At 71.7% G+C, this 57671-nt stretch carries 45 protein-coding genes, 1 tRNA gene and 2 pseudogenes (2 of these 48 only partly in view); 14 read left to right on the top strand and 34 right to left on the bottom strand.

What is annotated here, in order from left to right:
- The 6 genes from CYQ11_RS16660 to CYQ11_RS16635 form a co-directional block, all read right to left on the bottom strand.
- Nucleotides 1-891, bottom strand: partial view of an alpha/beta hydrolase gene (locus CYQ11_RS16660; protein ID WP_099199772.1) — the 5' portion only. The gene continues 207 nt to the left of window position 1, outside the view; 891 of the gene's 1098 nt are visible here — the first part of the coding sequence; the start codon lies at nt 889-891; the stop codon falls past the left edge of the window.
- A 193-nt stretch (nt 892-1084) separates the two neighbouring features.
- Nucleotides 1085-1465: a VOC family protein gene (locus CYQ11_RS16655; protein ID WP_099199773.1), complete on the bottom strand. Its 381-nt coding sequence runs from the start codon at nt 1463-1465 to the stop codon at nt 1085-1087.
- Nucleotides 1466-1661: 196 nt separating this feature from the next.
- The gene (locus CYQ11_RS16650; RefSeq protein WP_099199774.1) at nt 1662-2300 is read right to left on the bottom strand and encodes a PadR family transcriptional regulator; all 639 of its coding nucleotides are present in this window, start codon (nt 2298-2300) and stop codon (nt 1662-1664) included.
- A gap of 70 nt (nt 2301-2370) precedes the next feature.
- The gene (locus tag CYQ11_RS16645; RefSeq protein WP_099199775.1) at nt 2371-2931 is read right to left on the bottom strand and encodes a DinB family protein; all 561 of its coding nucleotides are present in this window, start codon (nt 2929-2931) and stop codon (nt 2371-2373) included.
- Between the two features lie 136 nt (nt 2932-3067).
- Nucleotides 3068-4546, bottom strand: coding sequence for an aldehyde dehydrogenase family protein (locus tag CYQ11_RS16640; protein ID WP_099199776.1), 1479 nt, complete (start codon nt 4544-4546; stop codon nt 3068-3070).
- Nucleotides 4547-4817: 271 nt separating this feature from the next.
- Nucleotides 4818-5681: a Sco1979 family transcriptional regulator gene (locus CYQ11_RS16635; RefSeq protein ID WP_099199777.1), complete on the bottom strand. Its 864-nt coding sequence runs from the start codon at nt 5679-5681 to the stop codon at nt 4818-4820.
- Between the two features lie 325 nt (nt 5682-6006).
- Here CYQ11_RS16635 and CYQ11_RS16630 point away from each other — a divergent pair, with 325 nt between their 5' ends.
- On the top strand, nt 6007-6501 hold the full coding sequence (locus CYQ11_RS16630; RefSeq protein WP_181143680.1) for an ATP-binding protein: 495 nt from the start codon (nt 6007-6009) through the stop codon (nt 6499-6501).
- A 103-nt stretch (nt 6502-6604) separates the two neighbouring features.
- Here the strand turns inward: CYQ11_RS16630 and CYQ11_RS16625 are convergent, their stop codons facing one another.
- Nucleotides 6605-6844: a DUF397 domain-containing protein gene (locus CYQ11_RS16625; protein WP_099200188.1), complete on the bottom strand. Its 240-nt coding sequence runs from the start codon at nt 6842-6844 to the stop codon at nt 6605-6607.
- 1109 nt (nt 6845-7953) lie between these two features.
- On the opposite strand from CYQ11_RS16625, the pseudogene rpsN reads away from it, so the two are divergent.
- Nucleotides 7954-8139, top strand: a pseudogene (rpsN, locus tag CYQ11_RS16610) (30S ribosomal protein S14); the annotation flags it as partial.
- A 180-nt stretch (nt 8140-8319) separates the two neighbouring features.
- Here the strand turns inward: rpsN and CYQ11_RS16605 are convergent.
- Complete coding sequence (locus CYQ11_RS16605) at nt 8320-8667, bottom strand: UBP-type zinc finger domain-containing protein (protein ID WP_099199780.1); 348 nt, start codon at nt 8665-8667, stop codon at nt 8320-8322.
- A gap of 331 nt (nt 8668-8998) precedes the next feature.
- Between CYQ11_RS16605 and CYQ11_RS16600 the strand changes: the two genes are divergently transcribed.
- Together CYQ11_RS16600 and CYQ11_RS16595 are read left to right on the top strand one after the other, a co-directional pair.
- Nucleotides 8999-10027, top strand: coding sequence for a rod shape-determining protein (locus CYQ11_RS16600; RefSeq protein ID WP_099199781.1), 1029 nt, complete (start codon nt 8999-9001; stop codon nt 10025-10027).
- Nucleotides 10028-10169: 142 nt separating this feature from the next.
- Complete coding sequence (locus tag CYQ11_RS16595) at nt 10170-10625, top strand: tellurite resistance TerB family protein (RefSeq protein WP_099199782.1); 456 nt, start codon at nt 10170-10172, stop codon at nt 10623-10625.
- A gap of 189 nt (nt 10626-10814) precedes the next feature.
- On the opposite strand, the gene CYQ11_RS16590 is transcribed toward CYQ11_RS16595, so the two are convergent.
- The 12 genes from CYQ11_RS16590 to bldG all read right to left on the bottom strand — a co-directional run bounded on the left by CYQ11_RS16590 (nt 10815) and on the right by bldG (nt 30615).
- Nucleotides 10815-11924, bottom strand: coding sequence for a type III polyketide synthase (locus CYQ11_RS16590; RefSeq protein ID WP_099199783.1), 1110 nt, complete (start codon nt 11922-11924; stop codon nt 10815-10817).
- Between the two features lie 321 nt (nt 11925-12245).
- On the bottom strand, nt 12246-13448 hold the full coding sequence (locus CYQ11_RS16585) for a serine hydrolase domain-containing protein (protein WP_205041809.1): 1203 nt from the start codon (nt 13446-13448) through the stop codon (nt 12246-12248).
- A 245-nt stretch (nt 13449-13693) separates the two neighbouring features.
- Nucleotides 13694-13767: transfer RNA gene (locus CYQ11_RS16580), tRNA-Thr, on the bottom strand.
- A gap of 97 nt (nt 13768-13864) precedes the next feature.
- Nucleotides 13865-15481: an alpha/beta hydrolase gene (locus CYQ11_RS16575; protein WP_099199785.1), complete on the bottom strand. Its 1617-nt coding sequence runs from the start codon at nt 15479-15481 to the stop codon at nt 13865-13867.
- Nucleotides 15482-15764: 283 nt separating this feature from the next.
- On the bottom strand, nt 15765-16994 hold the full coding sequence (locus tag CYQ11_RS16570) for a DNA polymerase III subunit delta' (RefSeq protein WP_099199786.1): 1230 nt from the start codon (nt 16992-16994) through the stop codon (nt 15765-15767).
- 125 nt (nt 16995-17119) lie between these two features.
- Entirely contained in the window at nt 17120-20602 is a 3483-nt protein-coding gene (gene tmk / locus CYQ11_RS16565) for a dTMP kinase (protein WP_099199787.1), read from the bottom strand.
- A gap of 228 nt (nt 20603-20830) precedes the next feature.
- Complete coding sequence (topA, locus tag CYQ11_RS16560; protein WP_099199788.1) at nt 20831-23689, bottom strand: type I DNA topoisomerase; 2859 nt, start codon at nt 23687-23689, stop codon at nt 20831-20833.
- A gap of 368 nt (nt 23690-24057) precedes the next feature.
- The gene (locus CYQ11_RS16555) at nt 24058-25596 is read right to left on the bottom strand and encodes a DUF7059 domain-containing protein (RefSeq protein WP_099199789.1); all 1539 of its coding nucleotides are present in this window, start codon (nt 25594-25596) and stop codon (nt 24058-24060) included.
- Nucleotides 25597-25698: 102 nt separating this feature from the next.
- On the bottom strand, nt 25699-26268 hold the full coding sequence (locus CYQ11_RS16550; RefSeq protein ID WP_240003438.1) for a small secreted protein: 570 nt from the start codon (nt 26266-26268) through the stop codon (nt 25699-25701).
- Nucleotides 26269-26602: 334 nt separating this feature from the next.
- Nucleotides 26603-28996 carry a sodium-translocating pyrophosphatase gene (locus tag CYQ11_RS16545; protein WP_099199791.1) on the bottom strand — a complete coding sequence of 798 codons (2394 nt, stop codon included), beginning with the start codon at nt 28994-28996 and terminating at the stop codon, nt 26603-26605.
- Nucleotides 28997-29633: 637 nt separating this feature from the next.
- Entirely contained in the window at nt 29634-30104 is a 471-nt protein-coding gene (locus tag CYQ11_RS16540; RefSeq protein WP_099199792.1) for an ATP-binding protein, read from the bottom strand.
- Nucleotides 30105-30273: 169 nt separating this feature from the next.
- Nucleotides 30274-30615 (bottom strand): anti-sigma factor antagonist BldG, encoded by a 342-nt coding sequence (bldG, locus tag CYQ11_RS16535; protein WP_030367299.1) that lies wholly within the window; start codon nt 30613-30615, stop codon nt 30274-30276.
- Nucleotides 30616-30669: 54 nt separating this feature from the next.
- Here bldG and CYQ11_RS16530 point away from each other — a divergent pair, with 54 nt between their 5' ends.
- Nucleotides 30670-33354, top strand: a complete 2685-nt coding sequence (locus CYQ11_RS16530; RefSeq protein WP_240003439.1) for a DEAD/DEAH box helicase — start codon at nt 30670-30672, stop codon at nt 33352-33354.
- A gap of 77 nt (nt 33355-33431) precedes the next feature.
- Here CYQ11_RS16530 and CYQ11_RS16525 read toward each other — a convergent pair whose 3' ends face one another.
- The 7 genes from CYQ11_RS16525 to ssd form a co-directional block, all read right to left on the bottom strand.
- Nucleotides 33432-33752 carry an Rv3654c family TadE-like protein gene (locus tag CYQ11_RS16525; protein ID WP_099200189.1) on the bottom strand — a complete coding sequence of 107 codons (321 nt, stop codon included), beginning with the start codon at nt 33750-33752 and terminating at the stop codon, nt 33432-33434.
- A gap of 37 nt (nt 33753-33789) precedes the next feature.
- Nucleotides 33790-34134, bottom strand: coding sequence for a TadE family type IV pilus minor pilin (locus tag CYQ11_RS16520; protein ID WP_099199793.1), 345 nt, complete (start codon nt 34132-34134; stop codon nt 33790-33792).
- Complete coding sequence (locus CYQ11_RS16515; RefSeq protein ID WP_240003473.1) at nt 34121-34369, bottom strand: DUF4244 domain-containing protein; 249 nt, start codon at nt 34367-34369, stop codon at nt 34121-34123. The genes CYQ11_RS16520 and CYQ11_RS16515 overlap by 14 nt, the downstream gene beginning before the upstream one ends.
- 215 nt (nt 34370-34584) lie before the next feature.
- A complete protein-coding gene (locus CYQ11_RS16510) occupies nt 34585-35118 on the bottom strand; it encodes a type II secretion system F family protein (RefSeq protein WP_398780631.1) in 534 nt (177 codons plus the stop codon).
- Nucleotides 35119-35452: 334 nt separating this feature from the next.
- Entirely contained in the window at nt 35453-36346 is an 894-nt protein-coding gene (locus CYQ11_RS16505) for a type II secretion system F family protein (RefSeq protein WP_099200192.1), read from the bottom strand.
- On the bottom strand, nt 36343-37500 hold the full coding sequence (locus CYQ11_RS16500; protein ID WP_099199795.1) for a TadA family conjugal transfer-associated ATPase: 1158 nt from the start codon (nt 37498-37500) through the stop codon (nt 36343-36345). The genes CYQ11_RS16505 and CYQ11_RS16500 overlap by 4 nt, the downstream gene beginning before the upstream one ends.
- A complete protein-coding gene (gene ssd, locus CYQ11_RS16495) occupies nt 37497-38606 on the bottom strand; it encodes a septum site-determining protein Ssd (RefSeq protein WP_099199796.1) in 1110 nt (369 codons plus the stop codon). Before ssd ends, CYQ11_RS16500 begins: the two co-directional genes overlap by 4 nt.
- Before the next feature lie 451 nt (nt 38607-39057).
- On the opposite strand from ssd, the gene CYQ11_RS16490 reads away from it, so the two are divergent.
- On the top strand, nt 39058-39957 hold the full coding sequence (locus tag CYQ11_RS16490; RefSeq protein WP_099199797.1) for an HAD family hydrolase: 900 nt from the start codon (nt 39058-39060) through the stop codon (nt 39955-39957).
- Between the two features lie 267 nt (nt 39958-40224).
- Here CYQ11_RS16490 and CYQ11_RS16485 read toward each other — a convergent pair whose 3' ends face one another.
- Nucleotides 40225-41046 (bottom strand): Fic family protein, encoded by an 822-nt coding sequence (locus tag CYQ11_RS16485; protein ID WP_099199798.1) that lies wholly within the window; start codon nt 41044-41046, stop codon nt 40225-40227.
- Between the two features lie 101 nt (nt 41047-41147).
- Between CYQ11_RS16485 and CYQ11_RS16480 the strand changes: the two genes are divergently transcribed.
- Complete coding sequence (locus CYQ11_RS16480) at nt 41148-42140, top strand: ATP-binding protein (RefSeq protein ID WP_099199799.1); 993 nt, start codon at nt 41148-41150, stop codon at nt 42138-42140.
- Here the strand turns inward: CYQ11_RS16480 and CYQ11_RS16475 are convergent.
- On the bottom strand, nt 42080-43606 hold the full coding sequence (locus CYQ11_RS16475; RefSeq protein WP_240003440.1) for a polysaccharide deacetylase family protein: 1527 nt from the start codon (nt 43604-43606) through the stop codon (nt 42080-42082). The genes CYQ11_RS16480 and CYQ11_RS16475 overlap by 61 nt on opposite strands.
- 309 nt (nt 43607-43915) lie before the next feature.
- Between CYQ11_RS16475 and CYQ11_RS16470 the strand changes: the two are divergent.
- From CYQ11_RS16470 to CYQ11_RS16445, 6 genes and pseudogenes are all read left to right on the top strand, one after another.
- Nucleotides 43916-46267 (top strand): annotated as a pseudogene (locus tag CYQ11_RS16470) (SulP family inorganic anion transporter).
- Nucleotides 46268-46400: 133 nt separating this feature from the next.
- Nucleotides 46401-48368, top strand: coding sequence for an acetate--CoA ligase (gene acs, locus CYQ11_RS16465; protein ID WP_099199800.1), 1968 nt, complete (start codon nt 46401-46403; stop codon nt 48366-48368).
- A gap of 252 nt (nt 48369-48620) precedes the next feature.
- Nucleotides 48621-50018, top strand: a complete 1398-nt coding sequence (gene nhaA, locus CYQ11_RS16460) for a Na+/H+ antiporter NhaA (protein ID WP_099199801.1) — start codon at nt 48621-48623, stop codon at nt 50016-50018.
- 99 nt (nt 50019-50117) lie between these two features.
- Entirely contained in the window at nt 50118-50576 is a 459-nt protein-coding gene (locus CYQ11_RS16455; protein ID WP_099199802.1) for a phage holin family protein, read from the top strand.
- Nucleotides 50573-51595 (top strand): alpha/beta fold hydrolase, encoded by a 1023-nt coding sequence (locus tag CYQ11_RS16450; protein ID WP_099199803.1) that lies wholly within the window; start codon nt 50573-50575, stop codon nt 51593-51595. The genes CYQ11_RS16455 and CYQ11_RS16450 overlap by 4 nt, the downstream gene beginning before the upstream one ends.
- 156 nt (nt 51596-51751) lie before the next feature.
- Nucleotides 51752-51961, top strand: a complete 210-nt coding sequence (locus tag CYQ11_RS16445) for a hypothetical protein (RefSeq protein WP_099199804.1) — start codon at nt 51752-51754, stop codon at nt 51959-51961.
- Nucleotides 51962-52287: 326 nt separating this feature from the next.
- Here CYQ11_RS16445 and CYQ11_RS16440 read toward each other — a convergent pair whose 3' ends face one another.
- From CYQ11_RS16440 to nth, 3 genes are all read right to left on the bottom strand, one after another.
- The gene (locus tag CYQ11_RS16440; protein WP_099199805.1) at nt 52288-53487 is read right to left on the bottom strand and encodes a MarP family serine protease; all 1200 of its coding nucleotides are present in this window, start codon (nt 53485-53487) and stop codon (nt 52288-52290) included.
- 72 nt (nt 53488-53559) lie between these two features.
- Nucleotides 53560-54279 carry an NUDIX hydrolase gene (locus tag CYQ11_RS16435; protein ID WP_181143678.1) on the bottom strand — a complete coding sequence of 240 codons (720 nt, stop codon included), beginning with the start codon at nt 54277-54279 and terminating at the stop codon, nt 53560-53562.
- A 43-nt stretch (nt 54280-54322) separates the two neighbouring features.
- Nucleotides 54323-55432, bottom strand: coding sequence for an endonuclease III (gene nth, locus CYQ11_RS16430; protein ID WP_240003441.1), 1110 nt, complete (start codon nt 55430-55432; stop codon nt 54323-54325).
- A 319-nt stretch (nt 55433-55751) separates the two neighbouring features.
- Between nth and CYQ11_RS16420 the strand changes: the two genes are divergently transcribed.
- On the top strand, nt 55752-56426 hold the full coding sequence (locus CYQ11_RS16420) for a Crp/Fnr family transcriptional regulator (protein ID WP_004939715.1): 675 nt from the start codon (nt 55752-55754) through the stop codon (nt 56424-56426).
- A gap of 230 nt (nt 56427-56656) precedes the next feature.
- Here CYQ11_RS16420 and CYQ11_RS16415 read toward each other — a convergent pair whose 3' ends face one another.
- Nucleotides 56657-57487: an MBL fold metallo-hydrolase gene (locus CYQ11_RS16415; protein ID WP_099199806.1), complete on the bottom strand. Its 831-nt coding sequence runs from the start codon at nt 57485-57487 to the stop codon at nt 56657-56659.
- Nucleotides 57484-57671, bottom strand: partial view of an NUDIX hydrolase gene (locus tag CYQ11_RS16410; protein ID WP_240003442.1) — the 3' end only. Its footprint extends 787 nt past the window's final position; 188 of the gene's 975 nt are visible here — the last part of the coding sequence; the start codon falls outside the window, past its right edge; it ends in the stop codon at nt 57484-57486. The genes CYQ11_RS16415 and CYQ11_RS16410 overlap by 4 nt, the downstream gene beginning before the upstream one ends.

Below are 57671 nucleotides of genomic sequence, written 5' to 3'. Positions count from 1 at the left end.
CCGGTTGTCCAGGTGCCACAGCAGGTCGGACCGCTTCTCCTCGTTCTTGTTCCCGTGGAAGAGGTCACCGGAGTCGCCGTCGATCTCCGGCTTGTACTCCGCCGACAGCCCCACCCCGGCCGCGTAGGTCTCCGGGTGCTGCATCGCCATCTTCAACGCGCAGTAACCGCCGGTCGAATCACCGATGATGCCCCAGTTCCGCGGTGCCGTGCCGACGCGGTACGTACTCGATATCGCCCTGGTGACGTCCGCACCGAAGAACGCCTCGCTCTGCGGGCCCCCGGGCACGTCGACGCACTGGGTGTTGGCGGACGTGATGGTGGGCCGCATCATCACCAGGATCATCGGCTGCATCTTCTTCTGCTTGACCTGCGTCCACGCCGTCTTCGGGTAGCGGAGCCCCTTGACCAGGTTCTCGGCCATGCCCGGGTAGCCCGTCAGGACGACGGCCGCGGGGAACCGCCGCTGTTCGCCGCCCTTCTGGAAGTACTCCGGCGGCAGGTACACGTACGCCTCGGCGGCGGTGCGGGAGCGCTCGCCGCGCAGTGTGACCTTCTCGATCACGCCGCCCGACCGCGGATTCCCGCCACCGGGCACCTCCGGGGCCTGCCGGCCGAGGACCCGCACGGCCGCCCCGCCGGGCGCCGCGGCCGACTGGCGCTTCTGGCCGGCGAGGTCCGCCCACGAGTCGTAGAGCAGGAAGCTGCGGTTCGCCGCGAGCGCGACCGAAGCGAACAGGAAGGCCTGCACGACGACGATCAGCCCCACTCGCCCGAGCACCCGCCTCCAGTCACGCCGCACCAGGCGCGGCCACCACCACACCGTGAACGCGAACATCAGCACCGTGCACAGCATTGAAGACACCAGCAGCGTGTCGCTCGTCAGACCCATGGATCAGAAAACCCTCGGACGTTCCGGCCTGGACGCACCGGCCCAGAGCACCGCCAACCGGTGCGCACCTGGCTAGAGAGCCGCACAGGGCAAAGCGTTCCACCGCACGCGACCCCCGTACCGCGCGAGGGTGCCGGCGCACGACGGCGGGCGGCTCGCCGCCGTGCCGTCCAGGGCCCCCGGCCGTGGTGCCCTAGTGCGCCCGGGTGAAGAACTCCAGGTTGTGACCGTCGGGGTCGTTCACGTAGAAACCCCGCCCGCCGTTCATGGCGTTCAGCTCCTGCGGCTTCTTGTGGTACGGGTCGGCCCAGTAGGCGAGTCCCCGCTCGACGACCCGGGCGTGGATCGCGTCGAACTCCTCGTCGGAGACGAGGTAGGCGAAGTGCTGCATCGTGATCTGGTCGGCCGGAACGATGTGGTCGGCGTAGTCGATGGTCACGCCGTTGTCGAGACGGACGGCGGCGAACGGACCGTTGACCTCCGGCTCGGGGGCGCCGAGCAGTCCGGTGAGGAACCGGGCCCCCTCGAAGCGGTGCGTGCTGTTGACGACGGTGTGGTCCAGACGAACGGGCATCGTTGCTCCTCGGACAGTCAATCAGCCTCGGGAGCCACCGACGTAAGGGCCGCTCCCCGGGTGCGCCCATGACATTACTCGCGCGTAGAGGCTGCGGCATCGGGCCTTGGCCCTAGGTCCACGACCGCAGTTGAGCATCCGACGCAAGGCGGAGCCGCTCCCCGGCCGCCCACGTCCCGGGCTCCCGGAAGGCCCGCTACTCCGCCTGCCCCGACTGCTCGGCCCGCCTGAGCCGCTCGTAGTCCGCGGGATCCGTGACGACCCCCTCCCACTGGTCCCCCTCGCCCGCCATGACGTAGGCGCCCCCCTCCAGACGGGCGACCAGGCCCCGGGTCCACTCGGCGCCGCAGTCGGCCGTGTGGACCCACATGCCCATGATCTCGCCGATGTGACCCCAGTCCTCGCCCTCCGCAGGCGTCCAGCGCGCGCGGATGTCCTCGCGCCACTCCTCCAGCGCCGCGAGCCGCCGTTTCAGCAACGCGACGGCCTCGGCACGCGGGAGGTCGACGATGAAGCCCACGCCGGCGGTGAGCACGTCGACCCTCTGGTCGACGGAGGAGAGCGCCTCGCGCAGAAGCTTGAAGTACTCCGCCTCCCCCGTCCCTGTCAGCTCGTACTCCGTGCGCGGGGGGCCGCCGGCCTCGCTCGGGGCGACGTCGTGGACGTGGAGCAGTCCTTGCTTGGCCATCGCCTTGAGGGCGTGGTAGATCGACCCCGGTTTGGCGTTGGACCACTCGTGGGCGCCCCAGAACTCCAGGTCTCCCCGGACCTGGTAGCCGTGGGCGCGGCCGTGCTGACGGACCGCGCCCAGCACGAGCAGTCGGATGGCCGACATCGGCGCCTCAGTCTCCTTATGCCGCGGGGGATTCCTACGCGGCCCAGAGTAGGCGGTGGCCAGAAGAGGGCTACTCCCCCTGCGCAGCGGCCTCCGCCGCCCTCCGCTCCTCGTCGACCAGAGCGAAGGCGGTCTTGCCGTCCAGCGACTCGCGGATGACGTCGGCGTGGCCCGCGTGCCGGGCGGTCTCCTCGATGAGGTGCAGGACCAGCCAGCGCATGGAGACCCGTGCCTTCGGGAACCACGGCGCCTCGGGCAGCGCGAAGTTCTCCTCCAGGCTCTGCACCGAGTAGATGAAGCGCTCGGTCTCCGCGGCGACCGCCGCCCAGTGGGCCAGCTGGCCCTTGACCGTCTCGTCCCCCGTCAGCCGGAAGCTGTCGGACCAGGTCTTCTCGTCGCGCTCGACGGCCGGCGGCAGGCCCTGGGCGCGGCGGACCCAGCCCTGCTCCGTCTCCGCGACGTGCTTGAGCAGCCCGCCCAGCGACAGCTCGCTCGCGCTCGGCTTCGCGGCCGCCTGCTCCTCGGTGAGGCCGAGGAGAGCCCGTCGCAGACCACCGCGCTGGGCCTCCAGGAAGGCCAGCAGGGTGGCGCGCTCGTCGGAGAAGTCCTTCTCGATCACGTGCGTCGGCATGGGTTCGTCCCGCCTTTCGTCGGCCGTGCTCCGGTGGCACCCCTGTCCGCCGGTGACACCACGGTAGGCACGAATGCGGTCAGATCCTGACCTAGATCGACGGGCCGAGTGCCCGGATCGAAGCCGGTCGGCCGCGTCAGAAGGGGAATCTGCTGCGGCCGTGCTGTATGGAGATCCACTTCGTCGTCGTGAAGGCGTCCACCATGGCGTCCCCGTTCAACCGTCCCACTCCCGAGTGCTTCTCGCCTCCGAAGGGCACGATCGCCTCGTCGTGCACCGTTCCGTCGTTGACGTGCACCATGCCGGAGTGGATGCGCTTGGCGACCCGTACACCCCTCTCGACGTCGCCCGTGTGCACCGCGCCGCTGAGCCCGTACGGGGTGGCGTTGGCGATCCGCACCGCCTCGTCCTCGCCGTCGAAGGGGACGATCAGGGCCACCGGACCGAAGATCTCCTGTCCCAGCACCGGAGAGTCCGCCGCCAGACCGGTCAGGACGGTCGGCCCGACCAGCGTGCCGTCCGCCTCGCCTCGCACGAGCGCCGTGGCGCCGTCCGCGACCGTCTGCGCCACGAGCGTGGTGATCGCCTCCGCCTGTCCCGCGTTGATGAGGGGACCGATGTGCGTATCCGGGTCACAGGGGTCACCCACCTTGAGGGTGCGCACCTTGGCGACGAACTTGTCCGTGAACTCGCGCTCCACGGACCGGTCGACCAGTACCCGGTTGGCGGCCATGCAGACCTGGCCCTGGTGGATGAAACGACTGAAAACAGCGGCGTCCACGGCGTAGTCGACGTCGGCGTCGTCGAGCACGATCAGGGCGCTGTTGCCGCCGAGCTCGAGGATGGCCCGCTTGAAGTGCGAGGCGGCCACGGTGGCGACGTGGCGGCCGACCTTGTCCGAGCCGGTGAAGGAGATGACCTTCGGGACGGGGTGCTCGATGAGCGCGTCGCCTATCTCGGCGATGTCCGTGACGACGACGTTCAGCACGCCGCCCGGCAGGCCCGCCTCCTCGAAGAGCCTGGCGACCAGCCCGCCGCCGCAGACCGGCGTGTTCTGGTGCGGCTTGAGGACGACGGCGTTGCCGAGCGCGAGCGCGGGTGCCACGGACTTGATCGACAGCAGGAAGGGGAAGTTGAAGGGGCTGATGACCCCGACGACCCCCACCGGCACCCGGTAGAGGCGGTTCTCCTTGGTGTCGTCCGGGGACGGCAGGATCCGCCCCTCGGCGCGCAGGGAGAGCTGCACCGCCTCCCGCAGGAACTCGCGCGCCAGGTGCAGCTCGAACGCCGCCTTCACGGCCGTACCGCCGCACTCCGCCATGATGGCGGCGCTCAGCTCCGCCTCGCGGTCGTCGATGACGCGCAGGGCCCGCTCGAAGACGAGCCGGCGGGTGTACGGATTGGTCGCCGCCCAGCCCTCCTGGGCGCGCTCCGCGGCACGGTAGGCCTGGTCGATCTCGACGGCGCTGGCCACGGTGATGGAGGCGAGCTTCTCCCCGTCGTAGGGGTTGAAGTCGACGATGTCCCATGAGCCGCTGCCGGCCCGCCATTCCCCGTCGATGTACTGGTAGGCCAGCTTGTCGAAGTAGCTACCCGTGCCGGTGCCGTAGGACATGCGCCATCCTGTCTGCGAAAAGCGGGGCGCTCGTGGCGCCCGTCAACGAGGTTGCGTGCTGCCTGCTGCTCTGGTGCCTGACGCCCGGTGTCTGTTGCTGCTTGCTGCTTGCTGCGGGACGTGCCGTCTGATGAGGCGAGCTGTCGCCGGCTGTGTTGCTGCCGGTACTGCGGACTGCTCCTGGTGTTTGATGCCCGGTGTCCGGCGCCTGATGCCTGGTGCCCATCGCTGGTGCCTGACGGGACGTCATCGTACTGATGTGTCAGCGTCGTCAGTACAGTTGAAGAAGACGTCCGATGATTTCCCGGCTGTCATCCGGGGAGAGGCTGTCGGCGTACAGCCGCTCCATGACCCGCCCGTACTGGGCCACGTCCTCCGCCTTGTCCAGGTAGAGCGCGCTGGTCAGCTGCTCCAGGTAGACCACGTCGGAGAGGTCCGACTCCGGAAAGCGCAGCATCGTGAAGGCCCCGCTCTCGCCCGCGTGCCCGCCGTGCGCGAAGGGCATCACCTGGAGCGTCACGTTCGGCTGCTCGGAGATGTCGACGAGGTGCTGGAGCTGGTTGCGCATGACCGTTTCGCCACCGTACGGACGGTGCAGCGCCGCCTCGTCCAGGACGACGTGCAGCCGCGGCGCCCGCTCGGAGAACAGCAGCTTCTGCCGCTCCATGCGCAGGGACACGCGCCGCTCCACCTCGGCCGCGTCCGCCTTGGGCTGGCCGCGGACGATGACGGCGTGGGCGTACCCCTCGGTCTGGAGCAGGCCGTGCACGAACTGGACCTCGTAGATCGAGATGTCCGAGGCGGCGCCCTCCAGCCCCACGTAGGTCTGGAACCAGCCGGGCAGCACGTCGCCGTAGCTGTGCCACCAGCCGGCGACGTTGGCCTCGCGGGCCAGGCCCAGCAGCGCCTCGCGCTCGGCGCCGTCGGTGACCCCGTAGAGCGTGAGGAGGTCCTCCACGTCCCGCGCCTTGAAGCTCACCCGGCCCAACTCCATGCGGCTGATCTTCGATTCGGACGCCCGGATCGAGTACCCGGCCGCCTCGCGCGTGATGCCACGCGACTCGCGCAGCCTCCTGAGCTGTGAGCCCAGGAGTATGCGTCGCACCACCGAACCGCTCGACTCGTTCGTGGCCATCTCTGCGACCCTTCCCCTTCCGGTCCTGTTCCGGTCGTGTCGCTTCCGCCCTCCTGAGGGCGTCCCCCGCTACCCCCGGCGGCGAAGTCTGCCACCTCCGGGCTCCGTTGAGTGCATGTGCGGTTACCCAGACAAGCCAACGGCCGGTGCCCTACGGCAGGGGGCGTAGGGAGAATTGGCGCCGAACCCCCTGTGCGCCCCCAAATCCCCCACGTGCACGTGCATCTGCCCTTGCATCCGCCCCCCGCATTGGCAACCATGGACTCGCACACGTGCGCGTCACGTCCGCGTCACGTCACGTCTTCGATTGCCAGGAGTGCCTCGGATGGGTACCGAAGGATCGACTGTGCTCGCGCCGTTATGGCGGGGGCTTTCCCCGATCGACTCATCCGCCGACTCCAACTCGGTGTCCTGTGCGCTGCCGCCCCGCTTCGAAGCGGTCAGGACGGCTCGCAGGTTCACCAGGAGCACGCTGGGCCAGTGGGACCTCGGCGGCCTCTTCGACGACGTGGCACTGGTCGTCTCGGAGCTGGTGACAAACTCCATGCGGTACGCCATACCGGCGGACCTCATAGGCACCGAGTACGAGCCGCCGGTACGTCTGCACCTGACGCGCTGGGCCTCCCGACTGGTCTGCGCGGTACGCGATCCGAGCGAGGTGAGTCCCGTCACGGGCGAGGCGGACGCGGCGGACGAGTGCGGGCGCGGACTGCTCCTGGTCGAGTCGTTCAGCGACGCCTGGGGGTGGCACCCGCTGGCGGGGGCGCTGCACGGAAAGGTGGTCTGGGCGCTGTTCCGGCTGCCACGCGAGCACGACTAGCCGACTGGACCACGGGGCCAGTCGGCTAGTCGTCCCTTTACGACACAGTCGAACGCACAGACACGACGCGCTGAGGAGCCGAGGCGGCGAGGCGGCGAAGCGCCTAGTCGCGCACCAGGTAGTCGAATTCGCCGTCCTTGATACCGAGCAGCATGGCTTCGATCTCGGCGGGTGTGTACACGAGCGCCGGACCGTCCGGATGGCGGGAGTTCCGTACGGCGATCCCTCCGCCCGGGAGCTTCGCGAACTCCACACAGGAGCCCTGGGAGTTGGAGTACCGGCTCTTGCGCCATACGACATCTTCGATGTCCGAGGCGGCCATGCCGTTGAACGCATGGGGCACTGGACCCTCCCGGATCATTGCAGGGGGCATCCTCACCCAGAACACGGTTTCGAGGATGGCAACTGCTCCGGATCATAGCCGCGTTCATGTGCCTCTGCATGAGCCGATGCACGTGCACTCTGGGTATTCCCGCCATTACCTCACGGGGCGTCACCCGTGTCGTCACGACTTCTTCGCGGAAGACAAACCTCCGGTGCAAGTGCTTCCGGAATAGGGCGGCGAAGCCATCTCACGAGCGATTTTGATCGCCCGCGACAAGCGGCGTTACTGCTGAACAGTGACGCGTGTCACGCGACGACTGCGGATCTTCCCCCGGTGGAAAGAAACTTCCGGAGCGCAGGCCGGTGCCCCCGCAATCGGCATAGGTGATTCCGGCGGCATCCAGCGGATTCGGCCGGGAAAGCCGGGAGTTCGCCCGGTGGTCGGTCCGGCGGTACGTGATCAATATTTCTCCGGTCACGAAACAGGGTCGGGAAGCCGGTCGAAGGCGTGCGAGAGGCGGCGCCAGGTGTCTGGCTCGGCCGCGTACTTCTCACCCCTGAGCAGGCACGACTCCGGAAGCGAGCGCAGCCCGTACCCGTCTGCGCCGGGCGAGGTGAAGGTGAGGCGCCGACCCCGGCCGCCGCGTTCGGAGGGCCGGTCCAGGGCGGCCGCCAACGCGGCGTTCGAGGGGCCAACCCTCTGGCGGTGTCCGGCGGCGAGGCCAGCCACGGCCCGACGTTCTCCACGCATCGCGCACCATCCACCGCGTCCCACGGCAGCAGCGCCTCGGATCGGTCGGCGAGCGAGAACCGTCCGCTGCTGCGCGCGGCGGCGTAGGCCGGCTCCCCCAGCGCCGCGTACAGCCGGCCGGGGTGAAACGGGCGGCGGCCGCGCAACACGGGCGCCGCGCCGCCGTCCGCGTCCCGCCTCCTGCGACAGCAGCACGCAGGCCGCGTACTGCCGCGGCGGGGCCGAGCGCGGCGGAGTCGACCGGAATACGCCCTGCCGCAGGGGCGAGCCGACGGTCCAGGGCGTGATCGCCGGCGTCCGCCCTCTCGTCGCCCTCCGCCAGGACGAGTACGGAGACGTACTCCAGTTGCCGGGCGAAGGTGCCCCCCACCGTGCGCCGTCTGGCCGCCCAGCGCGAGCTGGGGCACCAGCCGCGCGACGCGAGCGTCACGCGCGTACGCAACCGCGACGCGGCGGACGGCCGCCCGCGTGGCTGCCTCCGCGCCTTCGGGCTCTCCCGGGTGAACCTGCGGAAGCAGGCACACGCGGGGCACTTGCCGGGGGTGCGCAAGGCGAGCTGGTAGGCGGAGGAGGGGTGCACGCGGGCGGTGGCCAGGGCCAGCCGGGAGGGGCGCACCGCGACGTACCGGACCGGGCGGCCGTGACGGCCGGACGACCGGTGCCGGGCGGGTGGCCGGGCGGCCGCACCGGGGGCGGCCAGAGCCGGTCGGGAGGGCGTACGGGAGCGGTGGCCCAGGGCGTCCCTACGCGGTCCCGCCTCCGCTCCCCCCGCCCGGCACCAGCAGCAGTTCGTCCGTGTAGCACCAGGCCCAGTCCTCGCCGGGCTCGAAGGAACGGGCGACGTCGTGGCCGGGCGTCCCGCGCGCGTGGGCGCTCGCGTGCCGGTGCGGCGAGCTGTCGCAGCAGCTCACATGGCCGCAGGCCAGACACTCGCGCAGGTGCACCCACGTGCCGCCGATCCGCAGGCAGTCCTCGCACCCTTCCGTCGTACTGGGCCGCACCTCGCGGAGTTCGCCCAGGTGGGTGCAGTCCCGGTCCGTGCGGCGGCCCTCCACATCCGCGGCGACCTGCCATGTCCGTGGCTCGCTCATACCTTCGAGCCTAGGCCGGACGGGCGCCGGATGCGCGGCGAAAGCCGAGGTCAGCGCGATTGTCAGACCCTACTGGCAGACTCACCCCAGTGAGCCGGGGAGCGGAGGCGGGCTACGGGGGTGCCCATCTCCGCTCCCTGCTCACCACCCTGACGGGACGTCATCGCCGCTCGCCCAAGCGGCGCATTCCGGCGGGCAGCCCGGCGCGCCGCCTTGCACGATGACTGCAGGGCCACCGGGGGGGGGTGCGGCCCTGTGTCGTACCCGTGCGTCCGCGAATCCACCAGGACGTGCGCCCACAGAACCGTCGGACCCCAGGGCAGGACGTGTCATGACCCTCAGTCTCGATCAGCTGAGCCGCTGCACCGTCGCGGTCGACCTCGGAGCGGCCAGGACCCGCGTCTATCTCAAGGACACCGGCCTGGTCGTGGACGAGCCGAGCCTCGCCGCGGTCAACACCAGGACCGGTTCGCTGATCGCGGTCGGCTCGCTCGCCGAGGGCATGGCCGGCCGGACGCCGCACCACATCAAGGTCGTACGGCCGATCTCCGGCGGCACGGTCGTCGACATCGACATGGCCCAGCGGATGCTCCGCTTCCTGGTGGGCAACAAGCTCCGCCGGGCCTGGCGGCGCAAGCCGATGGTGCGGGCGGCGGTCTGCCTGCCGCATGACGCCGAGCCGATCGCCCAGCGCGCGGCCATGGAGACGCTGAGCGCGCTCGGCACGCGCCGGGTCGAGCTGGTGGACACCCTCATCGCCGCCGCCGTCGGCTGCGGCCTGCCGGTCGAGCAGCCGGAAGCCACGATGATCATGGTGTGCGGTGCGGCATCCACCCAGGTCGCCGTCCTGTCGCTGGGCGCGATCGTGGCGGCGGAGAAGGTGCAGGTGGGCGGCGACGCCATCGACTACGCCGTGGTGCAGCACCTGCGCAGCGAACACGAGCTGATGCTGCCGTCCCAGGGCCTGCACCCCCTCCACCTGGCTCTCTTCGACCGTTCGGCGGGTGGGATGGAGACCGAGGTCCGCGGCCGGGACGTGGCCACGGGCCTGTCCCGTACGGTCCTGGTGAACACAGCCCACGTCCGCGAGGCGATCCAGACCCCGCTCACGGCCGTCCTCGACGCCATCGGCCGCGTCCTGCGCGACTGCCCGCCCGACCTGGTGGCCGACCTGGCCGAGCGCGGGGTCATGCTGGCCGGCGGCAGCGCGATGCTGCCGGGCCTCGACACCATGATCGAGGAGGCGACGGGAATGGTGGTGCGGATCGCCGAGCACCCGGACGTGTGCTCGGTGATGGGACTGGGGGCCATGATGGAGGGCAAGGTCCGCCCCATGCACCTGGATCCGCTGATGGACTGAGGCGCCGGGGGCTCGGCCATGGGCCCGGACGGGCCCCACGGCGCTGTTCCCTCACCTCTTTTCTCGCGCCCCTTGGGAACTTCTTTACCCGTAGTCGTAGTTCTCCTCATACACCCCCAATTGCACGAGGAGAATCACACATATGGCGCTCTGGGACCGGCTCAAGGAATCGGCCACCACGATGCAGGGCCAGCTGGTGGCGAAGAAGAACGACCTCAAGAGCGGGGCGTTCCGTGACGCGAGCATGGCGATGTGCGCTCTGGTGGCCGCCGCCGACGGTTCGATCGACCCCTCGGAGCGGCAGCGCGTGGCCTCGCTGATCGCCACGAACGACGTGCTCCAGAACTTCCCCGCGGACGACCTCCAAGCTCGGTTCAACGACTACTGCCAGAAGCTGACGGTCGATTTCGCCTTCGGCAAGGTGAGCATCCTTCAGACCATCGGCAAGGTACAGAAGAAGCCGACCGAGGCGCGCGCGGTCATCCAGATCGGCATCGTCATCGGCGGCGCGGACGGCGACTTCGACAAGTCGGAGCAGGCGGTCGTCCGAGAGGCTTGCTTCGCCCTCGGTCTGAACGCGGCGGAGTTCGACCTCTAAGACTCGCGCGGACTGAAGCAGACCGGCAGACGAAGGGGGCTTACCGACAAGGCACTTGCCGGTAAGCCCCACGAGCGAGCTGCCGAAGCAACCCACGGGCGCGAGGCGGGCACCCGCGCCGGAGCCGGCCCCTGCCCGGGGCAGAGCCCCTGCCGATGGCGGTCGCGACCCGCGGCGGTGGCGGCCCGGCTACGCCGGCAGCCGTGCCTCCTGCCGCAGGGGCCGCTCGGCGGTGTCCTTCGGCTCGGCGCCTTCCTCGGTCCAGGTGCCCAGCGCGATCTCCGCCGTGATGCCCGGCCCGAAGCCGGCGATGACACCCCGGGCGTCCCGGGGAGCGCCACCGTCCACGAAGAGCCGCTCCAGGGCGTCGAAGATGACCGCGCTGGCGATGTTGCCGCGCTCGGTGAGCGTGGCACGGCTGTAGCGGAACGTTTCTGGAGCCAGGCCCAGATAGCGGCCGAGGTCGTCCAGAATGCGCGGCCCACCGGCGTGGACGATGTAGAAGTCCAAATCGGAGACGTCCCAGTCGTGGGGCTCGGCCATGTCACGCATGGCCGGGGCCAGCATGGCCATCGTGCCGGGGACCCGCTTGTCCAGGATGAAGTGGAAACCGGTGTCCCGGACGCCGTAGGAGATCCAGGCCTCCGTATCGGGCACCAGGTGCGAGCCGTTGCGCTCGATCCGCACTCCCGTACCGCCCTCGCCGCGCACGACGGCGGCGGCCAGGGCGTCTCCGAAGAGACCGTTGGAGAGCAGATTGCCGACCCCGAGGTCCGTCGGCTGATAGAGCAGCGAGCAGAATTCGCAGGCCACGATCAGCACGTTCGCCTGGGGATAAGCCTGACAGAAGTCGTGTGCCCGGTTGATGGCGGCGCCTCCCGCGGCGCAGCCCAACTGGGCGATGGGGAGCTGCCGGGTCTCGGCCCGGAAGTCCATGGTGTTGATGAGCCAAGCAGTCATCGACGGCATCATGAAGCCCGTGCACGAGACATATACGATCATGTCGATGTCACGGGCCGTCAGTCCCGCGTGATCGAGCGCCCGCAGCACCACCTCGGGAATCCGGGCTTTCGCCTCCCGCTCATAGCGGGCATTGCGCACGGTGAACCCGGGATGCTTGAGCGTTTCCTCGATCGGCTGTACGAGGTGCCTCGTCTGCACGCCCGTATTGCCGATGAGCCGGAGGGCCAGCTCAAGCTGCGGGTGATCGGCGTGCAGGGTGCGCGCCAGATCCAGGGTCTCTTCTCTTGTGATCACGTGCTCGGGAACGGCGATGGCCGGTCTGCACAGTGTCGCCATGGCGGCCTCCCAGTCTCACCGGGCCCACGGCCCAGGGCCGCCGAAATGGCGTGCCAGTCTATGTCCAGTGCATGCCGCACCTGAGACCGCGCCACACATATGCCCCGATACTTCACTCAAAGAGTGGACTTTTCAGCCCCTCTAGAACGGGCATGCGTCGAACATCTCCAAAAGGATTCAGTCATTCGTGGCTGAATGCGCGCCGCCCCCGCCTCGTGGACCGCTTTCCCTCCCCGCCGAAAGGCCCGCATCCGGCTGGAAGAACGGTGACGCATCTCATTCGTACAGCCGGATGCGGGGGGAATGAAGAAGCCGGGCCGGCTAAGAGCGGCAGAGCGCAGTGATGAGCACCCGATTTGCGGCCTTGTCGGCTTCCGGGGTTTTGGTGAAGTCGGTGCTGAGCGCGAGGGTGATCTGCCGCTTGCCGTCGGCGGTGGTGACACTGAAGGTGTTGTAGCCGGCGACGCTCCCGGTGTGCCCGACGACCGGCCCGTCGGCGGCACAGAGGTTCCAGTTCTCCTCCAGCCCGAGCCCGTACGCCCGGCCGGGGCGGTCGTCACCCATCGGCTGCATGGTGCGCATCTCTCGCAGCAGGTTCTGTGGGAGCAGCTCGCCACCGAGCAGGGCCCGGTAGAAGCGGTTGAGGTCGTGGGTGGTGGAGATCAGGGTGCCGGCCGCCCAGATGGTGGACGGGTTGAATGCGGTGAAGTCGACGAAGGGCCCGGCCCCGGGCGCCGCGCCCAGCCGCTCGTAGCCGTTCAGGTGCCTGCCGGTCAGGCGCGCCGAGTCGGGGAAGGACGTGCCGGTGAGGTGCAGGGGCCGGATGAGGCGCCGCGTGATCTCCGAACCGAGGGACCGCCCGGTCACCTTCTCGACCAGGAGGCCGAGGACGACGTAATTGGTGTTGGAGTAGTCCCAGGTCCTGCCGGGCACGGGCTTGGGCCCCTTGCGCTCTTCTCCGGCCTTCACGGCGAGGGCGACGAGCTCGCGCGGGGTGTACGTGGCCTTCTGCAGGGTGGGGAGCGCCTTGAGGTCGGGGAGCAGGACCTTGAAGTAGTCCGCCAGCCCGCTGGTGTGGTTCAGCAGCTGCCGTACGGTGATGTGCCCGCCGTCGGGCACCAGCCCGGGCAGGTGCCGCTCGATGTCGTCGTCCAGGCCCAGTTCGCCCTCGGCCACGAGCTGCAGCACCACCGTGGCCACGAAGCTCTTGGTCACGCTCCCGGCCCGGAACCGCTCGTCCCCCCGCGCCGCGCGCCCGCCGTCGAGCGCGGTCACCCCGCTGCTCCCCCGCCACACCCCACTCTCGTCCCGCACCTCCGCCACCGCCCCGGGTATACCGGCGGCGACGGCGGCGTCCAGAGCCCGCTGCAGCCCGTCCCGGGCGGCCACCGGCCGCGCAGCGACCGAGGAGGGCGCGGCGAGGGCCGGCACGGCGGTGGAGAGAACGGCGGCGGCGGCGAGGAGCGCGGAGACGGCGGTGGTCGTGCGGCGCATGGCGGGGTGCCCTTCGTCGGTGGCTGACACCACATCACGTTAGGCCGCGCGAACCCGCTGTTGATCATGACTGGGAAGGACCCCGGGAGAACGGCCCCCTAGAGGAGACCCCGGGGCGGAGTCGGGGCCCGAGGACCGGCCCGGCTCCCGTCCCGGCCGCAAACGAGACCAGAACTGAGACCACGGGCTGCAAGACCGCCCGCACCCGACGTCGCCGCCGCGTCCACTGCACAAGAAAGCCCAGCTCAGACTGGGTCTGAGCTGGGCTTCACCTGAGCCGCCTTCGGGATTCGAACCCGAGACCTACGCATTACGAGTGCGTTGCTCTGGCCAACTGAGCTAAGGCGGCAAGCTGCGGAACCGAGGTCGGCATCAGCAGCGGGCCCAAGTCTACACAGTTTCCGGGAGTGCTCCGTACACGGTCGTGCGGGAGCGGATCCCGCAGGTCAGGCGCACTTCTGGGAGGCGGGGGGCGAGGCGGACGTGAGGAGGTAGGTGTTGACCGCGCCGTCCACGCACGAGCTGCCGCGGGTGTAGGCCGTGTGGCCGTCCCCGTCGTAGGTGAGGAGCCGGCCCGAGGAGAGCTGGGAGGCGAGGGCGCCGGCCCAGCGGTAGGGGGTGGCCGGGTCGCGGGTGGTGCCCACCACGAGGATGGGGGCGGCGCCCGACGCGGGGATGCGATGGGGGGTCCCCGTGGCCGGGACGGGCCAGTAAGCGCAGGTCAGGGCGCCCCAGGCGAAGCTCGTACCCAGGGCGGGCGAGGCCTTCTCGAAGTCGGGGAGGGCGCGGTAGACGCCCGCCGGGCCGTGGAAGGCGGTCGGGAGGTCGAGGCAGTTCACGGCCGAGTTGGCCGGCATGAGATTGGTGTAGGCACCGCGCTCGTCACGCTCGTAGTAGGCGTCGGAGAGCCTGAGCAGGAGCGAGCCGTCGCCGCTCTGGGCGTTCTGGAGGGCCTTGCGGAGGACGGGCCAGGAACCCTCGTCGTACATGGCGGAGATCACACCGGTCGTGGCCAGACTTTCGGTCAGCTCGCGCGACGTGCCGGTGGGGAGGGGGCGATCGTCGAGCTGCTCGAAGAAGGACTTGAGGCGGGAGTTCGCCACGTCGGTGCGCGAGCTGCCGAGCGGACAGTTCTCGTGGCCGGCGCAGTCCTCCACGAAGGAGGCGAAAGCCGTCTGGAAGCCCACCGTCTGGTCGTGGTTGATCTGCTCGGCGGAGAGGGACGGGTCCAGCGCGCCGTCGAGGACGAGCTTGCCGACGCGCTTCGGATAGAGCCCGGCGTAGGTGGCGCCCAGGAACGTGCCGTACGAGGCACCGACGTAGTGCAGCTTGTCGTCGCCCAGGACGGCCCGGAAGATGTCCATGTCGCGGGCCGCCTCGATGGTCGAGACGTGGCGGAGGAGCTTGCCGGAGCGGGCGGCGCAGCCGGCCGCGAACTTCTTGTAGGCGTTGACGAGGTCCCGGACCTCCGCCGCGCTGTCGGGCGTCTGGTCGACGCGGGCGTAGGCGTCCATCTCCTGGTCCGACAGGCAGGTGACGGGATCGCTGGCGGCCACGCCGCGCGGGTCCATCGCCACCATGTCGTAACGGGCGCGCACCGGGGCGGGGTAGCGGCTCGCCGCGTACTGCTGGAGGAAGCCGACGGCCGAGCCGCCCGGGCCGCCGGGGTTGACCATCAGCGCGCCGAGGCGCTTGCCGGAGCCGGTGGCCTTCTTGCGGGAGACGGCGAGCTTCACGTCGCCGTCGCGCGGCGCGCCGTAGTCCAGCGGGGCGCGCATCGTGGCGCACTCGAAGCCCGAGCGCTTGCCGGAGCAGGCGTGCCAGCGCAGCTTCTGGTCGTAGTACGGGCGCAGGGCCGCCGGCAGCGCCGTGGGCAGCGGGGCCAGGGGCGGCGGCGCCGCGTCGGAGCCGCCGGTGTCGTCGACCGGGCCGAGGAGGCCGCCCCGCGGTCTGTCCGGCCCCGTCCCGCCCGGCGCCGCGCTTCCCGTGACCGCGGCCGAGATCAGCAGGGCGGCGGCCGCGACGAGCGTGCCGGACGTACGGAGCAGGCGGCTGGTGTCCATCGGGCGGTCCCTCTGTGTGACAGCAGGCAGCGGGGCATGGCATGGCAGAGCAAGGCGAAGACGTGCGCCGGGGCATGGCCGTACACCGCATACGGAGGACATGCGGACGTGAAGACATGCGGGGACTACACGGGCATACGGAGCGTATCCGGAGAAATACCCGGCTTGGCCAGCCCTACGGGCCACTAGGCCTCATACGAGTGAGGAATCACCCAAGTTGCGGTGTGCCCAGCCGGCGCCGTATTACTCACGCCTGCTCACGGCTTCACCCGCCCCGGCACGCTCACCCCGCCCGGAGGGCCACCGTCATCGCTTCGACCGCGAGCAGCGGCGCCACGTTCCGGTCGAGCGCCTGGCGGCAGGCCACGATGGCCTCAACCCGGCGCAGCGTGCTCTCCGGACGGGAGGAGCTGGCGATGCGCTGCAGCGCGTCCCACGCGTCGGCGTTGGCCGGCTCGACGCGCGAGCCGAGCTGTATCGCGAGCACGTCGCGGTAGAAGCCGGTCAGGTCGGACAGGGCCAGGTCGAGGCTGTCGCGCTGGGTACGGGTCGCGCGGCGCTTCTGACGGTCCTGGAGCTCCTTCATCGCACCGGCCGTGCCCCGGGGCAGCCGGCCGCCGGTGCCGGCGGCGGCGCCCAGCGCCGCGCGCAGCTCCTCGGTCTCCTTCGTGTCGACCTCTTCGGCGACCTGCTTGGCGTCCTCGGCCGCCGCGTCGATCAGCTCCTGTGCCGCCTTGAGGCAGCCGCCCATGTCCGCCACCCGCAGCGGCACCTTGAGCACCGACGCCCGGCGGGCACGGGCCCGCTCGTCGGTGGCGAGGCGGCGCGCACGGCCGATGTGGCCCTGGGTGGCGCGCGCCATCTGCGAGGCCAGCTCCGGGTCGATGCCGTCCCGGCGGACGAGCACGTCCGCCACGGCCGCCGCGGGCGGCGTCCGCAGCGTCAGCAGCCGGCAGCGCGAACGGATCGTGGGCAGCACGTCCTCCACGGAGGGCGCGCACAACAGCCACACCGTACGGGGGGCGGGCTCCTCCACGGCCTTCAGCAGGACGTTGCCCGCGCCCTCGGTCAGACGGCCGGCGTCCTCCAGGACGATGACCTGCCAGCGGCCTCCGGCGGGCGAGAGCTGGGCCCGCCGGACGAGGTCGCGGGTCTCCTTGACGCCGATCGACAGCAGGTCGGTACGGACGATCTCGACGTCCGCGTGGGTCCCCACGAGGGTGGTGTGGCAGCCGTCGCAGAAGCCGCAGCCCGGCCCACCGCTCGACGCACGGTCGGGGCTGACGCACTGCAGCGCGGCGGCGAAGGCACGGGCGGCCGTGGCCCGGCCGGAGCCGGGCGGGCCGGTGAACAGCCACGCGTGCGTCATGCGTGACGCGCCCCCGGGGCTCAGGGCGTCGGTGAGCGCGTGCCCCGACTCCACGGTCGTGACCAGCGCGTCCGCGTCCCGCGCGGCAGCGGCGAGCTGCTCGATCACCCGGTCCTGGCCGACCAGGTCGTCCCACACCGCCATGGCTGTCCTCCGCGCCGCCGCCACTGTCCGCTCTTGCGGTTACCCATTGTGGGCCACGCCACTGACAACGCCCTCCGTCAGACGGCGGGCCCGCCGGCCGCGCGGCCCTCCAAAGCCAGGGCCCGCTACCGGCGCCCGCGCCCCTCGTCGTCCTCACGGGGCCCGAGCAGCTCGTCCGCGAGCGTGCTGTCGTCGGCCCACTCCGGCCGCCGTCGCGCCCTGCGCAGGGGACGGTCCGGCTGCCCGGACGCCGGGCCGGCGTCGACGGGCGGCATCTCCCGCGTCCGCTCGACGTCGGCCCCGGCCTCGCCGCCGGCGCCCGTACCCGCCGGCGCCTCCTCGTCCTGCGGCCGGAACAGCCACGTCGGCACGCGGTCCGCCGGGTTCTCCGGCCGTACGGGCGGCTTGGGCAGCACGGCCGTCTCCTCGGACGCCGAAGCGTCAGGGGTTCTCGGTGCCTCAGGGGCCGTCGGTGCTTCGGGGGCCTCGGGGGTTTCAGCGGTCTTCCGTGTCCGCGGCGCCTTCGGAGCCCGAGGGGACTCCGCAGCCTGCGAAGCCCCGGCGGCACTCTTCGGGCCCGCCGGCTTCTTCGGCTCGACTCCCCACGTCACCCGCTGGTCCAGCGGACCCGGCGGGGGCCCGGTCGGGCGGACGGGCGGCAGGACCGCCGTCTCGTCCTCGGCACCCGGAGCCACGGCGCCCATGACCATGGTCCGCGGGTCGGCGTCGATCCGCGGCTGCTCCACGGTCTTGGCCTCACCCACGGCGTCGTTCCCGGCCTCGCCCTCGGCCCCGGCCTTCGCCTCGTCGCCCGGGAGGGGCTGCCCGGAAGGAGTCCCGACCGGTTCGGCGGGCGGGGAGCCGGGCCGCAGCGCCTGGGTCGGAGCGGTCTCCTCCACCCCGAGCGCCGGCGTCTCGACCGTCGGCGCGTCCGCGGGGGCGGACGACGCGACAGCCGGCTCGACGCCCGAAGCCTCAGCGCTCGAAGCCGCCGCGCTCGACGTCTCAGCCTCAGCGGCGGCCGCCGCCTCAGCCGCCAACCGCGCGCGCTCGGCCCTCAGCAGGGCCTCCTCCGCCTTGCGCTGCTTCTCCAGGCGGCGCTCCTCGGCCTCGGCGCGCAGCCGGGCCTCCTCCTCCGCCTGCTTGCGCAGGCGCTCCTGCTCGGCGGCGCGGGCACGCTCCTCGGCCTCACGCCGCTTGCGCTCCTCCTCGGCCTTGCGGCGGGCCTCCTCGGCACGCTGCCGGGCCTCCTCGGCCAGGCGCGCCTCCTCACGGAGCCGGGCTTCCTCGGCCTCGCGGCGCTTGCGCTCCTCCTCCTCGGCACGCAGCTTCGCGAGCTGCTCCTGGCGCTCGCGCTCCAGCCGCTCCTCCTCGGCCTTGCGGGCGGCCTCCTCCTCGGCCTTGCGCCGGGCCTCCTCCTCGGCCGCCTTGCGCGCGGCCTCACGGGCCTCGATCTCGGCGGCGGACAGCGGAAGCAGCTGGTCCAGGCGGTGGCGCACGACCTTGGTGATCGCCTCCGGCTCCTGGCCCGCGTCCACGACCAGATAGCGCGCCGGGTCGGCGGCGGCCAGGGTCAGGAACCCGGTGCGCACCCGCTGGTGGAACTCGGCCGGCTCGGACTCCAGCCGGTCGGGCGCCTCGGTGAAGCGTTCGCGCGCGGTCTCGGGCGAGACGTCGAGCAGCACCGTCAGATGCGGGACGAGACCGTCCGTCGCCCAGCGCGAGATGCGGGCGATCTCGGTCGGCGACAGGTCGCGTCCGGCGCCCTGATAGGCGACCGACGAGTCGATGTACCGGTCGGTGATGACGATCGCGCCCCGCTCCAGGGCGGGCCGGACGACGGAGTCGACGTGCTCGGCGCGGTCGGCCGCGTAGAGCAGGGCCTCGGCCCGGTCCGAGAGGCCGGCCGAGGAGACGTCCAGGAGGATCGCGCGCAGCCGCTTGCCGATGGCCGTGGCCCCGGGCTCACGGGTGACGACCACCTCGTGGCCCTTGGCCCGGATCCACTCGGCGACGGCCCGCACCTGCGTGGACTTGCCGGCGCCGTCACCGCCCTCGAAGGCGATGAAGAAGCCGCTGCCGCTCTGGCCCTCGGCCGGGTCGCCGCCGCGCAGCACGTCCAGCAGGTCGCGGTGGAACGGCACTCCGTGACGGTCGTCGGTACGGCCCAGCACCAGTGCCCCGACGGGCAGCAGCAGCGCGCCGACGAGCATCAGCGTGAACGCCGCGCCGCCGTGCGCGAAGACGAAGCTGCCGCTCTCCAGGCGGTGCGGCCCGATGGCGGCGGCGAGCACCGGCGCCGCGACGGCGCCCACCGCGATGCCGAGGCGCACGACGGCGTGCAGGTGCTCGGTCGTACGGGCCCTGCGGCCCTCCTCGGTCTCCTGATCGAGGAGGGAGTGGCCCGTGTTCGCGACGACTCCCGCGGAGACGCCGGCGAGGAGGACGAGCAGCAGCACGGTCGTCGGGTCGGGCACCAGTCCGGCGGCGAGCAGCGCCAGGCCCGACAGGGCGAGCGCGAGCGCGAGCAGACGACGGCGTGAGAAGCCGGGCAGCACCTTGCGGGCGCCCCGGATCCCGATGACCGGCCCCCCGGTCAGCGCGAGGACCAGCAGGCCGAAGCCGACCGGGCCCCCGCCGAGGTCCACGGCCTGGAGCGCGGCGACGCCGACGGCCGCGGCGACCGCCGCCGCGATGGCACCGCAGGCCAGGACGAGCACCGGGATCGCCCCCGTGCGCCCCTTGTCGGGAGTGCCGTCGACGGCCTTGGGCCGGCGCAATCCCTCCAGCGGGGAGCGCATGCGGGGTGCCTTCGCGCCGGCCGGAAGGCCGGGCAGCTGGAGCAGGTAGAGGATCGCGGCCGACGCCGCGAAGAGCCCGGCCGCGAGATACGAGGCGAGCGCCACCTGGTGCAGGTGGAACCAGTCGATCCCGGAGCCCAGCAGATTGCCGAAAAGAGTGATGACGACGAGCGCGGCCGCCGCGAGGGGGAGGGCCACGAAGGTCGTGCGCAGCGACAGGCGCCGCAGCGCGTCGTAGTGGTCCGGCAGCGGGCGCACGGCCGCCCCCTCGGGCGGCGGAACGGGCAGCAGGGCGGGGGCGGCGCCGTCCTTGGCGACGGTCCACACGCGCTCGGCGACACCGATGAGGAAGGCCGTGACCAGCAGCCACGCGAGTGCCTTCGGCTGCGTCCAGTCGATCCAGGTGGGCGCCACGGCGAGCAGCGCGAGCCGTACGCCGTCCGCTCCGATCATGGTCCAGCGCCGGTCGAGGGGGCCCGCCGGCGCGAAGAGCGAGGAGAGCGGGTCCAGCAGGATCGCGCCGAAGAGCACGGTGGCGAGCAGCCGCGCGCCGATGACGGCGGCGACGGCGAAGGACGCGCCCCGGTAGCCGCCGCCGAACGAACCGGAGACGACCGCCGCCTGGAGCGCCAGCACCATCAGCACGAGGACGGCGAGGGCGTCCCCGGTGCTTCCGGCGAACTGTGCGCTCCACAACCGCCTGAGCGGACGGAAGCGCAGCAGAGCTCGTACGGCACGCTCGCGGGAGTCCGCGGCTAGGGCGCCGGATGTGGGGGTCTGCCCCGTTGGCTGCTCGGCTCGCGTCATCCTGCCAGCCTATCCGGAGTGCCCGAATACTCACCGGCAATACGAACGTATAAGCGAACAGCGGGTGGATGAACAGCGGGCGGGACGGCGTCCCTCACGAGGCGGCACACGAGGGGGCGGTGGCCCGGAATCCGGCCCACCGCCCCCTCACCGTCCTGCTCCTCGGCCCGGACCCGGCCGGCCACCCGGCCCGGCTGACGCCGGCTGCCGGCGCCCGGCCGGCGCTGCCTACTCGGCCTCGGCGGACGCCGCCGACTTCGCCGCCGCAGCCGTCTTCTTGGCCGTGGTGGTCTTCTTGGCCGTCGTCTTCTTCGCCGCGGTGGTCTTCTTCGCGGCCGTCTTCTTCGCCGCGGTCTTCTTCGCCGGGGCCTTCTTGGCGGCCGTCTTCTTCGCGGTCGCCTTCTTGGCAGTCTTCTTGGCCGGACCCTTGGCGCGCTTCTCCGCGAGCAGCTCGTAGCCCCGCTCCGGCGTGATCGTCTCGACGTCGTCGTCACGGCGCAGCGTCGCGTTCGTCTCGCCGTCGGTGACGTACGGGCCGAAGCGACCGTCCTTGACGACGACCGGACGCTCGCTGACCGGGTCGGTGCCCAGCTCCTTGAGCGGCGGCTTCGCGGCGGCGCGGCCGCGCTGCTTGGGCTGCGCGTAGATCGCCAGGGCCTGCTCCAGCGTGATGCTGAAGAGCTGGTCCTCGCTCTCCAGCGACCGCGAGTCCGTGCCCTTCTTCAGGTACGGGCCGTAGCGGCCGTTCTGGGCGGTGATCTCCACGCCTTCGGCGTCCGTACCGACGACGCGCGGCAGCGACATCAGCTTGAGGGCGTCCTCAAGGGTCACCGTGTCGAGGGACATGGACTTGAAGAGCGAGGCGGTACGCGGCTTGACGGCGTTCTTGCCGGTCTTCGGGGTGCCCTCGGGAAGGATCTCGGTGACGTACGGGCCGTAGCGGCCGTCGCGGGCGACGATCTGGCGGCCCGTCTCCGGGTCGGTGCCCAGCTCGAAGTCGCCGCTCGGCTTGGCGAGCAGCTCCTCCGCGTACTCCACGGTCAGCTCGTCCGGCGCGAGGTCGTCCGGGACGTCGGCCCGCTGGTGGCCCTCGGCCTCCTTCTCGCCGCGCTCCACGTACGGGCCGTAGCGGCCGACGCGCAGCACGATGTCGTTGCCGACCGGGAAGGAGGACACCTCGCGGGCGTCGATCGCGCCGAGGTCGGTGACGAGCTCCTTCAGGCCGCCGAGGTGGTCGCCGTCGCCGTTGCCCGCGTCGGCGGCGCCGCCCGCGACGCCTTCGGCTTCCTCACCGAAGTAGAAGCGGCGCAGCCACGGCACGGCCTGGGCCTCGCCGCGGGCGATGCGGTCGAGGTCCTCCTCCATGGAGGCGGTGAAGTCGTAGTCGACGAGCCGGCCGAAGTGCTTCTCCAGCAGGTTCACCACGGCGAAGCTCAGGAAGGACGGCACGAGCGCCGTGCCCTTCTTGAAGACGTAGCCGCGGTCGAGGATCGTGCCGATGATCGACGCGTACGTCGACGGGCGGCCGATCTCGCGCTCTTCCAGCTCCTTGACCAGCGATGCCTCGGTGTAGCGGGCCGGGGGCTTGGTCGCGTGGCCGTCGGCGGTGATCTCCTCGGCCGTCAGCGCGTCGCCCTCGGAGACCTGCGGCAGGCGGCGCTCGCGGTCGTCCAGCTCGGCGTTCGGGTCGTCGGCACCTTCGACGTAGGCCTTCATGAAGCCGTGGAAGGTGATCGTCTTGCCGGAGGCGCTGAACTCGGCGTCCCGGCCGTCGCTCGCCCGGCCGCCGATCTTCACGGTGACGGAGTCGCCGGTCGCGTCCTTCATCTGGGAGGCGACGGTCCGCTTCCAGATCAGCTCGTAGAGCCGGAACTGGTCGCCGGTGAGGCCGGTCTCCGCGGGAGTGCGGAAACGATCACCCGAAGGACGGATCGCCTCGTGCGCCTCCTGGGCGTTCTTGACCTTCCCGGCGTACGTGCGCGGCTTCTCCGGCAGGTAGTCGGCGCCGTAGAGCTGGGTGACCTGGGCCCGGGCGGCGCCGATCGCCGTCTCGGACAAGGTCGTGGAGTCCGTACGCATATAAGTGATGAAGCCGTTCTCGTACAGCTTCTGGGCCACCTGCATCGTGGCCTTCGCGCCGAAGCCCAGCTTGCGCGAGGCCTCCTGCTGAAGCGTGGTCGTACGGAACGGGGCGTACGGGGAGCGGCGGTACGGCTTGGACTCGACGGACCGCACGGAGAAGGCCGACTGCGCAAGCGCCGCGGCCAGCGCGCGGGCGTTGGCCTCGTCCAGGTGCAGGACCGTGGAGCCGCCCTTGAGCACGCCGGTCGAACCGAAGTCACGGCCCTGGGCGACGCGGCGGCCGTCGACCGAGGTGAGCCGGGCGGCGAAGGTGCCCGGGTCGCTCGCGTCGCCGCCACGGCCGGTGCTGAAGGTGCCGGTGAGGTCCCAGTACTCGGCGGAGCGGAACGCGATGCGCTCGCGCTCCCGCTCGACGACGAGGCGGGTGGCCACGGACTGCACCCGGCCGGCGGACAGCCGGGGCATGACCTTCTTCCAGAGGACCGGCGAGACCTCGTAGCCGTAGAGGCGGTCGAGGATGCGGCGGGTCTCCTGGGCGTCGACGAGCTTCTTGTTCAGCTCGCGCGGGTTCGCCACGGCGGCCTGGATGGCGTCCTTGGTGATCTCGTGGAAGACCATCCGGCGCACCGGGACCTTGGGCTTGAGGACCTCCTGGAGGTGCCAGGCGATGGCCTCTCCCTCGCGGTCCTCATCGGTGGCGAGGAAGAGCTCGTCGGACTCCGACAGCAGTTCCTTGAGCTTCTTGACCTGGTCCTTCTTGTCGGCGTTGACGACATAGATGGGCTGGAAGTCGGCCTCGACGTTCACGCCGAGGCGGGCCCAGGACTCGCCCTTGTACTTGGCCGGGACCTCTGCGGCCCCGTTCGGCAGGTCACGGATGTGCCCGACGCTCGCCTCGACGACGTATCCGGGGCCGAGGTAGCCCTTGATCGTCTTCGCCTTGGCAGGCGACTCGACGATGACGAGTCGGCGGCCGCCCTTTGCGGTCTCGCTGGTCGGGGACAACTTCGCTCTTCTTCCGGTCGACACTCGGTGTGGGCGTTTCGGTGTGGGCGTTACGTGACGCTGCGGAGTGTGACGGTACATCCCGCCCCCGTGTCAAACGGAAAAAGCCCGCAACGCCACTCGAACGGTAACCCGACAAGCGTCCTGTCTGCCGCCCGGACCGTCACACCACCCGTGTGACGGTCCTGACACAACCAGTCACCACCGGGGTGGAGGGGCTGGCTGCCGGTGGGACAGATGTGACGCGAACACGACCCCTCCTTTTCCTCTTCTCGTGAGTCGTCTTCGTCTTCTCGCGCGTCGGCCTCCTCTTTCACCGGCCCCTTTCACCGCGCCGGCCCGGTGAAAGGCGGCTCCGCCGGCCGGGCTCAGCCGGCCGCCGGCTCCAGGAATCCCTGCTCGACGAGCATCCGGATCGCCTCCGGCGTACGGTCCCGCAGGAGCACCGGGTCCTCGCCCACGAGCTGGGCGATCGCGTCCAGGATCCGGCCCGCCTCCAGGGTGCCGTCGCACACGCCCGCGAAGCCCGCACCCACAGTGTCCACCTTGGTGGCCCGTCGCATCCCGCGGTTCTGCCGCAGCACCACGTGCTCGGGGTCCTCGGCCCCCGGCAGGCCCACCTGTTCCTGCACCACCTCGTCGGCCAGCCGGAAGCGGGTGGCCAGAAGCGCCGCGTCGTCGTGCGTACGCAGGAAGTCCTGCCGCTCGAAGTGCGCCGCCACGGTCGCGCCCAGCGGCTGCTCCACCGGGTGGGGCCACTCCTCCGCGATCGCCGAAGGGCGCTCGGCACCCGATTTGCGCAGCGTGATCCAGCCAAATCCGATGGCCTTGGTCCTGCGGGCCTCGAACTCGGCCAGCCACGCGTCATAACGCGCCACGTACTCCTCGGGCGTGGAGCGGTGGTCGCCCGCGTCCCGCAGCCACAGCTCGGCGTACTGCGCGACGTCCTGCACCTCGCGCTGGATGATCCACGCGTCACAGCCGCGCGGCACCCAGGACGCCAGCCGGTCCCGCCAGTCCTCGCCCTCGACGTGCTGCCAGTTGGCGAGCAGCTGGCAGTAGCCGCCCTCGTTGAGCCGGTCGGCCGCCTGCCGCACCAGCGTGCGGCACAGGTCGTCGCCGCCCATGCCGCCGTCGCGGTAGGTCAGCCGGGCGCCGGGCGAGATGACGAAGGGCGGGTTGGAGACGATCAGGTCGAACGTCTCCCCCGCCACCGGCTCGAAGAGCGAACCCTGGCGCAGGTCCGCCTCCGGTGCGCCGGACAGCGCGAGCGTGAGCCGGGTGATGTGCAGCGCGCGCGGGTTGAGGTCGGTGGCGGTGACCTTGGTGGCGTGCTGGGCGGCGTGCAGCGCCTGGATGCCGGAACCCGTCCCGAGGTCGAGGGCGCTGCCCACGGGCTTACGGACGGTGATCCCGGCGAGCGTGGTGGAGGCGCCCCCCACGCCCAGGACCAGCTCCGAGCGGTCCACCCCGCCCGCTCCGTCGGCGCCCCCGGCGATGCCGCCGGCCCCGCCGACGGCACACCCCAGGTCGGAGACGATCCACCAGTCCTGGCCCTCGGGGCCGCCGTAGGGGCGCACGTCCAGGCTGGCCCGCACCGCGTCGGCGTCCGAACCGTCACGCACCAGCCAGCCGTCGGCCAGGCAGTCGTCGACCGGGAGGGCGGCGGCCGCGCGCTCGTAGGCCACCGGCCGCTGCAACAGGAAGAGCCGGACGAGGGTCTCCAGCGGGCTGTCCCCGCGCGTGGCGCGCAGCGCGGGCACGGTCTCGCTGCGGGCCAGCGCGGCGTAGGCGGGGGCACCGAGCAGGTCGAGAAGGCCGTCGGCGGTGAAGGCGGCGGCCAGCAGCGCCTCGCGCAGCCGGGCCGTGCGCGCGGGGTCAGGGGCGGGGAGGTGCGTGGTACTCACGGGACCATTGTCGGGGGCGGCACTGACAAATGGCGAAAGCCCGGCGCCCAAGCCCAACGGGGCGCGGGCCCACCCCTCGACCGCGTCACCCCGACGAGAGCGTCACTTCTTCGACGGCGTCGCGGCTCCGGTCTTCTGACAGCTCGGCTGCTTGGCCATGGCCTTGCCCACATCCCCGGCCTGCAGCTTCGTCAGCGCCTCGTCACTGCGGCTGCGCAGCTTGCCGATGTCGCCGGCGATGAGCTTGAGCCCCGCGCCGAACTTCGCCTGGTCGCCGGTGTCCAGCCCGTCCACCCGCGTCTTCAGGGCGCCGTACGCACCGGAGAGGTCGTTGAGCGCCTTGACCGCGTTCGTCTTGCTGCTCTCGCCGTCCTTGACCGGCGGCGCGCCTGCGTCCTGCACGGAGGCGGCAAGCCCCTTGTAGGCGTCCACGTTGGACTGGAAGGCGACGGAATCGGTCTGCTGGGTCTTCTTCGAGTCCGTCTCGTTCTGGACCGAGGCGATCGCCCGGTTGGCGTCCTCGATCTTCTTCACCTGAGGCTGCATCTGGTCGCAGACCTTCTTCGCCCAGTCATCCAGCTTCTTGTTGGTGCCGTCGTCACCGCCGCAGCCGGTCAGCGCCAGGACGAGTGCCGCCCCGCCGGACAGTGCAGCCACAAGCTTCTTGTTCACCGGATTGGTCCCTTCAATGGCTCTCGGCCCCGGAACTTACACGGCCGGGCGACAGGAGCCGGGAGCCAAGCATCCCGTACGTACCCTTTTGAAGCCATTTGCACCAAGCTTGGCGTGGCGTTCACCGCACCTGGGAACCGCGGAGCGGCTGTCCGGGCGCGGGCGGATACGTACGGGTGCTCGCCGTGCTGTTCGCTTCCTCACCTGCCTTCGGTGCCTGCCGGTGCTCTTCTGTTTCTCCGCGGTGCTCGTCGGTTTTCCGCCGGTGCTCTGCGGTCTTCCGTCGGTGCTCTGTGGCTCTTTCCGGTGAGCGGCCGTCAGCTGTCCGACCGCGTCAGGACACCACCGCCGGATCCACCGGCTTCGCCGCCCGTTCGGCGTTCCCGTCGTCGCCGTCCACCGCGACACCGCGCCGCTTGGAGACGTACACCGCTGCGACGATGACGACAATTGCCAGCGCGGCGACGCCGATTCTCACTCCCCTGCTGGCGTCGGCACCGTACGAGAACTTCACCACTGCCGGCGCGATCAGCAACGCCACCAGGTTCATCACCTTCAGCAGCGGGTTGATCGCCGGACCGGCGGTGTCCTTGAACGGGTCGCCGACCGTGTCACCGATGACCGTCGCCGCATGCGCCTCGCTTCCCTTGCCTCCGTGGTGCCCGTCCTCCACCAGTTTCTTCGCGTTGTCCCAGGCGCCACCGGAGTTGGCGAGGAAGACTGCCATCAGTGTGCCCGTACCGATGGCGCCCGCCAGATACGAACCGAGCGCCCCGACGCCGAGCGAGAAGCCCACCGCGATGGGCGCCATGACGGCGAGCAACCCGGGCGTGGCCAGTTCGCGCAACGCGTCCTTGGTGCAGATGTCCACCACGCGCCCGTACTCGGGCTTTTCGGTGTAGTCCATGATCCCGGGGTGCTCACGGAACTGCCTGCGCACCTCGTAGACGACCGAGCCCGCCGAGCGCGAGACCGCGTTGATGGCCAGCCCGGAGAAGAGGAAGACGACGGCCGCGCCGAGCACGAGCCCCACGAGGTTGTTGGGCTGCGAGATGTCCAGACTCAAGCCCATCTCCCCGGACTTTGCGTGCACGTCCTGTACCGCGGTGGCGATCGCGTCGCGGTACGAGCCGAAGAGTGCGGACGCCGCCAGGACGGCCGTGGCGATGGCGATGCCCTTGGTGATCGCCTTGGTGGTGTTGCCGACAGCGTCGAGGTCGGTGAGCACCTGCGCGCCCGCGCCCTCGACGTCCCCGGACATCTCCGCGATGCCCTGGGCGTTGTCGGAGACCGGCCCGAAGGTGTCCATGGCGACGATGACGCCCACCGTGGTCAGCAGACCCGTCCCCGCCAGCGCCACGGCGAACAGCGCCAGCATGATCGACGTGCCGCCCAGCAGAAAGGCGCCGTAGACGGCCAGGGCGATGAGCACCGCCGAGTAGACCGCGGACTCCAGGCCGACGGAGATGCCGGCGAGGACGACGGTCGCGGGGCCGGTGAGGGACGTCTTTCCAATGTCCCGCACCGGACGCCGGCTGGTCTCCGTGAAGTAGCCGGTGAGCTGCTGGATGAGCGCCGCCAGCACGATGCCGATGGCGACCGCGACGAGCGCGAGGACACGCGGGTCGCCGTCGTGGCCGCGCACGGTCTCGTCGGTGATGCCCTTCAAGTCCGCGTAGTCGGAGGGCAGGTAGGCGAACACGGCCACCGCCACCAGGACGAGGGAGATGACGGCCGAGATGAAGAAACCCCGGTTGATCGCGCTCATGCCGCTGCGGTCGCTGCGGCGCGGTGCGACCGCGAAGATGCCGATCATCGCCGTGATCACGCCGATGGCGGGCACGAGCAGCGGGAAGGCGAGCCCCGAGTCGCCGAAGGCCGCCTTGCCGAGGATCAGCGCGGCGACGAGCGTGACGGCGTACGACTCGAAGAGGTCGGCCGCCATGCCCGCGCAGTCGCCGACGTTGTCCCCGACGTTGTCCGCGATGGTGGCGGCGTTGCGGGGGTCGTCCTCGGGGATGCCCTGCTCGACCTTGCCGACCAGGTCGGCGCCGACGTCCGCGGCCTTGGTGAAGATGCCGCCGCCGACCCTCATGAACATCGCCAGCAGCGCCGCACCGAAGCCGAAGCCCTCCAGCACCTTGGGAGCGTCCGCCGCGTACACCAGCACCACGCACGAGGCGCCCAGCAGGCCGAGGCCGACGGTGAACATGCCGACGACCCCGCCCGTGCGGAACGCGATCTTCATGGCCTTGTGCGAGACGGCGGTCAGGTCCTTCTCGGGCTCCCCCTCGGCGGGCGTGGCCTCGCGCGCGGCCGCGGCGACCCGCACGTTGCTGCGCACCGCGAGCCACATGCCGATATAGCCGGTGGCCGCCGAGAAGAGCGCGCCTACCAGGAAGAAGACCGAACGTCCCGCGCGCTGCGACCAGTTGTCGGCCGGCAGCAGCATGAGCAGGAAGAACACGATCGCGGCGAAGACGCCGAGCGTGCGCAACTGCCGGGCGAGGTAGGCGTTGGCACCTTCCTGTACCGCCGCGGCGATTTCCTTCATGCGGTCGGTGCCCTCGCCTGCCGACAGCACCTGACGCACCAGCACCACGGCCACCGCGAGCGCCGCGACGGCGACGACCGCGATCACCATGATCAGGGTGCGATTGCCGCTGGTCAGTTCGACGGCGAGTCTTTGAGTGGAGTCCACCTGTTCAGGGGTAAGAGGCCCCGCCATTCGTCCTCCTTGACGTTTGGCACATGGGCGCGCAGCTGACCCGCGACCGCGAGAACAGCCGCCACGCTCAGGCGTCCTGAGCTCAAGATGGACGGATTGTAGGGAGCATGGCGAGATCAAAACAGAGCGCGGGAAACGGAATGAGTCTGCTCGACTGAAGGAAAGTGAAGATCGAATGCGTGAATACGGAGGACCGCGGAGGCGGCCCGCGGCGTAATCGATCTCCCGGTGTTCGCTCGTGAAGATCCCTCGTGAAGATCCGTGGCGCCCTTGGCGGACCCCACGAAACGCATTCCCGTCACCTACGCCCGGCGCGAAAAACCGGATCAGCCACCCTGCTTACGCCATTCGAGGCAGGCAGAACTACGGAAATGCGCTGAGCACCGCAAGAGTGGCACTGCGGCACCCACACCCCGGCAGCCGGCACTGCCCGGCCACTCTGGCTCCTGCCGCCAGGGACCAGCGCCTTGCCGGCCTTGCCTGACGGCCCTGGACGGGGATCCGGGGCCTTAGGCCGACAAGAGGACGCTAGGCGCGGAAACGAGCTGTGGTGACCCCAGGGGAGGGGGAAACGGCCACTGCGGCGCTGGGAACGCGGTGGTCCTCTACGGCGGTGACGCCAGAGACGCGGGATCCTCTACGACGCGACGGACGCCGGGGTCGTCGGCCAGCTCATCCGGATCAGACCCCCGGCCTCGTCGGCCGTGACCTCGACGTCGTCGACCAGCCCGCTGATGACGGCGAGACCCATGTCGTCCTCGCTCTCACCACCGCCGTCCTCCGCTCCCGCGGGCGCGGAGGGCACGCCGGAGGGCGAGGCCGCACCGGAGGCGGTCGCGACGGCCAGCGGGACGGGGCGGGGCGCCTCGTCCCCGACCTCGATGGAGAACTTCTTCTCGTCCTCGGTCAGGACGACACGCACAGGGCTGGAGATCCCATGGTTGACGTGCAGACCGACCGCACGCGAGCACGCCTCGCCGACGGCCAGCCGGACCTCGTCCAGAACGGCCTCGTCGACCCCGGCCCGGCGCGCCACCGCGGCCGCGACGAGCCTGGCCGTCCGGACATGCTCGGGAAGGGCACTGAAGAGCAGTTCGACGGTGGCCATGCCATCCCCCTCGGTGGTACGTGCCCTCGCGCCCACAGGGGCCAGGGCTGACTCGCAGAGAGGACGGACCCTCGCGCCCGTAACCCCCCGGCGTGACTGTGTGCCTGACTGCGCGGCTGCCGTCGGGCGGGCGGACGGCCGACAGCGCGGCCGGCCCGCCACCCGGCCGTCAGTCGGTCGCCTGCACCGCGTCCTCGACCGAGGTGTGGATCGGGAACACCTTGGTCAGGCCGGTGATACGGAAAATCTTGAGAATGCGCTCCTGGTTGCAGACCAGCCGCAGCGAGCCCTCGTGGGCCCGTACGCGCTTCAGCCCGCCGACCAGGACGCCGAGCCCGGTGGAGTCGAGGAAGTCGACGCCCTCCATGTCCACGACGAGGTGATAGCTGCCGTCGTTGACAAGCTCGACCAACTGCTCACGCAGCTTGGGCGCGGTGTACACATCAATCTCGCCACCGACCCGGACAACCGTACGGTCGCCTACGGTCTCGGTCGACAGGGACAGGTCCACGGATCCTCCAGCACCTTGCATCGAGCGGTCGCCCCCCATGGATCGGCAGCCGCGATGGCATTCAATCACTTACCGGCAGGCGCGCACGACGCCTTGACGCCATTGTCCGTCAGCCCAGTGACACACTCGATGTCGATGGCCAACGATCAACTCCCGCCGGAGGCGGGCGTACACCCGCCTCCCCGCACGGTCCTCGACCGACTGACCGCCGGGGCAGCCCGGGCTGCACGCATCACTCATACGGAGCACTTGCCCCCTCGTCCCGGACGTCATGCCCCCTGGCCCGAGAAGATCCGGCCGGAAGTCATCGACGCCATCCGGGCCGCCGGCATCGACCGGCCCTGGGCCCACCAGGCGAGCACGGCCGAGCACGCCCTGCGGGGCGAATCGGTGGTGGTGGCCACCGGCACCGCCTCCGGCAAGTCCCTCGCGTACCTGGCCCCTGTCCTGAGCACCCTCCTGGACGGCTCGGAGGCCCCCAACGGTCGCGGCACGACCGCCCTCTACATCGCCCCCACCAAGGCCCTGGCCGCCGACCAGCGCCGCGCCGTACGGGAACTCGCCGGCCCCCTCGGCAGGAGCGTCCGCCCCGCCGTCTACGACGGGGACACGCCCGTCGAGGAACGGGAGTGGGTGCGCCAGTACGCGAACTACGCCCTCACCAATCCCGACATGCTCCACCTGTCGATCCTGCCCGCCCACGCCAAATGGGCCTCCTTCCTGCGCGCACTGCGCTACGTCGTCATCGACGAGTGCCACACCTACCGCGGCGTCTTCGGCTCGCACGTCGCCCAGGTGCTGCGCCGGCTGCGGCGTGTCTGCGCCCGCTACGGCTCGGACCCGGTCTTCCTCCTCGCCTCCGCCACCGCGTCCGACCCGGCCACCGCCGCGAGCCGGCTCACCGGCGTGCCGGTCACCCAGATCACCGAGGACGCCTCGCCGCGTGGCGAACTGGTCTTCGCCCTGTGGGAGCCCCCGCTCACCGAGCTCCACGGCGAGCGCGGCGCCCCCGTCCGCCGTACCGCCACCGCCGAGACCGCCGACCTCCTCACCGACCTGGCCGTCCAGGGCGTCCGCACCGTCGCCTTCGTACGCTCCCGGCGGGGCGCCGAACTGGTGTCCCTGATCGCCCAGGAACGCCTGGCCGCCGTCAACCGCTCCCTCCCCTCCCGCGTCGCCGCCTACCGCGGCGGCTACCTGCCCGAGGAACGCCGCGCCATCGAGCGCGCCCTGCACTCCGGCGAACTGCTCGGCCTCTCCGCCACCTCCGCCCTGGAGCTGGGCGTCGACGTCGCCGGCCTCGACGCCGTCCTCCTCTCCGGCTATCCCGGCACCCGGGCCTCGCTGTGGCAGCAGGCCGGCCGCGCGGGCCGCACCGGCCGGGGCGCGCTCGCCGTGCTCGTCGCCCGGGACGACCCGCTGGACACCTATCTGGTCCACCACCCAGAGGCCCTGTTCCGGCAGCCCGTGGAGGCCACGGTCCTCGATCCGGACAACCCCTACGTCCTCGCCCCCCATCTGTGCGCGGCCGCCGAGGAACTGCCGCTCACCGAGTCCGACCTGTCGCTCTTCGGCCCCGAGGCCATGGTCGTGATCTCCCAGCTCGAAGCCCGCAAGCTGCTGCGCCGCCGGGCCGCGGCCTGGCACTGGACCCGCCGCGAGCGCGCCGCTGACCTCACCGACATCCGCGGCGGGGGCGGCCGCCCCGTCCAGGTCGTGGAGGAGGGCACGGGACGGCTGCTGGGCACGGTGGACGCCTCCGCCGCCCACACCACCGTCCACGAGGGCGCCGTCCATCTCCACCAAGGCCGCACCTACCTCGTGCGCCAGCTGGACCTGGAACAGTCCGTCGCCCTGGTCGAGCAGGCCGACCCGCCCTATTCCACGACCGCCCGCGACACGACCGCCATCTCCATCCTGGAGACCACCACCGAGATCCCCTGGGGGGACGCCCGGCTGTGCTTCGGCTCGGTCGAGGTCACCAACCAGGTGGTCTCCTTCCTGCGCCGCAAACTCATCACGAGCGAGGTGCTCGGCGAGACCAAGCTGGACCTGCCGCCTCGCACGCTGCGCACCCGGGCCGTGTGGTGGACGGTCACCGAGGACCAGCTCGACGCCGCCCGCATCACCCCCGAGGCCCTCGGCGGGGCCCTGCACGCCGCCGAACACGCCTCCATCGGCATACTCCCCCTCTTCGCCACATGTGACCGCTGGGACATCGGGGGCGTCTCCATCCCCCTGCACCCCGATACGCTCCTTCCCACCGTCTTCGTCTACGACGGCCACCCCGGCGGCGCCGGCTTCGCCGAACGCGCCTTCCACACGGCCGCCGGCTGGCTGGAGGCCACCCGCGAGGCGATCGCCTCCTGCGAGTGCGACTCCGGCTGTCCGTCGTGCATCCAGTCCCCCAAGTGCGGCAACGGCAACGACCCGCTCGACAAACGAGCCGCCATCCGCCTGCTGACCCGCCTCCTCGCCGGAGCCCCGGCCGACGCCCCGTCGGCCCCCTCGTCAGCCCCCTGGCCGGAGGATCCACCCGGAAGCCGGGACGAGCCCTCCGGCGAAACTCCGGAAGTCACCTCCGGCGATCCCTCGAAGGAGCGGTCCGGCGATCCCTCGGAGGACCGGTCCGATATGACTTCGCAGGACACCCCCCGCGACGCTTCACAGGAAACGTCCGGCCATCCAGCTGCCGGACCTCCCTCGGTTGAGGGACCGGCAGCGGAGGAGGCCGGCTAAGAAGCCGGCTGCTGCCGGTACAGCTACTGAGGGCCCGACTCCGGCGGAGACGGCCACCGAGGAGGGAACCCCCGGCGTCACCCCTGACCGGCGCCTCCGCTCCGCAGCGCGTACGCAGCTTCCGGCGGTCCCGCGCGGGCCCGTACGCGCACGGCGTAGGGGCCCGCCCTCGCCTCGGCCGCCACTTCGGCGATCTCGCCGCTCACCGCGCACCGCACCACCACGGCGCCCTGCGCCACCGCCACCTTCCGGGCGAGCCCGCACGCCGCCGGCTCACCGGAAAGAGCGTGGTCGGCGGCCGCCAGTGCCGCAAGGTCCGCCGCTCCTCCGGCACGGTGACGGGCCGCCACGGCCTGCCCCATGGCCAGGACTGCCGTGAAGACCACGCACAGCGCCATCGCCGCTACCGCCGCCCACACCGTCGCCGAGCCGGCGTCACCCCACCGTCTCCTCTGCAAGAGCCACCGCCTCTCCCCGCAGCGACACCGCCAGTGGACCGGGGCCCGCTGCCCGGGACTCGACCCGCACCCGCACGAGGTCGCCCTCCCGGGCCAGCCCGACCCGGGCGCCGCGCGGAGCCGCCGCCCGGGCCGCGGCGACGGCGGTCGCCGGAGGGTCGGACCGGGCCGCCGCCCTCGCTCCCGCCCGGGCCGCGTCCACGCACTGGATCTGCGCGGCCGCAGCCATCAGCGCCCAGACCAGGGCCAGGGCGAGCAGCGTCAACGTCGGCAGCACCACCGCGGTCTCGGCGGTCACATAGCCGTCGTCAGAACGTCGCATGGAGCGCCCTGACGATCAGCTGCTGGAGCGCGCCGCTCACCGCACCGCTGGTGACCACCTTGTAGAGCACCGCCGCGAGCGCACACGCCGCCAAAGTCCCCACCGCGTACTCGGCGGTGGTCATACCGGCCTGCCCGGCGTCCGCCCTCAGCCGGGCTCGCCGACGCGACCACCACGACGTCGCCTTCACCGTCGCACCCGTCGGCGCTGCCGCCATCGCGGTCGTTTCCGTCATCGCTGCCATTGCCACTCCCCCGCCTTGTCCGTCTGCCTCTTCTGCCACCAGTCGCCACCAGTTGACGTCCTGGATCCCTTGTCCCAGCCCGCCGTCCGTGTCTCGACGGGTCCGCGTCCCGACCGCTTCAGCCTGGTTCGTCTGCTCGCTCTCCCTCCCGGCTTCGCCCGCCGCCCGTTCTGCCACCACGTCAATCTCCGTCCGTCGCCGTGGCGTCACGGCCCGGTGCCGCGCATGAGCCCACTCGCCAGTCCGATGACCACGGGCACCACACCGACCGTCAGGAATGCGGGCAGGAAGCACAGACCCAGTGGGGCGGTGGCCAGAACCCCCGCGCGCCGGGCCCGGATGGCCGCCGCCCTGCCCTGCTCGGCACGCAGCCGCTCGGCCAGTCGCGACATCGGCTCGACCGCGGGAACGCCCGTGGCCTGTGCCCGTTCCAGGCAGCGGGCCAGCCCTGCCGCCCCGGGCACGCTTCCCAGCCGCCCCCAGGCCGTGGCGGGCTCACCGCCGAGCCGGACCTCGGCGGCAGCCTGGGCCAGCCGCTCGCCGACCGGGCCGCCCAGTGAGCCCCCGACCGCTTCGGCGGCCTCCCGGGGGCTCGCGCCGGCCGCCAGACACGCGGCCAGGAGATCGGCTGCCAGGGGAAGCTGCGTCGCCGCTTCCTCCGCCGTGACCTCTCCCTCAGCTCGCGCGGTCTTCCTCCGCCGCCTCCACAGGACGTACGCGGTCGCGACAAGCGTGACCACACAGCCGGAGACCCCCACTGTGAACGCGACGCATGCGACGCCGCCGGCCCCGGCCGCCACGACAGGCAACCTGCCGCCTCTCGCCACACCACCCCGGCCCGGCCACTGGCGTCGCCGACCGCCCCGGCTCGCCACCGCTCGTTCCCCGAAGAGCGCCGCACCACGGCGACGAGCCGACCTTCTGGCACGCACCCGACGCCCCATGACCACCACACACGCTGTCGCGGCCACGGCCAGCATCACCGCCCACAGGCTGTGGACAAGTTCTGTCCGCATCTCCCGTCTCCCCCTCTCGTGTCACCGGCCACATGCCCTGCGTCCCCTCTTCATGTCCTCAACCCGCGCCCGGCCGCTCGGCGGCCTGGACGATCCGCCCCGTCCAGGCGATGCCCGCCGCTTCGAGCAGGCCGCCGAGGGCGAGACAGCCGAGCCCGGCCGGGGTGTGCAGCAGCACCCTCAGAGGACCGGCGCCCAGCGCACTCCCCATCGCGAGGGCGAGGGCCGGGAGCAGCGCGAGCATCACGGCGGTGGACCTCGTGCCCGTCAACTGGGCGCTCAGCTCCTCCCGCTGGTCCCGCTCGGCGGCCAGCGCCGCCGCGACCCGCTCCAAGCCGGCGGCCAGCCCGGCGCCTCCGTCGACCGCCACCCGCCAGCAGGCGGCCACGCCGTTGAGCCCCTCGGCCCCCGGTGCGAGCGCGGCCTGCCGCAGCGCGTCCGGCACATCACCCCCGAACCGGGCCGCCGCGGGCACCGCCGGCCAGCCCGGCCCCAGCGCCGCCCCCGTCAGCCCCGCCATGGCTTCGCCGGGCTGCCGGCCTGCTCTCAGCTCGCCCGCGACGGTGCCGCACATGTCGATCACCGCCGCCTCGCACCGTTCCCGTTCGCACCGCCGGTGTCGCGCCACCAGCCAGCGGCGGACGAGCGGCACGGCCAGCGCCGCCGCGATCACCGGCAGGACCGACGAGCCCATCAGGGCGACGGCACACCCGACCGGAAGGCAGAGCAACTCACGTCTCGCCCCTCCAGCCCGCCGCAGGCGTTCGCCCCAATCACCCAGCCGGGCGAGCGCTTCCGGCCCGCCGCCGCTTCCCGCCACGCCCCCGCCCGCAAGCAGGAGCCGGGCCCGCCGCAGCCCCGGGCGGGCCCGTACCGCTGCCCCCACGGCGGCCACGGCACACAGCGCCACCCCCCATGACACGGCCTCCAATACGGAAGGTGAAGCGGTCATGGCGTGCTCCCGCCGCGCTCGCACAGCGTCGTGAGCCGCTCCCAGCCGGGCGCCCGTTCGAAGCCGGCGGGACCCCAGACGGCTGCCGGGACGGTGGTCACGAACCCGGCGCGGTCACGGTCCAGTACGTGCACCTCCGCGATCCGCCGCCGCCCCGTGGGCTCCCGGACCAGGTGGATCACCAGCGACAGGGCGGCCGCCAACTGGCTGTGCAGCGCCGCGCGGTCCAGCCCGGCCGTCGATCCCAGCGCCTCCAGCCGGGCCGGGACGTCGGGCGCGGCGTTGGCGTGCAGCGTGCCGCACCCGCCTTCGTGTCCCGTGTTCAGGGCGGCCAGGAGGTCGGTGACCTCCGGGCCGCGCACCTCGCCGACGACCAGCCGGTCCGGGCGCATGCGCAGCGCCTGACGCACCAGGTCCCGGAGGGTAACCAGTCCGGTTCCCTCCTGGTTCGCGGGCCTGGTCTCCAGGCGGACGACATGGGGGTGGTCGGGGCGCAGTTCGGCGGAATCCTCGGCGAGGACGATCCGTTCGTGCGGCGCGACCAGCCCGAGGAGGCTGGAGAGCAGCGTGGTCTTGCCCGAGCCCGTGCCCCCGCTGATCACGAACGACAGCCGGGCGTCCAGCACGGCTCGCAACAGGCGCTGTCCTCCGGGCGGCACGGTCCCGGCGGCCTCCAGTTCGTCGAGGGCGAAGGCGCGGGGCCGCACGACGCGCAGGGACAGGCACGTCGACCCGACGGCGACGGGCGGCAGCACCGCGTGCAGCCGGGTGCCGTCCGGAAGCCTGGCGTCCACCCAGGGGCGGGCGTCGTCCAGCCGGCGGCCGGCGACCGCGGCGAGCCGCTGTGCGAGCCTGCGCACGGCTGCGGCGTCGGGGAAGGTGACGCTCGTCAGCTCGAGTCCCCGGCCGCGGTCCACCCAGACCCGGTCGGGTGCGGTGACCAGCACATCGGTGACCTCGGGCTCGGCGAGCAGCGGCTCCAGCGGTCCCGTGCCGACCAGTTCGGAGCGCAGTGTGGCCACGACGCCCAGCACTTCGGCGTCCCCCAGCAGCCGCCCTTCCCGGCGCAGGGCTTCGGCGACGCGGGCGGGTGTCGGCTCGGCCCCGCTCTCGGCCAGCCGCAGTCGCACCGCGTCCAGCAGCGCGGCGCTCACGCGGGGACACCCCCCTCGCCGACGAACGCCCGCGCCCAGAACTCCGCGCTGAACCGGGCGAGCGGGCTCCGACGGCTCCCACCCGGGGGTTTGCCGGCGTGCAGAGCCTCCGCCAGACCTGGCTCCGGAGGGAGCTCACCGGCCAGCGGCACCCCCAGCAGCCGCGCGATCTCCTCGCCGTCGAGTCCTGAGCCGCACGGGCCGCGGACGACGGCCCGCAGATCGCTCAGCATCATCGCCAGCGTCGAGGAGACCCGGTGTGCCGACGCGACGGCCCGCAGCTCGGCGGGCACGACCAGCAGGGCCATGTCGAGCTGCCCGATGGCCTCCATGGCCGCCTCGTCCAGCCTGCGGGGAAGGTCGACGACCACTGCCCCGCCGCGTCTGCGGGCGGCGGCGAGCACGGCCCGCATGGCCTCGGGCGGGACGGCCGCGCAGTCGCCCCGGTCCCAGCTCAGGACGCGCAACGAGTGCAGTTCGGGCAGGGCCTCCTCCAGGGCCCGGCCGGCCATGCGGCCCCGGGAGTCGGCGAAGGCGGGCCACCGCAGTCCCTCGGCTCTCTCCCCGCCGAGGAGGACGTCGAGGCCGCCGCCCAGCGGGTCGCCGTCGATCAGCATCGTGCGCCGTCCGGCGCGCGCCGCGCCGACGGCCAGGGCACAGGCGAGGGTGCTCGCCCCGGCGCCGCCCCGGCCGCCGATCACCCCCACGGTGAGGGCGGGGCGGCCGGCGCCTTCCACGGCGTCGGCGATCCGGTCGACCAGCCAGCCCTCGCCGTCGGGCAGCAACGCCACGTTCAGTGCGCCGATCTTGACGGCCCGGCGCCAGACGTCAGGGTCGTCGCGATCCCTGCCGACGAGCACGACGCCTTCCCGGCGGAGTGCGCCGCCGAGCCGGGGCGCGCAGTCTTCGCCCACCAGGATCAGCGGGGCCCTCTCCCAGCTGCCCCTGCGTGCGGGCATGCCGTGCACGACCTCGGGCACGGCCCCGGCCGCCGCGCACAACCGCAGCAGATCGTCGAGCAGCCCTTCGTCCTCCGTGACGATCAGAGGCCCGGCCAGCCTTCCGTCCACGGAAGCGGGCCTAACGGATGCGTGGGATCCGGTCACGGTGCCCTCCCCTCTCACTACGCGCTCTCGCGTCCGCGGGCATCGCGGAACTCGCGGGGAATCACCGTGCAGCGAACTGGGAAATGGTGTGGATCTTGGTCAAAAACTGTGGACAACTCAACGGTTGTGAATATCCCCCTCACCTATACCGGTGACTTCCGGAGAGCAGCCTCGCGATTACCCTGCGTAACGGGCAGGATGGGGGCAGCCAGCGCGCCGATCGCGGCGCGAGAGGGGAGGGAGGGCCCGATGGCGATGCGCGAAACGCATCCGGACATGCGACGACCCCCGCCGGGGGGGAGAGCGGGGGTCGTCCCCACGGCCGACTCGGGGGGGGAGGAGTCGGACCGGGTTAGACACGGTCGCGAACGATCCGTGACTTCCATGGTGTACCCGAGAGCCTTCTCAGGCAAACCCACACGCCTCAGCTTACGCCGAATGGAGGGCCCCTATGCTCGGCGGAGTGGAAAACCACTCCTTGCCTCGGACCGCCGCGTTCTTTGATCTGGACAAGACGGTCATTGCGAAGTCGAGCACGCTCACCTTCAGCAAGTCCTTCTACCAAGGCGGCTTGATCAACAAGCGCGCCGTGTTGCGCACCGCCTATGCGCAGTTCGTCTTCATGGCGGGCGGCGCCGACCACGAGCAGATGGAGCGGATGCGCCAGTATCTGTCCGCGCTCTGTCAGGGCTGGAATGTCCAGCAGGTTCGCGAGATCGTCGCGGAGACCCTGCACGAACTCATCGACCCGATCATTTACGACGAGGCCGCCTCCCTCATCGAGGAGCACCATGCCGCCGGGCGCGACGTCGTCATCGTCAGCACCTCCGGCGCCGAGGTCGTCGAGCCGATCGGCGCGCTCCTCGGCGCCGACCGGGTGGTCGCCACCCGCATGGTCGTGGAGGACGGAGCCTTCACCGGAGAGGTCGAGTACTACGCCTACGGCCCCACCAAGGCCGAGGCCATCCGCGAACTCGCCGCTTCCGAGGGATACGACCTGACGCGCTGCTACGCCTACAGCGATTCGGTGACGGATATCCCCATGCTCGAGTCGGTCGGCCATCCGCACGCCGTCAACCCGGACCGGGGGCTGCGCCGTGAGGCCATGGCTCGCGACTGGCCGGTCCTCTCCTTCAGCCGGCCGGTGCGGCTCAAGCAGCGCGTGCGGGCGCTCCCCATGCCCTCGCGACCGGCACTGGTGGCAGCAGCGGCTTTCGGTGCGGCCGCCGCCACCGCGGGGCTGGTCTGGCTCGCCAACCGCCGCCGCACACCCGCGTCCGCCTTGTCCGCGTTTAGCGTGAAAAGCAAAGAACTACGGCCTGGACTTCCGCTTCCGTCAAGACAGGAGTAGAAAGGACTTAACGGCCCGCGAGACCAGGGACATCCGGGAGGACGCCCTTCACGCACCAAGGCCCCACGGACCGAGCACGAACGTTGAGCACCCACGCGACGCCGACCCGTCGATTACGGGCCAGCCGCACCAGGTGACGGGCGAAGTCCCCGACCTGATGGGCAAATATCGTGCACGCATGGTAACTCGGCGAACGTGCCAGCGGCGGCACCAAAGCTTCACGGGTGCCGCCGCAACCCTTGTCCGGGCCTTTCCCCGGCGATCCCCTCAAGCGGCGCCGCGCTGAAGCGCCTCACACACCGCCGTGCTCTCCCGGACGCCGAGTTCCACGGCCTTGGCGCAGTGCGCGATCCAGGCCGCCATGCCCCCCGGCGTTCCTGAGACATAGCCGTCGAGCGCCGCCACGTACGCCGCACGGCCCAATTCCGCGTGACCCACTTCGGACGGGCAGATCGCCTTCGGGTCCAACCCGCTGCCCACCAGGACGATCCGTTCGGCCGTCCGGGCGACGAGGCCGTTGTACGAGCCGAACGGGCGCAGCGCGAGCAGCTCGCCGTGGACGACGGCCGCCGTCACGAGCGCCGGCGCCTCGGTACCGGCGATCAGCAGGTCCGCCAGCCCCTCCAGCCGTCCGGACATCTCGTCCGCGCCGGGCAGCGCCAGCTCGAGAAGCGGCTCCTCCACCGGCTCCCCGGGCAGCCGCGGCCGTCCGATCGTCTCGTCCGGCCGGTCACCGCCGGCGGCCACCAGGTGCAGCCGGGCCAGCACCCGGAGCGGCGACTGCCGCCAGACGCTCAGCAGTTGACCCGCTTCCGCGGTGAGCCGCAGCGCGGCGCCCACGGTGCGCGGCTCGCCCTCGCCCCCGAAGTCGGAACGCCGGCGCACCTCTTCGAGCGCCCAGTCGGCGCCGGAGAGTGCGGCCGAGCCGCGCGCGCCGCGCAGCGCCGCCTCCGCGGTGACCTCGTTGCTGCGGCGCCGCATGACGCGGTGCCCGTACACCCGGTCCACCGCCTTGCGCACGGAGTCCACGGAGTCGGCGACGCCCGGCAGGGAGGCCAGGGCGGCAAGCGGATCGGCTGTCGTACTCATGGGTACGACCCTACGCACTTCAGCTCTACACCCCTCGAAAGAGTGGTCCTCTTCACTCACCACTCTCACTCAGAGCACCCTGCCACCTACCCTTGGTGAACATGAAGATCGCTTTCGTGGGGAAGGGCGGCAGCGGCAAGACCACGCTGTCCTCTCTGTTCATCCGCCACCTCGCCGCCGGCCGCGCTCCCGTCATCGCCGTGGACGCGGACATCAATCAGCATCTGGGCGCGGCGCTGGGGCTCGACGAGGCGGAGAGCGCCGCGCTCCCCGCGATGGGCGCGCGGCTGCCCTTGATCAAGGACTATCTGCGGGGCACGAACCCGCGCATCGCCTCCGCCGACACCATGATCAAGACGACGCCGCCGGGAGAGGGCTCCCGCCTCCTGCGCGTCGGCGAGGACAACCCGGTCTACGCGGCGTGCGCCCGGACCGTACGGCTGGACGACGACGCCTCCGTCCGGCTGATGGCGACGGGACCGTTCAACGATTCCGATCTGGGTGTGGCCTGCTACCACTCCAAGGTCGGCGCGGTGGAGCTGTGTCTGAACCACCTCGTGGACGGGCCGGACGAGTACGTGGTGGTCGACATGACCGCCGGCAGCGACTCGTTCGCGTCCGGGATGTTCACGCGGTTCGACATGACCTTCCTGATCGCCGAGCCCACCCGCAAGGGCGTCTCCGTCTACCGCCAGTACAAGGAGTACGCCCGCGACTTCGGTGTCAGCCTGAAGGTCGTGGGCAACAAGGTGCAGGGGCAGGACGACCTCGACTTCCTCCGCACCGAGGTCGGCGAGGACCTGCTCACCACGGTCGGCCACTCCGACTGGGTGCGCGCCATGGAGAAGGGCCGGCCGCCCCGCTTCGAGCTGCTGGAGGAGGCCAACCAGCAGGCTCTGCGCACCCTGCGCGCGGCGGCGGACGGCATGTACGAGCACCGCGACTGGCAGCGCTACACGCGCCAGATGGTGCACTTCCACCTCAAGAACGCCGAGAGCTGGGGCAACGCGAAGACCGGTGCCGACCTGGCGGCTCAGGTGGATCCCGCCTTCGTCCTGGACGAACGGCTGCTCGCCGCGCCCCAGCCCGCTTGAGCCCGGCGCGCGCGGTTCTTCCCGGAGTCCTCGTCGTCCCGGGAGTCGTCCGAGGCGTCGTCGTCCGCGGAGGAGTGCCCGCCCCGCCCGTGCGAGCCGTGGCCGTGCGAGCCCCGCTCGTGCGGCCCCCTCTCCGAGAAGTCCTCGTCCGGGTCGTGACTTTCGGCCGGTTCGTGCGACCGGCCGGGCCGCTCGGCGGGTTCGTGCGACTTACCCGGCCGCCCGGCCGGCTCACCGGCCTCCGTGCGGCCTGAGAGGAAACGCTCCCAGCCGCCCTTCGGCGCCTCACCGACGTCCAGCTTCCGCAACCTCGCGAGCACCGCGGGGTCCTGTGCGTCCATCCAGTCCGCCAGCTGTTTGAAGGACACGCACCGCACGTCTTCCTTCGTACAGACCTTCTTGATGACGCTCTCGACGGCACGCATGTACGTACCGCCGTTCCACGACTCGAAGTGGTCGCCGACGAAGAAGGGTGCGCGGTTGCCGTGGTACGCGCGGTTGAAGCCGGCCATCAGGCCGTCGCGCATCTGCTTGCCCCACGCGTCGTAATGGTCGGGATCACCGTTGGTCGTGTCCGACTGGTTGGCGAGGAAGTTGTAGTCCATCGAGAGCGTCTCGAAGTCGCGCCCGGGCACGGGGACGTCCTGGAGCGGGAAGTCCCACAGGCCGTGGATCTTCTTCGGCCAGACCTGGCGGCCGCCCTCCGAGCTCGCGTCGTAGCGGAAGCCCATGTCCTTGGCGGCGGGGATGAGGCGGCGCTGCCCCTCCAGGCAGGGGGCGCGCCCGCCCACCAGCTCCTTGCTGTAGTCGAAGGGCAGCGACGGCTCGTCCTTCAGACCGGCGTTCGTCCTCCAGTGCTTGACGAACGACTCGGCCTGGCGGATCTCGCTCGTCCACTCCTCGGTGGACCAGGTGCCGACCCCGCGGTCGGCGCCGCAGAAGTGGCCGTTGAAGTGGGTGCCGATCTCGCTGCCGTCCAGCCAGGCGCCGCGGAGCTGCTCCACGGTGGCGCGGACTCCCTTGACGTCGTTGAAGCCGATGTCCGACGCCCCGCGCCGGTGCCTCGGCGGGTCGTAGAGCTTCCTCTTCTCCTCGGGGAGCATGTAGACGCCGCTGAGGAAGTACGTCATGGCCGCGTGGTACTTCTTGCCGACCGCGCGGAAGTGCGAGAACAGCTTCTGCCCGTCCTCCCCCGCGCCGTCCCAGGAGAAGACGACGAACTGCGGGGGCTTCTCGCCGGGCGCCAGGCGCCGCGGCTTGGGCTGTCTGGGCTGGGGTCCGGTCTCGGCGGTGGAACCGTCGCCGATGAGGCGGGCCGGCCGCTTGGCCGCGTGGGGGTCGGAGACCATGCCCGCGCGGGAACCGCCGGGGCGGCCCTCCTCGCCGCTCCCGGAACATCCGGCCGCGCCCGTGGCCAGCGCGAGGGCTGTCAGGCCGCCCAGCGCGGTTCTCCATGCAGCAGCCATCAGCCACCTCGTCCCTCGGCTCGCTCAGCCGCTCCAAGCGATCAGGAGTTCACGCGACGTCAACCTCGCACGAACGAACGGGAGAACGAGGGAGGACGAGCTGATAAAAGTACAAGTTCACCCAATGGGGGGAAGTCGGCCTTCATCACCCCTTCACCTCTTCCACCCCGCCTTTACTCTCCATTACGATTCATTTACCCAGAGTTGAGAATCCCCCGCCGCAGCAGCCACTCCCGGCTTCACTGCACGCCGTGACCACGGGCGCGCCCCGAGCGCGACCGCGCCGCCCCGACGACGACGGGAACGACCATGCAAGCTCAGCCTGTTCAGCCTGTTCAGGTGGTTCCACCGCCTTCGGCGCGACCACCCGACGCCCTCCTGGTAGCGGAAGGCGAGAAGCGCCCGCGTTCCACCTGGCGGCGGGATCTCACCGCTTCCCTGGTCATCTTCCTGATCGCCGTCCCCCTCTCCCTGGGGGTCGCGCTGGCCACCGGCGCACCGCTCCAGGCCGGGCTCGTCGCGGCGGCGGTCGGCGGGGTCGTCGCGAGCGTCCTGGGCGGTGCGCCCCTCCAGGTCGGCGGGGCGGCCATGGGCCTGGTGATGGTGGCGGCCGAGCTGGTCCAGCGCTACGGCTGGCGGGCCACCTGCGCGATCACTGCCCTCGCCGGGCTCGCCCAACTCGCCCTGGGAGCCGCACGGGTGGCCCGTGCGACGCTGGCGATCAGCCCCGCCATGGTGCGGGGGCTTCTCGCCGGGATCGGCGTCACGGTCGCGCTCGGCCAGCTGCCCGTGGTCCTGGGTGGCGGTCCGGCCCATTCCGTGCCGGCGAGCGTCGCCGGGCTGCCCTCACGTCTGGCTCATCCGCTCCCGGCGGCGCTGCTGGCCGGTGTGGTCACAGTGGCGGTGCTGATCGCCTGGCCCCGGCTGCCCGGCCGGGGCGGCCGGTGGGCGCGCGTGCTGCCGGCGCCACTCGCCGCGGTGGCCGTCGCGACGGCGGGGAGCCTCGCCCTGGACCTGCCCCGGGTCTCCCTCCCCCAGTGGGAGGGACAAGCGTTGCCCACCCTGCCGGACGGACCGGTGCTCGGCGTCTTCGCGGCCGTCCTGACGGTCACGCTGGTGGCGAGCATGGAGTCGTTGCTCTCGGCGGTGGCGATGGAGCGACGGCGCGCGGCCCAGGAGGGGGACGGAGAAGCGGCAGGCCCCACCGGGGCGGCCCAGGAGCCGGCCGGCCAGGAAGCGGCGAACGTCCTGTCCGAGCTCCTCGGCGGCCTGACGGTCGCGAGCAGTACGGCCAGGGGGCCGTCCGGTGGTGCGGCAGCGGCCGGCCACCGCAGGTCCACGGTGCTGCGCGGGGCGGGGGTGCTGGCGTGCGCCGGCCTGCTCGCGGCGTCCCTGGAGCTGATCCCGCTCGCCGTCCCGGCCGCCCTGGTGATGGTGTTGGGGGTGAGGATGGCGACCTTCGCGCACATCAAGCACGCACGGGGGCAGCGGGAACTCCCCCTGTACGTCGCCACGCTGGGAGCAGTCCTCACCCTGGGCGTCCTGCGGGGCGTCGCTGTGGGGGTCCTCGTCGCGGGGTGCCTCTTCGTGCGGCGGCTGTCCCACACCCGGATCGTCGTCAGCGAGGAAGAGGGCCGCCACCGGGTGGGCGTTCATGGGTAGCTGACCTTCCTGGTGGTGCCCCGGTTGAGCCGGGCACTGGCGCAGGTGCCGGACGGCTCGGACGTGGTGGTGGAGCTCGGCGGCTCCTTCATGGACCACGCGGCGTACGACGCGCTGCAGAGCTGGTCCAACGCCCACCGGGAGCGCGGTGGCCGGGTCAGCCTCCTGGGCCGGTACGGGCGTCCGGTCGCCGAGCCGGCCAGCGCTCACGCCTGCCGCCCCTGGACGCCGTGGCGCAATCACCACTGCACCCGGCCCACCACTGCGGGGCGGGACCTCGAAGGCGCCGCCACGACGGCCGGCGGAGGTCAGCTGCTGGGCGGGGTGAGCGCTTTCCAGCGCAATACCGCGCCTCTCGTGCGCGACGAGCTGGCCCGGCTGGCCCGTGAGGGGCAGCAGCCCAGCCAGCTGTTCCTGACCTGCGCCGACTCACGGCTGGTGACCAGCATGATCACCTCCAGCGGTCCGGGGGACCTGTTCACCGTGCGCAACGTCGGCAATCTGATGCCCCCGCCCGGCAGCGACAGCTCGTGCGACTCCGTCGCGGCGGCCGTGGAGTACGCCGTCGAGGTCCTGCGGGTCGGCAGCATCACCGTCTGCGGCCACTCCGGGTGCGGTGCGATGCAGGCCCTGCTGGACAGTGCCGCCTCCCCGGCCGGTCACGGCCTGGCGCCCGACGGTCAGACCCCGCTCACCCGCTGGCTGCGGCACGGCCGCCCGAGCCTGGCGCGGATGCAGCGGATCGGACGGCTGGGGCGCGGCGAGGTCGCCCTGACCGACAGGCCGGTGGCCGACGACGTGGAGCGGCTGGCGCTCGTCAACGTGATGCAACAGCTCGACCACCTCATGGCCCACTCCTGTGTGGCCCGCCGGGTGGCCGAGGGGTCGCTCCACCTCCAGGGGATGTACTTCCATGTGGCGGAGGCGCAGGCGTACGTACTGGACCGGCGCTCCCGCACCTTCAGCGCCGTCCGGCCCGAGGTGCTCGATGCCGTCTGACCTCGGGCGACGCCCCACCCACCCGCGTGGCACAGGTCTAAACCAGTATTTGCCGATACCCCTTGTCAGGGTGTGCCCCGGGCTGATGAGCTATGGCCGGGACGCAACGGACCCCCTGGGAAAGGGAGATGTCGTGAGCAACGAAAGCCTGGCCAACCTCTTGAAGGAGGAGCGCCGCTTCGCGCCGCCTGCCGGCTTGGCCGAGAAGGCCAATGTCACCGCGGAGGCGTACGAGCAGGCGACGGCTGATCGGCTGGGCTTCTGGGCCGCACAGGCCCGCCGCCTGAGCTGGGAGACGGAGCCGACCGAGACCCTGGACTGGTCGAACCCGCCCTTCGCGAAGTGGTTCGCCGACGGCAAGCTCAACGTGGCGTACAACTGCGTCGACCGCCATGTGGAGAACGGCCTCGGCGACCGGGTGGCGCTGCACTTCGAGGGCGAGCCGGGCGACTCCCGCTCGATCACTTACGCCCAGCTCCAGCGCGAGGTCTCTCAGGCCGCCCATGCTCTGACCGAGCTGGGCGTCCAGGCCGGCGACCGGGTCGCGATCTACCTGCCGATGATCCCCGAAGCGGTCGTCTCCATGCTGGCGTGCGCCCGCATCGGCGCCCCGCACTCGCTGGTCTTCGGCGGCTTCTCCGCCGACGCCCTGGCGACCCGCATCAACGACGCCGACGCCCGCGTCGTCATCACCGCCGACGGCGGTTTCCGGCGCGGCAAGCCCTCCGCCCTCAAGCCCGCCGTGGACGAGGCCCTCACCCGCCCCGGCACCGAGAACGTCCGCAGCGTGCTCGTCGTCCGCCGCACCGGCCAGGAGGACATCGCCTGGACCGAGGGCCGCGACGTGTGGTGGCACGACCTGGTCGCGCGCCAGCCCGAGCAGCACACCCCCGAGGCCTTCGACGCCGAGCACCCGCTGTTCATCCTCTACACCTCGGGCACCACGGGTAAGCCGAAGGGCATCCTCCACACCTCCGGCGGCTACCTCACCCAGAGCTCCTACACCCACCACGCCGTCTTCGACCTCAAGCCCGAGACCGACGTGTTCTGGTGCACCGCCGACGTCGGCTGGGTGACCGGCCACTCGTACATCGTCTACGGCCCCCTGAGCAACGGCGCGACCGAGGTGATCTACGAGGGCACGCCCGACAGCCCCCACCAGGGCCGCTGGTGGGAGATCGTCCAGAAGTACGGCGTCACGATCCTCTACACCGCGCCCACCGCGATCCGCGCCGCCATGAAGTGGGGCGACGACATCCCCGCCCGGTTCGACCTGAGCAGCCTGCGCGTCCTCGGCTCGGTCGGCGAGCCCATCAACCCCGAGGCCTGGGTCTGGTACCGCAAGCACATCGGCGCCGACGTCACGCCCGTCGTCGACACCTGGTGGCAGACCGAGACCGGCAGCATCATGATCAGCCCGCTGCCGGGCGTCACCGAGGCCAAGCCCGGGTCGGCCCAGGTGCCGCTCCCCGGCATCGCCGCCACCGTCGTGGACGACGACGGCCACGAGGTGCCCAACGGCTCCGGCGGCTACCTGGTCCTCACCGAGCCGTGGCCCTCCATGCTGCGCACCATCTGGGGCGACGACCAGCGCTACCTCGACACCTACTGGTCCCGCTTCGAAGGCCGCTACTTCGCGGGCGACGGCGCCAAGAAGGACGAGGACGGCGACATCTGGCTGCTCGGCCGCGTGGACGACGTCATGCTGGTCTCCGGCCACAACATCTCCACCACCGAGGTCGAGTCCGCGCTCGTCTCGCACCCCAAGGTCGCCGAGGCCGCGGTGGTCGGCGCGAACGACCCGCAAACCACCCAGGCCATCTGCGCCTTCGTCATCCTGCGCGGCAACGTGAACAGCGAGGAGGAGGGCCTGGTCGAGGAGCTGCGGGCGCACGTCGCCAAGCAGCTCGGCCCCATCGCCAAGCCCAAGCGGATCCTGCCGGTCGCCGAGCTCCCCAAGACCCGCTCCGGCAAGATCATGCGCCGCCTCCTGCGCGACGTGGCGGAAAACCGGACCCTCGGCGACGTGACCACCCTGACCGACTCCTCGGTCATGGACCTCATCCAGGCCAAGCTCCCGGCCGCCTCCAGCGAGGACTGACCGCGCGTCGCGGCGCCGCCCGACCGTCCGTAAGGGCCTCTGACAAGCCCGAACGCGCCTGCGACGAGTGAAGGGCACCCGGCAGTCCGCCGGGTGCCCTTCACTCTTTTTGGTTAGAGTGAGTATCTGTCGCATAAAAATCGCGACAAGATTCAAGGGCGCGCCGGGAAGTCTGGTCGGCATTCAGCACGCGTGTACGCACACACACGCGGCTGTTTCCAGTCGACCGCTGACACCAGGAGGTCCACCATCGTGGCCGCGCCCAAGAACCGCCGTTCCGTCTTCCTCGGCCGGCTTCCGCTGCCCGAGCGGAACTACCTCGCGGACGCGCTGCGCACCGAGACCGTCGGCGGCGTCCTGCTCCTCGCCGCCGCGGTGGCCGCCCTGATATGGGCGAACACCCCCCTGCGCGACAGCTACGAGTCCGTGCGCTCCTTCCACCTGGGCCCCGGATCCCTCGGGCTGGACCTCTCCCTGGAGCACTGGGCGGCCGACGGCCTGCTGGCCGTCTTCTTCTTCGTCGCCGGCATCGAGCTCAAACGCGAGCTGGTGGCCGGCGAGCTGCGCGACCCCAAAGCCGCGATCCTCCCCGTCGTCGCCGCGGTCTGCGGCATGGCGGCGCCCGCCCTCGTCTACTTCACGACCGCCGCCAGCGGAGGCGGCTCACTGGGTGGCTGGGCCGTGCCGACGGCCACCGACATCGCCTTCGCCCTCGCCGTGCTCGCCGTCATCGGCACGGCGCTCCCGTCGGCGCTGCGCGCCTTCCTGCTGACCCTGGCCGTCGTCGACGACCTCTTCGCGATCCTCATCATCGCGATCTTCTTCACCTCGAAGATCAACTTCGCGGCGCTGGGCTTCGCCGTGGTGGGCCTGGCGGTCTTCTGGCTGCTGCTGCGCAAGGGTGTCCGCGGCTGGTACTTCTATGTACCGCTCGCGGTGGTCAACTGGGCACTGATGTACAACAGCGGCGTCCACGCCACCATCTCCGGCGTGGCCATGGGCCTGATGCTGCGCTGCACCCGCCGGGACGACGAGCGGCAGTCCCCCGGCGAGCGCATCGAGCACCTCGTGCGCCCCCTGTCGGCCGGCCTGGCCGTGCCGCTGTTCGCGCTCTTCTCGGCGGGGGTGGCGATCTCCGGTGGCGCGCTCTCGGACATCTTCCACCGGCCCGAGACGCTGGGCGTCGTCCTCGGCCTGGTCGCCGGCAAGACCATCGGCGTCTTCGGCGGCACCTGGGCGGCGGCCCGTTTCACCAGGGCCGAACTCAACCCGGACCTGAAGTGGCCGGACGTCCTGGCCGTGGCGACCCTCGCCGGCATCGGCTTCACCGTCTCCCTGCTGATCGGCGAGCTGGCCTTCAGTGACGACCCCGTCCTCATGGGCGAGGTCAAGGCAGCCGTCCTCGTCGGATCCCTGATCGCCGCGGTCCTCGCGAGCACTCTGCTCAAGCTGCGCGACAACAAGTACAAGAAGCTCTGCGCAGAAGAGGACCGGGACGACGACGAGAACGGCATTCCGGACATCTATGAGCAGGACACCCCTGAATACCACCTCCGGATGGCCGCCAAGTACGAAGCGAAGGCCGCCGCGCACCGCAAGCTCGCCGAAGTCGCCGGGCACGGCACCACCGACGACGACGGTCCGGCATGATCTGAGAGTCTTGCGTTTGCGGTGCTCTGCCCGAAGACGCGCAGACGCGGACCCGCGGACCCGCAGACGACGAAGCTGATGACGATGAGGGAGCAGCCGATGAGCGCAGCCGACGACGGTGCGAACCGCAGCCTCGGCCAGCTGATGGCGACGGCCACCACCGAGCTGTCCGCACTGGTGCACGACGAGATCGCGCTGGCAAAGGCCGAACTGCGGGAAGACGCCCGGCGCCTCGGCATCGGCGGCGGCGCCATCGCCGGCGCGGGTGTCCTGGCCCTGTTCTCCCTGCCGGTCCTGAGCTTCGCGGCGGCGTACGGCATCCACAACCTCGGCCTCGGGCTCGCCTGGTCCTTCCTGATCACCGGCGGCGCGTTCCTGCTGCTCGCGGCGCTGCTCGGGCTGCTGGCCGTGACGAAGTTCAAGAAGATCAAGAAGCCGGAGAAGAGCATCGCCTCCGCCAAGGAGACGGCGGCGGTGCTGGGCACCGTCAAGCCGCACCCGCGTCCTGTGGTCGGCACGAGCCAGGCGGACGCATCTGTGACACGCTCGTCCGTATGACGGTGCCCGATACTCCCGCAGCGCCCCCGTCCCCCGAACCCGACCGGCCCGCTCCCCATCCGGCGGCGGGCTCCCCGGCCCCGGGACCGGGCGCCCCGGGGGTCTCGCCCACCGCGGTCGTACGGGCGGAGGGCCCCTGGACCCACCGGGACGTGGCGGCGAACGGAGCACGGTTCCACATCGCCGAAATGGGCGAGGGCCCGCTGGTGCTGCTGCTGCACGGCTTCCCGCAGTTCTGGTGGACGTGGCGGCATCAGCTGCCGGCGCTCGCGGAGGCGGGCTTCCGGGCGGTGGCCATGGACCTGCGCGGGGTCGGCGGCAGCGACCGCACCCCCCGGGGCTACGACCCGGCCAACCTCGCCCTCGACATCACCGGGGTGGTGCGCTCCCTGGGCGAGCCGGACGCCGCGCTCGTCGGTCACGACCTGGGCGGCTACCTGGCCTGGACGGCCGCCGTCATGCGGCCCAAGCTCGTACGCCGCCTCGTGGTGTCCTCGATGCCGCACCCGCGCCGCTGGCGCTCGGCCATGGTCGGCGACCCCAAGCAGAGCGCGGCGAGCTCGCACATCTGGGGCTTCCAGCGGCCCTGGCTGCCGGAGCGGCGGCTGGTCGCGGACGACGCGGCGCTGGTGGGGCGCCTGATCCGGGACTGGTCGGGCCCGCGGCTGCCGGACGACGCGGCAGTCGACACCTACCGCCAGGCGATGTCGATCCCCTCGACCGCGCACTGCTCCATCGAGCCCTACCGCTGGATGGTGCGCTCGCTGGCCCGCCCCGACGGCCTCCAGTTCAACCGGCGCATGAAGATGCCGGTGCGCGTCCCGACGCTGCACCTGCACGGGTCGCTCGATCCGGTGATGCGCACGCGCAGCGCGGCGGGCTCCGGGGAGTACGTGGAGGCGCCGTACCGCTGGCGGCTCCTCGACGGGCTGGGACACTTCCCGCACGAGGAGGACCCGGCGGCGTTCTCCGCCGAGCTCATCAGCTGGCTGAAGGACACGGAGCCGGACCGCCGCTGACGGGCGGGCCCACCGCGACCCGTCGGAGGGCGCCGTCGCGAGGGCGGACGGACGTCCTGAACATCCGTTCGCCGAACAGCCAATTGCCCGGCGCATAGGCCAATTGCCGGACCCGGGGGCGATTACCGACCACTGGGCCCGGGCAGAGCATTGGGTATGGGCTGGACGCACGACTACCGTGACGTGACCGATGTGACGCATGAGCGCGGCGCCGAGGGCGATGCCGCGCTGGTGGTGACGGAGGTATCCGAGCGTGGCGAATACCGGCCGGGGGCCGGATCCGACCCCCGGGTCGGCATTCCGCGCATCATCCACCGTCGCGCCCGCTGGGTGTCGGCGCGGCTGCGCCATCCGCGCGCCCGCTGAGCCGAGCCACGGCAGGACCGCCTCCACAGGCCGCCGCGAGGCCCCGGGACCGCGAACCTCAGGTGACCAGAACCCTCAGGTGACCACAGGCCCGGAACGGGCCGTAGCCCTGGGATGTCCACAGGCCCGGGGCCGCCGTAGTCCCAGGGCGCCCATAGGTCCGGAGCCTCCGTAGCCCCAGGTTGTCTACAGGCCCGGGCCGGCCGTAGGTCACCGACGGTCAGCGCATCCTCGCGGTTCGCCCGCCGTACGCACGCCCCCGCCGACCGCAGGACGCGTTCGGACCGGAGGGGCCCTCCGCGGCCCTCGGGGCGGTCTCCCGTGGCTCAGAGGGCGCAGCCCTGGGTGTTGACCCTGGCCGTGGCGGTGCGACCGCTCAGGGCGTCCTGACGGACTTCGGCGGCGGTCAGCGCGTAGCCGGTGTCAGGGTCGTCGAGCGACTTGGCGAAGACCACGCCGTAGACCTTGCCGTCCGGCGTCAGGAGAGGGCCGCCGGAGTTCCCCTGCCGCACGGTGGCGTAGAGGGAGTAGACGTCGCGGCGGACGTTGCCGCGGTGGTAGATGTCCGGGCCGTTGGCCTGGACGCGGCTGCGGACGCGGGCGGCGCGCACGTCGTACGAACCGTTCTCCGGGAAGCCCGCGACGATGGCGCTCTTGCCGCTCTCCGCTTCGCCCGAGGCGAAGTGCAGCTCGGGTGCGTCGAGCGACGGCACGTCCAGGACGGCGATGTCGCGCTTCCAGTCGTAGAGGACGACCTTGGCGTCGTGGAGCCGGCCCTGGCCGCCGATCTGCACGGTCGGCTCGTCGACGCCGCCGACGACGTGGGCGTTGGTCATCACGCGGTGCGGGGCGAAGACGAAGCCCGAGCCCTCCAGGACCTTGCCGCAGCTGGGGGCGTTGCCGACGACCTTGACGATGCTGCGCTGGGCGACCGTGACCACGGGGCTGCCGGCGAGCTCGGGGTCGGGCGGGGGCACGGAGGTGATGGGCTCGGTGGAGAAGGGTGCGAAGACCTGCGGGAAGCCGTTCTGCGCGAGCACCGTGCTGAAGTCGGCGAACCAGGTGTTGGCCTGCGGCGGGACCACCCGGGCGACCCCGAGCAGCACCTTGGAGCTGCGGACCTCCTTGCCGAGCGTCGGCAGGGACGTACCGGCGAGGGCGGAACCGATCAGCCAGGCGACCAGCAGCATCGCGACGACGTTGACGAGGGCGCCGCCGGTGGCGTCGAGGGCACGCGCCGGTGACCACGTGATGTGACGTCGCAGCTTGTTGCCGAAGTGGGTGGTGGCGGCCTGGCCCACGGAGGCACAGACGATGACGATGGCGACGGCCGCGATGGCGGCGATCGTGCCCGGCTGCGCGTCGTCGGTCGTGCTGTCCCAGATCACGGGAAGCGCGTACACGGCAACCAGGCCACCGCCGAGGAAGCCGATCACCGAGAGCACGCCGACGACGAACCCCTGGCGGTAGCCGATGACCGCGAACCACACGGCGGCGATCAGCAGCACGATGTCCAGCACGTTCACCGAAAGATGCCTCGCATTGAAGTCGTCGTGACGCGGCGGCCGCCGGCGCCGGAGGTCACCGTCTCATGCCCGTCAGGCGTGCCAGTCCAGGGGGACCCGCCGGTCCCGGTCCCAGGGGCGCTCCCAGCCGGCGTAGTGCAGGATGCGGTCGATCACACCAGCTGTGAAGCCCCACACCATCGCCGACCCCACCAGGAAGGCGGGGCCGACGTGGCCGCGGGGGTGGACCGCCGTCGCGCGGTTGCCCGGGTCGGTCAGCTCGGCGACCGGGACGGCGAAGACACGGGCCGTCTCCCTCGGGTCCACCGGCGTGACGGGGCTGGGCTTGCGCCACCAGCCGAGGACGGGCGTCACGACGAATCCGCTCACCGGGATGTACAGCCGGGGCAGCACGGCGAAGACCTGCACTCCGCTCGGGTCGAGCCCGGTCTCCTCCTCCGCCTCCCGCAGGGCGGCGCGCACGGGCCCGTCGCCCTGCGGATCGCCATCCTCCGCATCGAGTGCGCCGCCGGGGAAGGAAGGCTGGCCGGCGTGCGAGCGCAGGTTGCCGGCCCGCTCCAGGAGCAGCAGCTCGGGGCCCTGCTCGCCCTCGCCAAAGAGGACGAGCACGGCGGAGGGCCGGCCGCCCGTCTCCGGCGGCAGGAAGCGGCTGAGCTGATGCGGCTCGACGGTGCGGGCGGCCCGCTCGACGGGCGTCAGCCACTCGGGCAGGCCCGCGGCGGTGACCGTCACCGCCCGGCCGCCCTCGGGGAGGACGTCCTCCCGGGGCTCCCTGCCGAATGTGCTGGTCATGCGCTTCCCCCACATTTCTCCGCGTTTTTCGCCGTCTGCTCGGTCACTCGGCTCCCAGGGGACGGGCGGGCAGGCCCGGATAGTCCGGCGGGGGCTTCAGCCGCTGGCCCGGCTGGCCGCCCATCTCGTACTTCAGCAGCTTCTTCGCCTTCTCGGGATCGGTCTCGCCCTCCCCGTACGACGGGCAGAGCGGGGCGATCGGGCAGGCGCCGCAGGCGGGCCGGCGGGAGTGGCAGACGCGGCGGCCGTGGAAGATCACGCGGTGCGAGAGCATCGTCCACTCGCTCTTGGGGAAGAGCGAGCAGACCTCCGCCTCGACCTTCTCCGCGTCCTCGGCGACCGTCCACTTCCAGCGCCGCACGAGCCGGCCGAAGTGGGTGTCGACGGTGACGCCCGGCACGCCGAACGCGTTGCCCAACACCACGTTGGCGGTCTTCCGGCCGACGCCGGGCAGGGTGACCAGATCCGCTATCCGCCCCGGCACCTCGCCATCGAAGCGGTCGCGCAGGGCGACGGAGAGGCCTATCAGCGACTTGGCCTTGGCCCGGAAGAAGCCGGTGGGCCGGATCAGCTGCTCCAGCGTCTCGGGGTCGGCGGCCGCCATGTCCTCGGGCGTGGGGTAGGCAGCGAAGAGGGCGGGGGTGGTCTGGTTGACCCTCAGGTCGGTGGTCTGGGCGGAGAGGACCGTGGCCACCAGGAGCTGGAACGGGTTCTCGAAGTCGAGCTCGGGGTGGGCGTACGGATAGACGTCGGCCAGCTCGCGGTTGATCCGGCGCGCCCGGCGGACGAGCGCGGTCCGGGACTCGGCCCGAGCAGGCTCGGTGGCCACGGCTTCGGCCACGGATCCGGCCGCGGACTTCGACGTCGACTTCGCGGCGGACTTCGCCGCGGGCTTTGAGGTCGCCTTCGAGGTCGACTCCGACGGGGACTTTGAGGCCGACTTCGAGGTCGACTTCGAGGTGGCGTGCCCGGCGGACCCGGCGGCGGACTTCGGCGCGGCTGCGGCAGCGGACTTCGAAGCCCGTTTCGCGGCGGACTTCGGCGCCGGCTTCCCTCCGTCCCCAGCAGCCGGCTTCGCGGCGGCTCTGGCGGCCGGCTTCGGGGCGGCCTTGGCGGTGCCGGCGGCAGCCGGCTTCGCGGCGCTCTCGGTCACCGCCTCCCCGCCCGGCGGTTTTTTCCCATTTGCCGCTTTTACCTTCTTCGCCGCGGAGTGTTCGCCCACAGCGGAATCACGCGTCGCCGTCACCCTCCCGGCCCCCTTGCCCTGCGCTCTCACCGGCCTATTGGACACCCGGCCAGACTAAGGCCCGGCACTGACATCCGCCCCGAGCGCAGGAAAACCACAGCCCAATCGGACCCCTGCCGTAGGGCTTCAGTCGACGATGCGCCACACTTGTGTTTGATCACACAGTTTTACCGACGGGCATCATGGGGACCACGGTCCTCTGTGCATGTCGACAAGGAGAGAACTCGTGGACGACGTTCTGCGGCGCGCCCCGCTCTTCGCGGCGCTCGATGACGAGCAGGCCGCTGAGCTGCGCGCCTCCATGGGCGAGGTCACTCTCGCGAGGGGCGACGCCCTGTTCCACGAAGGCGACCCCGGTGACCGCCTCTACGTGGTGACCGAGGGCAAGGTGAAGCTCCACCGGACCTCCCCCGACGGCCGCGAGAACATGCTGGCGGTCCTGGGTCCGGGAGAGCTCATCGGTGAGCTCTCCCTCTTCGACCCCGGCCCCCGCACGGCCACCGCCACCGCCCTCACCGAGGTCAAGCTGCTCGGCCTCGGCCACGGCGACCTCCAGCCGTGGCTCAACGCGCGGCCCGAGGTGGCCACCGCCCTGCTGCGCGCCGTCGCCCGCCGACTGCGCCGCACCAACGACTCGATGTCCGACCTCGTCTTCTCCGACGTCCCGGGCCGGGTCGCCAAGGCGCTGCTGGACCTGTCGCGCCGCTTCGGCGTGCAGTCCGAAGAGGGCATCCACGTGGTGCACGACCTCACGCAGGAGGAGCTGGCCCAGCTGGTCGGCGCCTCGCGCGAGACCGTCAACAAGGCCCTCGCGGACTTCGCCGGCCGCGGCTGGCTCCGCCTGGAGGCCCGCGCGGTGATCCTGCTCGACGTCGAGCGCCTCGCGAAGCGCTCGCGCTGACGCGGGAAGGCGTACGGGTCCGCGGCGCACCGCGCCCCGCACGCCGCCACAAGCACGACAAGGCCCCCGCCGGGACTCCCGGCGGGGGCCTTGCCCGTCGTCGCCCCTCTTGGGTTCACCGGGTGCCCGTGTCTCATCACCGCATCAGGGCCGGGGCCTCAGCACGCGATCGTGCCGAACGGGGCGTCATGCCAGGCCGACCAACGGCCCGTCAACGGGCCCGTCAGTGGTCAGATCAGCCCGTGCTCGTCCAGATAGTCCAGCTGCGCCCGCACCGACAGCTCCGCCGCCGGCCACAGCGACCGGTCGACGTCCGCGTAGACGACGGCCACGACCTCTTCCGCGGTGCGGTGCCCGTTCTCGGCCGCCGTCTCGACCTGGGCGAGGCGCTTGGCCCGGTGGGCCAGGTAGTACTCGACGGCGCCCCGGGCGTCGTCCAGCACCGGCCCGTGCCCGGGCAGCACCGTCTCCACGCCCTCGTCGACCGCGAGGGCCCGCAGCCGCCGCAGCGAGTCCAGGTAGTCACCGAGCCGCCCGTCGGGGTGGGCGACGATCGTGGTGCCGCGGCCGAGGACCGTGTCACCGGTCAGCACCGCGCGGTCCGCCGGCAGGTGGAAGCACAGGGAGTCCGACGTGTGGCCGGGGGTGGAGATGACGTGGAGCTCCAGGCCGCCCGTCGTGACGACGTCCCCGACGCCGAGCCCCTCGCCGCCCAGCCGGAGGGCCGGGTCCAGCGCCCGTACCTTCGTCCCCGTCAGCTCGGCGAAACGCGCGGCGCCGCCCGAGTGGTCCGCGTGGCCGTGCGTGAGGAGGGTCAGGGCGACGCGGTTGCCCGCCGCCTCGGCGGTGGCGATGACGTTCCGCAGGTGCTGCTCGTCCGGCGGGCCAGGGTCCACGACGACGGCAAGGCCGGAGTCCGGCTCGGCCAGGATCCAGGTGTTGGTGCCGTCCAGCGTCATGGCGGACGGGTTGGGCGCGAGCACACAGGTCGCGCGGGCCGTCGCGGGGCCGCTCGCGGCGGCACCGCGCGGCTGTCCGGGCAGGTCGGTGGCGTACGTCATGCGTCGGCTCCCGCGGGTCCTGAAGCGGAGTGGTGCTCGGTGTGGTCGTCGGCGAAGCGGTGCGCGGCGTCGTCGTCACGGCCGGCCACGACCGGGTCCGAGGCCGTCGGCCCGGTCACGTCGACATGCCGGGTGAACTCATCATGCCCGGGCCAGCTCAGCACGATCTCCTCCCCCTCCAGCC

The organism is Streptomyces cinnamoneus, assembly GCF_002939475.1.
Lineage (GTDB): Bacteria > Actinomycetota > Actinomycetes > Streptomycetales > Streptomycetaceae > Streptomyces > Streptomyces cinnamoneus_A.
The sequence above is the reverse complement of the archived record's forward strand: the minus strand, read 5'-3'. Positions and strand labels throughout refer to the sequence as shown.

Excerpts from the sequence above, each read along its gene's own strand:
- CYQ11_RS16480 (WP_099199799.1), top strand. The coding sequence starts at position 41,148 with ATGAAGATCGCTTTCGTGGGGAAGGGCGGCAGCGGCAAGACCACGCTG.
- CYQ11_RS16575 (WP_099199785.1), bottom strand. The coding sequence starts at position 15,481 with ATGGACACCAGCCGCCTGCTCCGTACGTCCGGCACGCTCGTCGCGGCC.
- CYQ11_RS16490 (WP_099199797.1), top strand. The coding sequence starts at position 39,058 with ATGCTCGGCGGAGTGGAAAACCACTCCTTGCCTCGGACCGCCGCGTTC.
- CYQ11_RS16515 (WP_240003473.1), bottom strand. The coding sequence starts at position 34,369 with ATGACGGAAACGACCGCGATGGCGGCAGCGCCGACGGGTGCGACGGTG.
- CYQ11_RS16485 (WP_099199798.1), bottom strand. The coding sequence starts at position 41,046 with ATGAGTACGACAGCCGATCCGCTTGCCGCCCTGGCCTCCCTGCCGGGC.
- CYQ11_RS16570 (WP_099199786.1), bottom strand. The coding sequence starts at position 16,994 with ATGGCGGTGTGGGACGACCTGGTCGGCCAGGACCGGGTGATCGAGCAG.
- CYQ11_RS16545 (WP_099199791.1), bottom strand. The coding sequence starts at position 28,996 with ATGGCGGGGCCTCTTACCCCTGAACAGGTGGACTCCACTCAAAGACTC.
- CYQ11_RS16650 (WP_099199774.1), bottom strand. The coding sequence starts at position 2,300 with ATGTCGGCCATCCGACTGCTCGTGCTGGGCGCGGTCCGTCAGCACGGC.
- CYQ11_RS16595 (WP_099199782.1), top strand. The coding sequence starts at position 10,170 with ATGGCGCTCTGGGACCGGCTCAAGGAATCGGCCACCACGATGCAGGGC.
- CYQ11_RS16455 (WP_099199802.1), top strand. The coding sequence starts at position 50,118 with ATGAGCGCAGCCGACGACGGTGCGAACCGCAGCCTCGGCCAGCTGATG.
- CYQ11_RS16475 (WP_240003440.1), bottom strand. The coding sequence starts at position 43,606 with ATGGCTGCTGCATGGAGAACCGCGCTGGGCGGCCTGACAGCCCTCGCG.
- CYQ11_RS16640 (WP_099199776.1), bottom strand. The coding sequence starts at position 4,546 with ATGTCCTACGGCACCGGCACGGGTAGCTACTTCGACAAGCTGGCCTAC.
- CYQ11_RS16645 (WP_099199775.1), bottom strand. The coding sequence starts at position 2,931 with ATGCCGACGCACGTGATCGAGAAGGACTTCTCCGACGAGCGCGCCACC.
- CYQ11_RS16445 (WP_099199804.1), top strand. The coding sequence starts at position 51,752 with ATGGGCTGGACGCACGACTACCGTGACGTGACCGATGTGACGCATGAG.
- CYQ11_RS16525 (WP_099200189.1), bottom strand. The coding sequence starts at position 33,752 with ATGGCGCTGTGCGTGGTCTTCACGGCAGTCCTGGCCATGGGGCAGGCC.
- CYQ11_RS16435 (WP_181143678.1), bottom strand. The coding sequence starts at position 54,279 with ATGACCAGCACATTCGGCAGGGAGCCCCGGGAGGACGTCCTCCCCGAG.
- CYQ11_RS16540 (WP_099199792.1), bottom strand. The coding sequence starts at position 30,104 with ATGGCCACCGTCGAACTGCTCTTCAGTGCCCTTCCCGAGCATGTCCGG.
- CYQ11_RS16600 (WP_099199781.1), top strand. The coding sequence starts at position 8,999 with ATGACCCTCAGTCTCGATCAGCTGAGCCGCTGCACCGTCGCGGTCGAC.
- CYQ11_RS16635 (WP_099199777.1), bottom strand. The coding sequence starts at position 5,681 with ATGGCCACGAACGAGTCGAGCGGTTCGGTGGTGCGACGCATACTCCTG.
- CYQ11_RS16415 (WP_099199806.1), bottom strand. The coding sequence starts at position 57,487 with ATGACGTACGCCACCGACCTGCCCGGACAGCCGCGCGGTGCCGCCGCG.
- CYQ11_RS16655 (WP_099199773.1), bottom strand. The coding sequence starts at position 1,465 with ATGCCCGTTCGTCTGGACCACACCGTCGTCAACAGCACGCACCGCTTC.
- tmk (WP_099199787.1), bottom strand. The coding sequence starts at position 20,602 with ATGACGCGAGCCGAGCAGCCAACGGGGCAGACCCCCACATCCGGCGCC.
- CYQ11_RS16520 (WP_099199793.1), bottom strand. The coding sequence starts at position 34,134 with ATGCGACGTTCTGACGACGGCTATGTGACCGCCGAGACCGCGGTGGTG.
- CYQ11_RS16505 (WP_099200192.1), bottom strand. The coding sequence starts at position 36,346 with ATGACCGCTTCACCTTCCGTATTGGAGGCCGTGTCATGGGGGGTGGCG.
- CYQ11_RS16530 (WP_240003439.1), top strand. The coding sequence starts at position 30,670 with ATGGCATTCAATCACTTACCGGCAGGCGCGCACGACGCCTTGACGCCA.
- CYQ11_RS16590 (WP_099199783.1), bottom strand. The coding sequence starts at position 11,924 with ATGGCGACACTGTGCAGACCGGCCATCGCCGTTCCCGAGCACGTGATC.
- CYQ11_RS16630 (WP_181143680.1), top strand. The coding sequence starts at position 6,007 with ATGGGTACCGAAGGATCGACTGTGCTCGCGCCGTTATGGCGGGGGCTT.
- CYQ11_RS16450 (WP_099199803.1), top strand. The coding sequence starts at position 50,573 with ATGACGGTGCCCGATACTCCCGCAGCGCCCCCGTCCCCCGAACCCGAC.
- CYQ11_RS16605 (WP_099199780.1), bottom strand. The coding sequence starts at position 8,667 with ATGAGCGAGCCACGGACATGGCAGGTCGCCGCGGATGTGGAGGGCCGC.